The following is a 51,798-nucleotide window of genomic DNA, read 5'->3' as shown; positions in this document are numbered from 1 at the left end:
GCCCGGCACGAGCAGGCGACCCAGAGCGCCGACGATCAGACCAACGATGAGCGCAGTGATGATGCCCCAAACGGTGAGCTCCACGTCGCCCTCCTTCTGAATAATCAATTCCACGGTCTGTGGTGTTCCTGTCGTGACCGCAATGTTCCCGAGCCGCCGAAAAGCCAAACCGATTCGCACTCCGACAGACGGCGTCGAGCGTCAATGGCACGTCGCGGCGAATCCCGCCGCGGGGCCGTCCGCGCAGGTGGCGCCCCGTCCCGTCGCGGGCCGGCCGTCCCCGGGGCGGGCCGCGAAAAATCTCCGGACGCGAACGGCCGACGCCCCGGCCGGGCGGGACCACCGAGGGTCCGCGGCCCGGCCGGGGCGCCGGCCGTCGTACGTCGTCATCCGCCGGCGGACCGGCGGCGCGTCACTTCTTGCCGGGGGCCTTGCCGTCCCCGGAGTCGGACGAGAGCGCGGCGATGAAGGCCTCCTGGGGGACCTCCACCCGGCCCACCATCTTCATCCGCTTCTTGCCCTCCTTCTGCTTCTCCAGCAGCTTGCGCTTACGGCTGATGTCACCGCCGTAGCACTTGGCGAGCACGTCCTTGCGGATCGCGCGGATGGTCTCCCGGGCGATCACCCGGCTGCCGATGGCCGCCTGGATCGGCACCTCGAACTGCTGGCGCGGGATCAGGTTGCGCAGCTTCGCCGCGATGGTGACCCCGTAGTTGTACGCCTTGTCCTTGTGCACGATCGCGCTGAACGCGTCCACCGGCTCGCCGTGCAGCAGGATGTCGACCTTGACCAGGTCGGACGCCTGCTCGCCGGAGGGCTCGTAGTCCAGCGAGGCGTAGCCCTTGGTGCGGCTCTTCAACTGGTCGAAGAAGTCGAAGATGATCTCCGCGAGGGGCAGCGTGTAGCGCAGCTCCACCCGGTCGGCGGAGAGGTAGTCCATGCCGAGCAGGCTCCCCCGGCGGCCCTGGCAGAGCTCCATCACCGCGCCGACGTAGTCGTTCGGGGTCAGCACGGTGGCGCGCACGACCGGCTCGTACACCTCGGCGATCTTGCCCGTGGGGTACTCGCTCGGGTTCGTCACGACGATCTCCTGGCCGTCCTCCGTGATGGCCCGGTAGACCACGTTCGGCGCGGTCGAGATCAGGTCGAGGTTGTACTCCCGCTCCAGCCGCTCCCGGATGATCTCCAGGTGCAGCAGGCCGAGGAAGCCGCAGCGGAAGCCGAAGCCGAGTGCGCCCGACGTCTCCGGCTCGTAGTCGAGCGCGGCGTCGTTGAGCTTGAGCTTGTCCAGCGCCTCGCGCAGGTTCGGGTAGTCGGAGCCGTCGATCGGGTAGAGGCCCGAGTAGACCATCGGCTTCGGGTCCTTGTAGCCGCCGAGGGCCTCGGTGGCCGGCCGGGAGTTGATGGTGACCGTGTCACCGACCCGGGACTGGCGGACGTCCTTCACACCGGTGATCAGGTAGCCGACCTCGCCGACGCCGAGCGCGTCGGCCTTCACCATCTCCGGCGAGATGACGCCGATCTCCAGCAGCTCGTGCGCGGCACCGGTGGACATCATCTTGATCCGGTCGCGGGCGCTGATGTGCCCGTCGATGACCCGGACGTAGGTGACCACGCCCCGGTAGACGTCGTAGACCGAGTCGAAGATCATCGCGCGGGCCGGCGCCTCGGCGTCGCCGACCGGGGGCTTGAACTGCCGGACGATCTCGTCGAGCAGGTACGGCACGCCCTCGCCGGTCTTGCCGGAGACCTTGATGCAGTCCGCCGGGTCGCCGCCGATGAGGCGCGCCAGCTCCTCGGCGTACTTCTCCGGCTGGGCGGCCGGCAGGTCGATCTTGTTGAGCACCGGGATGACGTGCAGGTCGTTCTCGAGCGCCAGGTAGAGGTTCGCCAGGGTCTGCGCCTCGATGCCCTGGGCGGCGTCGACCAGCAGGATCGCGCCCTCGCAGGCGGCCAGCGACCGGGACACCTCGTAGGTGAAGTCGACGTGGCCCGGAGTGTCGATCATGTTGAGCACGGCGGCCTCGCCGGCCCGGTCGCCCTCCCGGACGGTCCAGGGCATCCGGACGGCCTGGCTCTTGATCGTGATGCCGCGCTCGCGCTCGATGTCCATCCGGTCGAGGTACTGCGCACGCATCTGCCGGGGGTCGACCACGCCGGTGAGCTGCAGCATCCGGTCGGCCAGGGTCGACTTCCCGTGGTCGATGTGGGCGATGATGCAGAAGTTCCTGATGCGCGCCGGGTCGGTGGCACCAGGAGCGTTCGCGCCGGAATCGAGCGTCGGTGGCACAGCGGTCCGTTCTGGTCGGCTGACGTGAGCGGGCCGGCGCGACGCCGGCCCCCTCTATGCTCCCACGTCGCCGCCGCGCACCCGCTGCGCGGGCGATCCCCGCCGCCGGGGATCCCCCCGGGGCCCCTGGCCGGGCCGCCGGCGCACGGCGTCAAGCGCCGACGCCCCGGCCGGCGTCACTCGGCGGGCGGCTCGACGAAGAGGGCGGCGAGCCGGGGCAACCGCCGCCTGGCCTCCTCCTCGTCGTCGAAGTCCCAGAAGTCGTTGAGGTCCGGCACCGGCGCCGGCTCCCGGTCCGCCGGCAGGTCGGTGGCGGTGGCCCTGCGGTAGGCGTCCCACGGCACCGCCAGCATCTCCTCGGCCGAGAACTCCTCGCCGCTGAGCGACGCCGCCCGTACCTGCGGCAGCTCGGCCAGCGAGTCCGGGTCGGCGACGGCGCGGGCGAAGACCGCGCGGCCCTGGGTCATCAGCCAGCCCCGGAAGTGGTGGAAGCCGTCGTCGGACACCCCGCCGTTGATCAGGTAGGCCGCCCCCCAGAGGTCGGCCTTGTGCGAGGCCGACAGCACCCGGGCCTGGTGGCGGGCGTACCCGACGATGTCGTCCGGGTCGCGCTCGGCGAGCAGGGCGACGGCCCGCGCGGCGACCGCGTGCGGCTCTCCCCCGCCGCCGGCCCGCGCCCGGTCGATCAACTGCCAGAAGTCGTCGGTCCTCATGGCCTGGCAGTCTGGCAGACCGCGCCGCCCGTCCCGCCGCAGCGGGAACACCCCGCCGGTTCGCGGCCCCGCGTCACGGTGTGTCCTGGCCCGCGCCCCCGGTGCCCCGTGCCCCGTGTCCCGGCAGCATGGTGGGGTGACCCCGACGTTCCCGCCCCCGGTGCCGTACCACGCGACCGCGCACCGGCCGGCGTGGGAGACGCTCCCCGCTGCCCTACGCACCGCGATCGCCGCCCGGCTCGGCGCCCCGGTGGTCGCCGCCCGCGTGGCCGGCGCCGGCTTCACCCGGGGCTTCGCCGCCGTCCTCACCACCGCCGCCGGGGACCGGGCCTTCGTCAAGGCCGCGGCCGCCGCCGAGCAACCGCGCCTGGTCGACTGGTACGCCCGGGAGGCCGTGATCCTCGACCGGCTCCCGGACGACCTGCCGGCGCCCCGCCCCCGCTGGACGCTGTACGAGGCCGGCTGGTTCGCGCTCTGCCTGGACGCCGTCGACGGCCACACGCCCCGGCTGCCCTGGGACCCGGCCGAACTGACCGCCACCCTCGCCGGGTACGCCGAGGTCGCCGCCGCGCTGGCCGCACCCCCGGCCCCGCTGGTCGCGCTCGGGCTGCCCCACCTCGCCGACCTGGCCCGGGAGGACATCCTCTGGTGGGGCGAGGTGGCCGCCGGCCGGGAGCCGTCACCGCCGCTGCCCGAGCGGGTGCGGGACCGCCTGCCCGACCTCGTCGCGCTGGAGTCCCGCCTCCCCGGGTACGCCGCCGGGGCAAGCGGCCTGATCCACGGCGACCTGCGGCTGGACAACGTGCTGATCGACGGGATCGGCCGGGCCTGGCTCTGCGACTGGACCTGGCTCTGCCACGGTCCCGCCTGGTTCGACCTGGCCGGCCTGCTCCTCACCGCGTACGCCGGCGGCCTGGACGCCGACACGCTCTTCGCCCGGCATCCGGCGGCGGCCGGGGCACCCCCGGACGCGTTGGACGTCACGCTGGCCGCGTTGTCCGGCTACTTCCTCACCACGGCCGCCTCGGCGCCCGCGACGGCGTCGCCGCACCTGCCGGCGCACCAGCGGTGGAGCGGCGAGCAGTCCCTCGCCTGGCTCGCCCGACGGCAGGGCTGGGCCTGACCCCCGCACCCTCGGCCGGCACCGGCCCCGCCGCACGCACCGGCCCCGCCGCACGCACCGGCCCGGGCGATCGACCGCCGGCCCCGGCCGGGCTCCCCCGCCCGGCTCCCCCGCCCGGCCGGTGTCCGGCCCGTCCGTGCCCGGCCGGGCACGCCCCCACCAGGGCCCGGGGCGGAGCCGTTTTGGCTCGTCCCGGGCGACCTGGTAACCTGGCTCTTCGCGCAGCGATGACGCATGCTCGTCGCGCGCACAAGCAGACCAACCCGAGCTATCAAGACGAGGCTGTCGCGTGGCGAACATCAAGTCCCAGATCAAGCGCAACCGGCAGAACGAGAAGCGCCGGCTGCGTAACAAGTCGGTCAAGTCGTCGCTGAAGACCGCCGTCCGGAAGTTCCACGAGGCTGCGGAGGCTGGTGACGTCGAGAAGGCCACCATCCTCATGCGCGACGCCTCGCGCAAGCTGGACAAGGCGGTCAGCAAGGGCGTGATCCACGCGAACCAGGCCGCGAACCGCAAGTCCGCGATCGCCAAGCGCGTGGTGTCGCTCTCCGCCTGACGCGGCGACCCCAGACCTGACCGGAAGCCCCGGGCGTTCCCCGGGGCTTCCGGCTGTCCGCCCTTCTGCGTTCCGCACCACCACCCGGCCGGGAGAGACCGGCCGGGCTTCCGGCTGTCCGCTTCTCGCGTACCGCACCATTACCCGGCCGAGCTGCGGGCTGTCCGCTTTCGCGCACCGCGCCACCATCCGGCCGGGCGAGACCGACCGGGCCGCCGGCGTGCCGACGATCACGGCTGAGCCGGTCGGCCCGTCTCCGTCCCGTCACCGGCCTCCCGCGCCACCGGCTCGGTCGTGACGACCACGCCGGGCACGCTGTGCGTGATCCAGTCGACCCTGGCCCGCCCGACGACGGGCTCCATCTGCTGGCGGAAGCGGTCCCGCTCCTGCTCGGGCACGAGGGCCGCGGAGCGGACCACCATGGCGGCCACCATGTCGTTGAGCTTCACCATCACCGCCACCGTCGCGGGCAGGATCAGCACCGCCCACCAGGTGACCAACTCGGCGAGGGCGAGCAGCGCGGCGAGCGCGACGGCGCCCTCGAAGAAGAGGAAGCAGAGCACCCCGCCGGGGTTGACGACGCGCAGCCCGAGGACCCGGGCGTAGAGCGGCCGGTAGCGCTCCTCGTCGGCGGGGATCGTGGCCCACGAGCCGCGGAGGGCTCCGCTCACCGGGCGCCACCCTGCCGGGCGGCCGCGACCGAGAAGACGGCCCGCTCCAGCGCATACGCCCGGTCGTCCGCCCCGCCCTTGACGGCCGCGTTGCACTCGGCGGCGGCCCGCATGGCCTCGACCAGGCCCTCGGGGGTCCACCCGCGCCCCTGGCGCTGCGCCCGCTCGATCTTCCACGCCGGCATGCCCAGGCTGCTCGCCAACTGGTAGGGGCTGCCCCGGCCGGCGGACGCGACCCGGGCCACGGTGCGCACGCCGTCGGCGATCGCGTCGGCGATCGGCACCGGGTCGACCCCGACGTGCAGCGCCCAGCGCAGCGCCTCCAGGGCGGCCGGCACGTCGCCGACCATGGTGGCGTCGGCGACCGTGAAGCCGCTCACCTCGACGCGGCCCCGGTAGTAGCGGGCGACCGTGTCGGCGCCGATCCGGCCGTCGGTGTCGGCCATCAGCTGGGAACACGCGGCGGCCAGCTCGCGCAGGTCGTTGCCGACCGCCGCGATGAGCGCCTCGGCGGCGTCGTCGGTGCACTTCCCGCCGGCACGGCGGATCTCGTCGCGGACGAACGCCACCCGCTCGCGGTGCCCCTTGAGCTTGGCCGCCGGCACGACCGTCGCGCCGGCCGCCTTCAGCCCGTCGGCGAACGCCTTGCCCTTGGCCCCGCCGAGGTGCAGCACGACGAGCTGCACCTCGGGGTCGGGGTTCTTCGCGTACGCCAGCAGGGCCGCCACCAGGTCCTTGCGGGCGTCCTGGCTGGCGCGGAGCACCAGCACCCGCCGCCCGCCGAAGAGGGAGGGGCTGAGCATCTCGGCGATCTCGCCGACGGTCAGGGCGCCGGCCTGGTACTCGCGGACGTCCACGTCGGGGTCGACACTGCGGGCCCGGGCCACGGCTTCGGTGACCGCGCGCGTGGCGAGCAGCTCCTCGTCGCCGAGGACGAGCAGAATGGGAGCGAGGCTGGCGGCGGTCACGCCGCCCATATTCGCACGGCCGGCGGCTCGGTCCAGCCTGCTCATCCGCACTGTGACGGCGGAGCCCGCACTCAGTGCAAATCCAGACATTTATCTCAGTACGCCGCCAAAGCCAAGAATTGGCGTCGATTCCTACGGCTGCCGGCCCGGCGGGATACCGCGCGTCACGACCGCGAGACCCGACCGGCCGAGCACCGCCGCCACGTCCCCGTCGGTGTCGGTACGCAGCACCCGCGCCCCGCCCCGGGCCAGCCGCCCCAGCACCGCCGGGTGCGGATGCCCGTACGTGTTGCCGGCCCCGACCGGCACCAGGGCGACCGCCGGGGCGACCGCGTCCAGGAAGGCCGGATCCTGGTAGGCGGAGCCGTGGTGCGCAACCTTCAGCACGTCGGCCCGCAGCCCGCCCGGTGTCGTGCTGTCCAGCAGCGCCCGCTGCTCCTCGGTCTCGGCGTCGCCGGCGAGCAGGATCCGTACCCCGGTGACCGTGGCGAGCAGCACCAGCGAGTTGTTGTTCGGGTCCGACCGGGTGCCCCGCAGCGGGTGGGGCGGACCGACGACGACCAGGTCGAGCATGCCCTCCCGGTACCGCCAGCCGGCCCGGCCGGCGACCACCTCGGTGGCGTGCGCCGCCGCCTCGGCGCGGACGAGGTCCCGCCCGGCCGCCGGCTCCGCCCACTGCGGTGCGAGCACCGCGTCCACCGGCCGTCCCCGGAACACGCCCGCCACACCGCCCGCGTGGTCGACGTGGAAGTGGCTGAACACCAGCAGCGCGACCTCGCGTACGCCGAGCCGGCGCAGACAGCCGTCCGCCGCCGCCGGATCCGGCCCGGCGTCGACCACCACCGCCCGGCCCGGGGCGACCGGCAGCACGACGGTGTCGCCCTGGCCGACCGCGCAGGCGGCGACCACCCAGTTCGCCGGGGGCCAGCCGGGGGCCGCCAGCCGCACCGGCAGCGCGCCGGCCACCACCGCGACGACGACCACCGCCACCAGCCGGCGGACCACCGGGCGTCGGGCCGCCACCAGCAGCGCGACGGTCAGCCCGGCCAGCAGGAGGGCCCCGGGGACCCCGCCCGGCCACGGCAGCGTGCCCGCCGGTAGCCGCGCCCCGTGTCGCGCCACCGTGACCAGCCACCAGGCCGGCCAGCTGGCCAGCCACGCGAGGAACTCCGCCCCGGCGGGCCAGACGGGCGACACCGCCGCCGCCAGCACGCCGAGCACCGTGGCGGGCGCGATCGCCGGCACCGCGAGCAGGTTCGCCGGCACGGCGACCAGGCTCACCGTGCCCGAGATCCCGGCCACCACCGGGGCGCAGGCGAGCTGCGCGGCGGCCGGCACCGCCAGCGCCTCGGCGAGCCCGGCGGGCACCCCGCGGCGGCGCAGCCCGTCGCGCCACCTCGGAGCGAGCAGCAGCAGACCGCCGGTGGCCAGCACGGAGAGCGCGAAGCCGGCGTCGCCGGCCAGTTCCGGGTCGAACAGCAGCAGCACGGCCACGCCGGCGGACAGCGCGGGCAGGGCCGCGCGGGGACGCCCGGCCGCCAGCGCGGCGAGCCCGATCGCGCCCATCGTGGCGGCCCGCACCACACTCGGCGAAGGGCGGACCAGGATGACGAACCCCACCAGGGCCAACCCGCAGAGCCCGGCGGCCAGCCAGGGGCCGGCCCGCGCCCAACGGGCCAGCAGCAGCACGGCGCCGACGACGATGGCCACGTTGGAGCCGGAGACGGCGTTCAGGTGGGTCATGCCGGTGGCGAGGAAGTCCTCCTCCACCGTGGGCGGCAGCCGGCTCGTGTCGCCCACGACCAGGCCGGGCAGCAGGCCGCCCTGCTCGTCGGGGAGCGGCGCGCAGGCGCGTTGCAGGCCGGCGCGGAGCGCCCCGGCGGCCCGCTGCGACGTCGGCGCCGGGCCATGCCGCTCCGGCGGGCCCGCCGCGCTCAGCACGGCGGCCGTCAGGTCCCCGCCGCGCGGGACGGCCAGCCTCCCCTCGGCGGTCAGCCGCTGCCCCGGCAGCAACCCCTGCCAGCCGGGGCCGGCGGCGAGGACCAGCACCCGGACTCGCGCGACGACCCGCCGACCGTCCGGGCCGGTGACCCCGGTCAGCTCGCTCGGCACGAGCAGGGTGGCCGGCCGCCCGGCGACGCCGCGTACGGGGCGGGGGTCGTCGCGGACGACCAGCTCGACGGTGACGACGGCACGCTCCTCGACCAGGGCGCGTACCGGACCGGCGTCGCGGACGGACACCCGGGCGGCGGTCGCCGTCGCGCCGCAGACCACGCCGATCAGCACCGCGACGGCGATCCAGCCGTACCGCCGGACGGGGGCGGCCGGCCGGCCGAGGACGCCGACGAGGTGGAGCCCGGCCAGGCCCGCCACCCCGGCGGCCACCGCCGCCAGCAGCAGCGTCACGCCGGCGGTCAGGTGCAGCCCGGCCAGCGCGGCGAGCCAGGCCGCCACGGCCAGACCGGCCAGCCGCAGGTCAGGCCCCTCCGCCGCCCGGTGCCCCGCAGCATCCGGTGTGCCGCTGGCGGCAGCCGTCACCGGAGACGGTCCCTCGCCCCACGCGGGCCGGCCGCCCGTCACCGGCGACGATCCCACGGCCCGCGCGGGCCGTCCGCCCGCCGTCACACCGTCACCAGGTCCTTGAGCTGCTCGTACCTGGCGTCGCCGATGCCCTCGACCTGGCGCAGGTCGCCGACCGAGCGGAAGCCGCCCTGCTGGTCGCGGTGGGCGAGGATGCGCTGGGCCAGCACCGGCCCCACCCCGGGCAGGGCGTCGAGCTGCGCGAGCGTCGCGGTGTTCAGGTTGAGCCGGCCGCCCGGGCCGGGTGCCGCTCCCGGCGCCCCGCCGGGCGCGGCGCCGGGCGGTGGTGCCGCGCCCGGCGGGGCGGCGACGCCGACCAGGATCAGCTCCCCGTCGGTGACCTTGCGGGCCGGGTTGAGCAGGGCCACGTCCACCCCGGGCAGCGCCCCGCCGGCCGCCTCGACGGCGTCGGCGACCCGCGCGCCGGCCGGCACCCGGACCAGCCCGGGACGGCGGACCTTGCCGGCGACCGCGACCACGATGTCCCCCGCCGGGGACGCCGCCGGCTCCGCCAGCCCGGTCTCCGACGCCAGGGGCGGCCCGGCGGTGGTGGCCGCCGGCCGGACCGGCTCGGCCTGGGGCCGGGACCGCCAGGCCCAGAAGCCGGCCCCCAGCACCACCAGCACGGCGACGACGGCGAGCGCCCGCACGCCCCGCCGCCCCGGGTCGAACGCTCCCGGCCCCGGCAGCCGGGACGGCGTCGCCTGCCCGGGGCTCGCCCCGTCGTCGGCCGGGCCGGCTCCCGCGTCGGCGACCGGCACGAGCGCTGCGCGGTGGGCCGCCTCGACGGCCACGACGTGGTGGTCCGCACCTCCGTCGACCTCGGGCGGCGGACCGGGCTCCGCCGACGCTGTGCGCCCGACCGGGACGACGGCCGGTGCGAGGGACGACGCCGAACGGGCGCTCGGAGCGGTCGGGTCGGGACCGGATCCCGGCCACGGCGGCGACGCCGGATCGGCCCCGGACGGAAGCGGAACCGGCGGCGGCGTGGACCGCCCCGGATGGTCGGGGAACCCGACCCACGGACCGGCCGACGCCGGTCGCCCCACCAGCCGGCGCAGCCGTTCCCGGACCACCGTCTCCTCGTCGTCTGACACGAGGCGAGGCTAGGTCCGCGGTGGCGGCCCGATGGTCGGGCGCTCGCCCGGCTGTGGACGGCGGAGCCACCTGTGGACAACGCCCTGATCATGCCCACGTTGTGCTAGCGCCCCGGAAACCGCAGGTCGGTGCGCCTGCGGATCGACACCCGAGCACCGACCGTCCACCGTCGACCATGAGGGTGCCGAACAGCCGGTCCGGCGCGGCCGAGGTGAACCCGGCCGCGGCGGAGGCGGTCGTCCTGTTGACGCGACGCGGGCGTCCCGGAACCGACGTCAGTCGACAGCGGGCGGCCGGCGGCGCACGACCCGGAGCCGACGTCAGCCGACGGCGGGCGGCCGGCGGTGCACGACCACGCAGGCCAGGCCCGGCCCGGCGTGCGCGGCGACCACCGCGCCCGCCTCCGAGACGTACGCGTGGTGCAGGCGGTCGCCCAGCCGGGCGGTCAGGGTCTCCAGCAGCGCCTCGGCCCGCTGCGGCGCGGCCAGGTGGTGCACGGCCAGGTCGACGTCGTCGTCGCCGGCCGCCTCGACGGCCAGGTCGACGAGCCGGGCCACGCCCCGGCTGGCGGTGCGTACCTTGTCCCTGACGACGATCGCCCCGTCCGGCATGTGCATGATCGGCTTGACCGACAGCGCGGTGCCGAGCAGCGCCTCCGCGGCGCCGATCCGACCGCCCCGGCGCAGGAACTCCAGCGTGTCCACGTAGAACCAGATGCTGGTGCGGTCGACCGCCGCCAGCGCGGCGTCGCGTACGGCCGGAAGGGCCCCGCCCCGCTCGGCCGCCGTGGCGGCGGCGACGGCCGGGAAGCCCAGGCCCATGCCGGTCGAGCGGCTGTCGACCACGGCGACCCGGTCGTCGAAGTCGGCGGCCGCCAGGCGGGCGGCCTCCACCGTCCCGGAGAGCTCGGCCGACAGGTGCACCGAGACGATCCCGTCGGCGCCGGCGTCGAGCAGCTCCCGGTACGTCCGCGCGAACTGCTCGGGGGCGGGGCGGGAGGTGCTCACCGAGACCCGCCGCCCGCCGAGCGCCCGGGTGGCGTCGGCCGGGGTGGTCTCCACCCCCTCCAGCCCCTCCGCGCCGTTGAGCACGACGGTCAGCGGCACCACTGTCAGCCGGCGGGCGTGCAGCAGCTCGGGCGGGAGATAGGCGGTGGAGTCGGTGACGACCGCGACGGGCATGCCCGGCACGCTAGCCGATCTCGGCGGGGATCGCCGGGGTCAGACGGCCTCGGTGGTGGCCGGCACAGTGATCAGGCCGACATTGTGGGCGCGCAGGTGCCAACCCCGGGCGTCGTCGTGCCGCAGCTCCGTCCAGTGGCAGTTGGACAGCGACCCCACGGTACGCAGCACCACGTGCTCCCAGCCGAGCAGCTGGCCGACGCCCTGCCGGGCGCCGCCGCCGTGGGTGGCCACCACGACCGTGCCGCCGGGGGCGAGGTCGGCGGCGTCCTGGAACGCGGCGCCGACCCGCTTGCCGAGGTCGTCGAGGGTCTCGATGCCGGAGCCCGGATCCGGGTCACCGGCCCGCCAGCGGGCGAACTCGACGGGGTGCCGCTCGGCCGCCTCGGTGAGCACGAGGCCCTGCCAGAGCCCGAAGTGCCGCTCCCGCAGCCGCGGGTCGGTGCGTACCGGCAGCCCGGTCAGCGCCGCGAGCGCGGCGGCGGTGTCCGCGGCGCGGCTCAGGTCGCTGGCGACGATGGCGTCGGGCCGCAGCGCGGCGAGCAGGGGCGCGGCGGTGCGGGCCTGCTCGCGGCCGAGGTCGTTCAGCGGCACGTCGGTCTGCCCCTGGACCCGGCTGGCGGCGTTCCAGTCCGTGTTGCCGTGCCGCCAGATGATCAGGCGGGTCATTCCGCGGTGGCGGAGCCGGTGCCGGACTCGGCGTCGACCAGGTCCCGGTCGACGAACGGGATCGTCGGGCAGTCCTTCCACAGCCGGTCGAGGGCGTAGAACTCGCGCTCCTCGGTGTGCTGGACGTGCACCACGATGTCGACGTAGTCCAGCAGCACCCACCGGCCGCCCCGCTCGCCCTCGCGCCGGACCGGCTTGGCCTTCTCCGGCAGCTGGAGCAGGCGCTCCTCGATGGCGTCGACGATGGCGAGCACCTGACGCTCGTTCGGTGCGGCGGCGAGCAGGAACGCGTCGGTGATGGCGAGCTGGTCGCCCACGTCGATGATGACGATGTCCTGCGCCTTCTTGTCGGCCGCGGCCTGGGCGGCGGCGATCGCCAACTCGTGAGCGCGTTCGGAAACTGTCACCGTTCTCCTTCGATCAACCGTGCGATCCTCCAAGCGTCTCACACACGGCGGAATCCCGACTCGTCAGTTCTGACGCGTTACCCGGCCGAACCACCTGATAACGGTCGAATCACTGCTGGTAGAGGCGCCGTTTGGCGATGTACTGCACCACACCGTCCGGCACGAGGTACCAGACCGGCTCCCCGCGGGCGACCCGCGCCCGGCAGTTCGTCGACGAGATGGCCATCGCCGGGACCTGCACCAGGCTCACCGTGTCGGCGGGCAGGTGCGCGTCGGTGAGCTCGAAACCGGGCCGGGTCACCCCGATGAAGTGGGCCAGCTCGAAGATCTCGTCCAGGTCCTTCCAGGAGAGGATCTTCTCCAGGGCGTCGGCCCCGGTGATGAAGAAGAGCTGCGCCTTCGGGCCGTACTCGGCGTGCAGGTCGCGCAGCGTGTCGACCGTGTAGGTGGGCCCGCCCCGGTCGATGTCGACCCGGCTGACCTGGAAGCGCGGGTTGGAGGCGGTGGCGATCACCGTCATCAGGTAGCGGTCCTCGGCCGGGGTGACCGTCTGGTCCGCCTTCTGCCACGGCTGGCCGGTGGGGACGAAGACCACCTCGTCCAGGCCGAACCGGTCCGCCACCTCGCTGGCCGCGACGAGGTGCCCGTGGTGGATCGGATCGAAGGTCCCGCCCATGATGCCGATCCGCCGGATGTCCTCCTCCATCCGATGATCGTAGGCCGGGCACGGCCGACGGCGACCCGGGGCCGCCGGCCGTCCCGACCACCGGTCCGCTCAGGCCGACGCGGCCGCCGTCGCCGTCCGGGCCACCAGCGCCCGGCGCAGGTCGTCGTCCAGGTCCGTGACCCAGCGCCGCAGGCCGGGCGTGAGGTCGTCCCGGGCCAGCAGGGCCGCGGCCAGCTCCCGCGTGGGCTGCGCCACGGCGTAGCGGGGGAAGGCCCGCACGGTGACGTCGTCGGCCACCCAGGGCGTACGCAGCTTCGCCGCCGCCGGCATGTCGGCGAAGTACCGCTCGACGTACGGGGCGGTCAGCTCGGCCTGCTCTGGCTGCCAGAAGCCCTCCGCGGTCGCCTCCACGAGGCGGTTGGACAGCTCGGTGTTGCGCACCACGATCTCCCAGGCGACCCGCTTGGCCTCCCCGTCCGGCAGCGCCGCCCGGCAGCACGCGGCCCGCTCCGCCCCGGTGGCGCTACGGTCCGCGGCCGCCTCGGCGGCGATCTCCGCCTCGCCGGCCGCGCCCAGCACCACCAGGCGCAGCAGCAGCGCCCACCGCAGGTCGGCGTCGACGGCCAGGCCCTCCGGCACGCCGTCACCGGCCAGCCACCCCGCGAGCAGCCCGGTGTCGGTGGTGGCCGCGATCAGGCCACGGGCGGCGGCGAGCTGCAACGAGCCCCCGGCCGGCGCCCCGGCGAGCAGCGCCGCGCACGCCCCGGCGACCCGGAGCAGGGCGGCGTCCCGGGCGAGCGGGTCGAGGTAGCGGTCGATCAGCCGGCGGCTCAGGGTGAGCACCTCCTCGGCGATCGTCACCTCCGTCTCGGCGGGCAGCGCCGCGGCGACCAGGGCGACCAGCGAGGTGACCGGGCGCTCCCCGTCGGTGGCCGCGTCGAGCGCCTCGCCCCAGAGCAGCGCCCGGGCCAGCGGGTCGGCGAGCCCCGGCAGCAGCATGGGCACCGCGTCGGCCGAAGCCGGATCGAGGCGGATCTTGGCGAAGGTCAGGTCGCCGTCGTTCGGCAGCAGCAGCCCGGTGGCCGGCTCGCCGAGCAGCGGGGTCAGCGTGGTCCGCCCGCCGTCGGCGGCCGGGTCCAGGTCGACCTCGAACCGGCTCGCCGCGCCGTCGGCGTACCGGCCCACGCCGACGCGGTGCGGGCGCAGCACCGGGTGCGACGCGGGGGCGGTCTGCACGATCGCCGCGTCCCGCCAGCGCCCGTCGGCGTCCACCGAGGTCTCGATGCGCAGCGTGTTGACCTGCGCGCTGCGCAGCCAGCGGTCGGCCCAGGCGCCCAGGTCCCGCCCGCCGGCGTCGCCGAGGGCGGCCAGCAGGTCGGTCAGCGTGGCGTTGCCGAACCGGTGCTTCGCGAAGTGCGCGTTCAGCCCGGCGAGGAACGCCTCGTCGCCCAGCCAGGCGACGAGCTGCCGCAGCACGCTGGCCCCCTTGGCGTACGAGATGCCGTCGAAGTTGAGCAGGGCCTCGGCGGCGTCGGCGACCTTCGCCGGGGCGACAGGGTGGGTCGACGGCCGCTGGTCGGCGGTGTAGCCCCAGGACTTGCGGCGGATCGCGAAGGTCGTCCAGGCCCGGTCGAAGCGGGTCGCCTCGGCGGTCACCCGGGTGCCCAGGTACTCGGCGAAGGACTCGTTCAGCCAGAGGTCGTCCCACCAACGCATAGTGACCAGGTCGCCGAACCACATGTGCGCCATCTCGTGGGCGATGGTGGTGGCGCGCACCTCGCGCTGGCTGTCGGTGACCGCCGAACGGAACACGTAGTCGTCCCGGAAGGTGACCAGGCCGGGGTTCTCCATCGCGCCGGCGTTGAACTCGGGCACGAACGCCTGGTCGTACTTGCCGAACGGATAGCGCTCGGCGAACAGCTCGTGGAAGCGGTCGAGGCACTGCTTCGTGACGGTGAGGATCTCGTCGAGGTCGGCGTCCAGGTGGGCGGCGAGGGAGCGGCGGCAGTACACGCCGAGCGGGATGCCGTCGTGGGAGTCGCGGCGGACGTGCCAGGGGCCGGCGACCACCGAGAAGAAGTACGTGGCCAGCGGGGCGGTGGGGGCGAACTCCCAGCGCCCCGGCCGGGGGTTCGCGGCGAGCGCCCCGTTGGCGGCGACCGTCCACTGCGCCGGGGCGGTGACCGAGAGCGTCACCGGGGCCTTCAGGTCGGGCTGGTCGAAGGCGGCGAAGATGCGCGGCGCCTCGTCCAGGAAGGACATCGCGTACAGGTACGTCTCGCCGTCGGCCGGGTCGACGAAGCGGTGCATCCCCTCGCCGGTGTTCGAGTACGCCATCTCGGCGGTGACGGTGAGCGTGTTCTCCGCCGCCAGGTCGGCCAGCGGGAACCGACCGTCGGCCAGCGCGGCCGGGTCGAGGTCCCGGTCGTTGAGGCGTACGGTCAGCAGCTCCGCGGGCTTGACCTCGACGAAGGTCTGCGCGCCGGCGGCGGCCCGGAACCGGATGGTGGCGGTCGAGCGGAACCGCTCGCCGTCGCCGGTCAGGTCGAGGTCCACCTGGTAGGACTCGACAGTAATCGCCGCGCCACGCGCGGTCGCCTCTACACGGGTCAGGCTCGGCATCCGCTTATCCTGCCCGATGGGGATCCGCACGTGTTTCCCCATTTCCCCGTGGCACTGGAGGACTGAACCATGGCTTCGCACCCCAAGGGCGACTTCGACCTCTCCCGGGCGGTCTGGCAGCGGGCCGAAGGCGACACCTCCGAGAGCGCCGTCGAGGTGGCCTTCGTCGACGACCTGATCGGCATGCGCAACTCCGCCGAGCCGGACGGCCCGGTGCTGGTCTTCACGCAGGCCGAGTGGGACGCCTTCGTCGCCGGCGCCCAGGACGGCGAGTTCGACCTGGACTGAGCCGGAGACGCCGGTCGGGTCGGTCGGCGACCCGCACCGCCGGCCCCTGTCCGCCCCGGGTGCGGGGCGGGCAGGGGCCTAGTCATTCCGTGGACGCCCCTAGTCGCCGTCGCCCCAGCCGAGCCCGCCGGGGCCGGGGGCGTGGTGGAAGCCGGGGTGGCCGGCCACGTCGGCGCAGCGCTCGCCGTCCGGCCCGGACGCACCGCAGAACAGCCGCTCGGCCTGCTGCCACGCCTCGGCCGGCGACAGCGCCGACGCGCCCAGGGCCAACTCGGGTCGCAGCAGGCTCAGCGCCTCCGCGTACCCGACGGCGATCTCCCGGGCCGACTCCAGGTCGGGCGCGGTGAAGCCGAGGTGCACGGTGAAGAACCTGCCCGGCCGGGCCGGGCGGCGGGGCGACGCGATCAACGGGGCGCCGGCCGCGTCCCGTGCCGCGCCGAGCACCTCCAGCGCCTGCCGCTGCCGCCAGTACGGCGGCCTGTTGTCCCGCATTCGTCCTCCCCGTGGCGATCGTGGGCGCGGCCCTCCTCGGGCGACCCGCCCGGGTTCCGGCCCGGCTGCCGGCCGTCGGCACGCCGTCGGCGGCCCCGCCGGGCCGCTCTCCCCGAGCCAACCAGCTTTCCGCGCCCCTGGGAGGGGCCAGCGGGTGCGCCGTGCGCTGGCCCCTCCCCGCCCGCCGGCCAGCCCGGCCGCCCGCCGGCCTGCCGCGGGATTGCGCCACGCCGGCCTGGGTAGACGCAGAGGCATCGACGAGAGATCCGGCTGGCCGGCAACGGCCGCCGCCCCTGCCAGGAGGCCCGATGGCGACCATCCCGACGGAGCGCAGCCCGGAGAGCTCGGTGGCGTTCCTGCGCGACGGCTACCGCTTCGTCGGCCGGCGCTGCGACCGCCACGGCAGCGACATCTTCCAGGCCCGGCTGCTGCTACGGCCCACCATCTGCCTGCGCGGCCGCCCGGCGGCCGAGCTGTTCTACGACACCGAGCGCTTCGTCCGCGCGGGTGCGATGCCGCTCCGGGGGCAGCGCACCCTCACCGGCCGGGGCGGCGTGCAGGGTCTGGACGCCGCGGAGCACGGCGACCGCAAGGCCATGTTCATGTCGATCATGGCGCCGGCCGCGGTCCGGCAGCTCGGCCAGCTCTTCGACGACGAGTGGCGGGCCCACGTCCCGACCTGGGAGTCGGGCGCGCCCGTCGTGCTGTACGACGAGGTCGCCCGGATGCTGACCCGCGCGGTCTGCGCCTGGGCGGGCGTGCCGCTGGCCGCCACCGAGGTCGACCGGCGCACCGCAGACCTGCACGCGATGATCGAGGGCCCGGCGGCGCTCGGCCCCCGGCACTGGCGCGGCCTGCTGGGCCGCCGCCGGGGCGAGCGCTGGATCGGCGGCGTCATCGACCGCGAACGCGTCGGCACGCTCCCCGCGCCCGAGGGCAGCGCGCTGCGGGTCATCGCCGAACACCGCGACGCCCGCGGGCGGCTGCTCCCCCGCCGGATCGCGGCCGTCGAACTGCTCAACGTGCTGCGCCCCACCGTCGCCGTCGACCGGTTCGTCGTGTTCGCCGCGCTCGCGCTGCACGACCACCCCTCCTGGCGGCAGCGGGTCCGCGAGAGCGAGGAGGCCACCGAGAGCTTCGTGCAGGAAGTACGCCGCTTCTACCCCTTCTTCCCGGTGGCCGTCGCCCGGGTCCGCCGCTCCTTCGACTGGCAGGGCTACCACTTCCCGCGCGGCCGGCGGGTGCTGCTCGACCTGTACGGCACCGACCACCACCCGGACCTCTGGCCCGAGCCGGAGCGGTTCCGCCCGGAGCGCTTCACCGGCTGGCGGGGCGACCCGTTCCGCTTCGTCCCCCAGGGCGGCGGGAACCACCTGTCCGGCCACCGCTGCGCCGGTGAGTGGATCACCATCGAGCTGATGAAGCGGGCGGTGACGAACCTGACCACCGCCATGCGCTACGACGTGCCCCCGCAGGACCTGGCGCTGAGCCTGAGCCGCATGCCGGCGCTGCCGCCCAGCGGCTTCGTGATCACGAACGTCCGCCGCACCGCCTGAGTGACGCCGCGCCCGCGCCGCGGGGACCGGCCGGTCCCCGCGGCGCGGACCGGTCAGGCCGGGTGCAGGACGGTACGCAGGCAGCCATCCTGCTTCTTCTCGAACACCTCGTACCCGCGCGCGCCCTGCTCCAGCGGCATCGGGTGGGTGGCCAGGTAGCCGGGGTCGATCTCCCCGGCGGCGAGCCGGTCCAGCAGCATCGGGATGTAACGCTGCGCGTGCATCTGCCCCATCCGCAGCACCAGCGCCTTGTTCATCGCCGCGCCCAGCGGGAACTTGTCCACCAGGCCGCCGTAGACGCCGACGATGCTCACCGTGCCTCCCTTGCGGCAGGCCATGATCGCCTGCCGGACGGAGGTGGGGCGGTCGGTCTGCAACCGGGCGGTCTGCTTCGCCTTGTCGTACGCGTACGCCGGGCCGACGTCGTGGGACTCCATGCCGACGGCCTCGATGCACGCGTCCGGCCCTCGGCCGGCGGTCATCTCCCGCAGCGCCTCCAGCACGTCGGTCTCCGCGTAGTTGACCGTCTCCACGCCGAGCCGGTCGGCGGCGGTGGCGAGCCGCTCCGGCAGCCGGTCGACGACGATCACGCGCTCGGCGCCGAGGAGCTGCGCGGCCCGGGCCGCCATCTGGCCGACCCCGCCCGCGCCCCAGACCGCGACCACCTCGCCACCCTTCAGCCCACAGAAGTCGGCGGCCATCCAGCCGGTGGGCATCGCGTCGGAGGCGAACACCACCGAGTCGTCGGCCACGCCGTCGGGGACCGGGAACGCCCCGACGTCGCCGAACGGCACCCGGACGTACTCGGCGTGGCTGCCGGAGTAGCCCCCGGCGGCGTGCGAGTAACCGAGGATGCCGGCCGGCGAGTGCCCCCAGAGCTTCTCCATGAAGACCGGTTGGGGGTTGGAGTTGTCGCAGAGCGAGTACTGCTCGGTGCGGCAGTACCAGCAGCCGCCGCAGGCCACCACCGAGCCGACCACCACGCGGTCGCCGACGCGCAGCCGCCGTACGCCGGGGCCGGTCTCCACCACCTCGCCCATGAACTCGTGACCGAGGACGTCGCCCTCCCGCATCGCCGGCAGGAACCCGTTTATCAGGTGCAGGTCGGAGCCGCAGACGCTGCTGGCCCGCACCTTGACGATGATGTCGCCCTCGGCGCGGATCCGCGGCTCGGGCACGTCGCGTACGGCCAGCTTGCCGACGCCTTCCCAGCAGAGCGCCCTCACGCCCGTCCTCCCGTCGTCAGCCGCTCGCGGACCTCGTCGGTCGCCTTCTCCTGGGCCGGGCCGCGCCCGGACGGGTCCCGCCGGGTGTCGATCACCTGCCCGCACTCCACCAGCGACTTCACCCGGCGCAGCACGTCCCGCAGCGCCAGGTCCGGTTCGTCGCCACGGACCAGGCCGAGCGCCCGGCGCACCGGGCCGGAGCGCCACCGCAACTCGGCGCGGATCTCCGTGCCCCGGTCCTGGGGCGCGGGCGCCAGTTCCACGGTGCCCTCCTGCGCCGGCCCGTCGGTCACCCGCCAGCGCAGCCGGCCGGGGCCGTCGACGGTGATCTCGGCGCGCCACTCGGTGCCGCCGCCGTCCGGGTCACGCGCCACGCAGCGCCACCGGTTGTCGTCGAGCTGCTCCAGGGTCGCCCACTCGGCCAGCGCCCGGTCCATCCGCTCCCGGTCGGTCCAGAAGCCGATCACCGCCTCGACCGGCCGGTCGACGGTCACCCCGCGCCGCACCACGTACCAGCCGTCGCGCCGCTCGGGCTGGTGCCGGCGCCGCCGACGGGCCACCGCCCGGCCGACGCCGACCGCGGTCACCGTGGTGGCGCCGAGCAGCGCCCACCTCGTTCCGTTGCTGGTCATCACGTCTCCTCCACCCGGGCGCCCGGGATGGACTGCCCGCCTCCGTTGCGCTACCCGGCGCCGCCCGGCCGAAACGGCGAACCGGTTTGACCTGCCGATATGCGGGCACCTGCTGCGGGCACCCACCGTCACCGGGAGACACCGTTGTCCTTCGACTCCAGCGAGTACGGCCGGCACGTGGCCGAGGTCTACGACGAGACGTACGCCCACCTCACACCGGACGCCGCGGTGGAGCGGCTGGCCGCGCTGGCGGACGGCGGCCCGGTGTGCGAGTTCGGCGTCGGCACCGGCCGGCTCGCGCTGCCGCTGGCCGCCCGGGGGCTGACCGTCGCCGGCATCGAAGGCTCCCCCGAGATGGTCGCGGGATTACGGGCGAAGCCCGGCGGCGACGCGGTCGAGGTGGCCGTCGGCGACTTCGCGCAGACCCGCGTGCCCGGCGAGTTCGCGCTGGTGGTGCTCGCGTTCAACACGATCTTCGCGCTGCCGGACCAGGCCGCCCAGGTGGCCTGCTTCCGCAACGCCGCCGCCCACCTCCGCCCCGGCGGCCGGTTCGTGGTCGAGGCCTGGGTGCCCGATCCCGGGGCCTTCCGGGCCGGCGGGGCGCTGCGCCCGGTGCGGGTGGCCGAGGACGCGGTGCTGCTGGAGGCGGCCCTGCTGCACCCCGCCGAGCAGCGGATGACCACGACGAAGGTCCTGCTCAGCAACGCCGGGGTGCGGTTGCTGCCGGCCAACCACCGCTACGCCTGGCCCGCCGAGCTGGACCTGATGGCCGAGCTGGCCGGGATGCGTCGGGAACACCGGTGGGAGGACTGGACCGGGCGGCCGTTCACCGACGACAGCCGCGACCACGTGTCGGTCTACCGCCGCCCGGAGCGGCCGTGAGCGCCCCCACCGCCGGGCCCGTCGACGACCGGCACGCCACCGCGACGCCGACGGCCGGGAGCGCCGACGACCGCGGCCTGCCGATCGCGTACGTCCTGCCGCTGCGCTGGACCGACGACGCCGGGCTGCCCGAGCTGACCGGCTACCTCCGCTGGCTCGGCTCGCGGGTCGACGTGACCGTGGTGGACGGGTCGCCGCCGGAGCTGTTCGCCCGGCACCGCGCGGCCTGGCGGGGGCTGGTCCGGCACCTGCCACCCGATCCCGCCGTCCGGGGCGTCAACGGGAAGGTGACCGGCGTGCTCACCGGCGTCGGCGCGGCCCGGCAAGAGCACGTGGTGATCGCCGACGACGACGTCCGCTACGACGAGGCGGGGCTGCGCGCCGTGCACCGGCTGCTCGACCGGGTGGACCTGGTCCGGCCGCAGAACTACTTCGACCCGCTGCCCTGGCACGCGTGGTGGGACACCGGGCGGACCCTGCTCAACCGGGCGCTCGGCGCCGACTATCCCGGCACCCTGGCGGTACGCCGGAGCACCTTCCTCGCCATGGGCGGCTACGACCCGGACGTGCTCTTCGAGAACCTGGAGCTGATCCGCACCGTGCGCGCGTACGGGGGCACCGAGGCGGCACCCGCCTGGCTGCACGTACGCCGGCTGCCGCCCGACACCGCCCACTTCCTCGGCCAGCGGGTGCGCCAGGCGTACGACGACCTGGCCCAGCCGGTCCGCCTGGTGGCCTCGCTCGCGGTCCTGCCGGCGCTGGCCGCGGCGGTCGCGGCCCGGCGACCGGGGCTGCTGCTCGGCGCGGCCGGGACCACCGTGCTGCTGGCCGAGGCGGGCCGGCGCCGGGCCGGCGGCACCGCGGTCTTCCCGCCGACCACCGCCCTGGCCGCCCCGTTCTGGGTGCTGGAACGCGGCACGTGCGGCTGGCTCGCCCTCGGCCGGCGGCTTCTCTTCGGCGGGGTCCGCTACGCCGGCGGCCGGGTGCGGCGCGCCGCCCACTTCGACCGCACCCTCCGCCGCCGCCTCCGCTGACCCGCGGAAGGCGGGCCCACCGCACGATCGCGGCGGCCGGGGCGGGTACGGGCCGGGACGCACACGACAGCTCGCGGCCACTCCCCGGAACGTTCCCGGTAGTGGCCGCGAGCTGCGGCGTGCGGTGACCGGGTCGGTCAGTACCGCACCTGTTCGCGCGACTGCTGCGCCTGGCCCTTCACGTCCTGTGCGGCGGAGCGGGTGTCGTCCTTGACGGCGTGCACGGCGTCCTGCGCGGTGGACTTCACCGACTCGGTGGCGTGCTGCGCCGGCTCGCGCAGCTCCTCCTTCAGCTCGCTGGCGACCTCGCCCAGTTTCTCCTTCACCACCCCGGCGTGCTCGCCGGCCTTCTCCTTGACCTGCGTCGCCACCTGCTGCTCACGACGGGTGGCCGGGATCAGCGAGGAGGCGAGCCAGCCGACGCCGAAGGCGATCAGGCCGGCGGCGAGGGGGTTGCCCTCGGACTTCTGCCGGATCACGTGCGGGGCCCGGTGCGCGGCGTCGTTGACCGTCGAGGCGGCCGAGTGCGCCTTGTCGCTGACCGTCGAGGCCGCCGAGTGCGCCTTGTCGCTGACCGTCGACGCCGCCGACGAGGCGTGGTCGCCCACCGAGTGGGCGCCGTGCTTGGTGCTGTGACCCAGGTCGGAAGCGGTTCCCATCACCTTGTCCCTCACATTCTGCAGTGCGTTGCGGACCCGCTGCTTGCGGTCGTCGACGATGCGGGCGGGGCTGACCTTGTACGCCAGCGCGTCCACGTCGGAGCTCAGGTTGCTCCGGGTGGCTTCGATCTCCCGGCGGATCTGGTCCGGGTCGGTGCTCATCGGGTGACCTCCTGCGGGTGGGGCTTGAGCGCGTCGGGAATGCGCTGCACGCTCTCGTTGGTCTGCTTGAGGCCGCGAATCCGCTCGGCGTTCTTCTTGGCCATGGAGTAGAGGACCGCGGCGATCGCACCCCAGATGACGGCCACGATCAGCGCCGCCCAGCCGGCGTCGATCACGTTGGACAGCCCGGCCCAGAGGGCCAGCGACAGGAACAGGGCCACCATGTAGCCGCCGAAGCCGGCGCCGCCGAAGAAGCCGGCGGCCTTGCCCGCCTTCTTGCCCTCCTGGCGGATCTCGGCCTTGGCGAGCTCGACCTCCTGCCGCATCAGGGTGGACAGGTCGGTGGTGACCTGACGCATCAGCTCACCGATCGAGCTGCCCCGGACCTCGTCCGCGTCGTGGGGGTGGTGACCGGAGTTCAGCCCCGCCCCCTGCGTCGGCATGCTCATGCCGCCGCCTCCCTTCGGATGACTCGTGGGCTCACGGACGGGTGCTCCCGCTCGACGGCACGCCGGGCAACGGATCGGTCTGGGTCACCGGCGGCAGCGGCTGCCCGACGCCACCGGCCGGGTCCGCGTAGCTGGTGGTGGTCTGCGGGTCGGCGTACGCGCCCGGGGTCGGGTCCAGGTAGCCGCCCGGCGGCACGGCGTCCGGCACCGCGCGCCGGGCCGGCGTCGGGATGACGGCCGTCCGGTCCGGGTCGTAGCCGGCGCCCGAGCCGTACGCGGGGTAGCCGTTGCCCTGGCCGTCGCCGGCGGCGGAGATGTTCCTGGTCAGCCGGCCGGCGAGCACGCCCAGCACGGCGGCGCCGACGAGGAAGGTGCCCGGGTTGCGGCGCGCGTAGTCGCGCACCTCCGCGATGAGGTCACCGGGCTCCCGCTGCTCCAGCCAGCCGGCCACGCCGTGCACCCGGTCGGCGGCCTGGCGGGCGATCTCGCTCACCGGCCCGGCCTGACCGCCGTGCTCGGCCATCGAGCGCATCTCGTCGGCCAGCGAGCGGAGCCCGCCGGCGGCGCGCCGCTGCTGCTCACCGGCCTGGCTGGCGACCTGGCTGCGGGCCTCGCCGTAGAGGTTGCGCGCCTGGCGGGCCGCCTCGCCGACGACCTCCCTGCCCTGCTCCTTGGCCGTCTCGGCGACGGCGCCGCCGGCCTGCTTCGCTTCCGACCCGACCTGACGGGCCTGCTGGCGGACACCGCCGCCGTTGGTCGACTCCTGCCCGTACGTGGAAGTCGTGGGTGACAGATCGTAAGTCATGATGTCCCTTCCGCTCGGAAAGTCGTCGCGGTTGTGCTGGGGGGATGCGCCGGCCGTCACTGCCGTCGCCTCCTCTGACCTACCCTCCGTCGCCGTTTCCATACCTCGTTCGTGACTTCTCCTGCGGCCCGTCCCGAAAGGACTACAAAATGGAGGATCGTCGGGCCGGGTGCCGACGCCGTCGCGGACAGTGACGGCCGGTCGCCGCGATCCGCGCCGCGGGCAGGGCGTTCCGCGGGTCCACGGAGGTGACATCGATGGCACGCAACGCACGCGGCGGCCCGGCGGGGCCGAAACCCCGGGTGCAGCTCGCCGCCGTGGCCGCGGCCGGGGTCTTCGTCCTGGTCGGGGTGCTCGGGTTCATCCCCGGCATCACCACCGACTACGGCGACATGACGTTCGCCGGTCACCACTCCGAGGCCCGGCTGCTCGGCCTGTTCCAGGTGTCGATCCTGCACAACGCGCTGCACCTGGGCTTCGGGCTGGTCGGGCTGGTGCTGGCCCGCACCGTTGCCGGGGCCCGGATCTTCCTCGCCGGCGGTGGCGCGCTCTACCTCGGCCTGTGGCTGTACGGCTTCGCGATCAACAAGGAGAGCGTGGCGAACGTCATCCCGGTCAACGACGCCGACAACTGGCTGCACCTGTTCCTCGGCTTCGGCATGCTCGCCGCTGGTCTGTTGCTCTCCAACCAGGCCGGCATGGGCACCCGGCTGGACGATCCCTTCGACCGTCCCTGACCCTCGCTGGCACGCGCACGGCGTTTGCCCTGTCCGCCGTGCGGGCAACGGAGGATGCGGCCCGTCGACGAGGAGATCGCCATGCCCCACCGATTACGCAACCACGCGCTGACCATCGTGATGTTCGGCGCGTTCCTCGTGTTCCTGATGCTGCAGAGCGTGTTCGGTTGGCACGCCCACAACGAGGAGCTGGCCGAGTTCGGGGCCGCGCCGACCAGTTGGCCGGCGTACCTGCGCAGCGGGCACTTCCTCGAGTCGGTCTTCGAGAACTGGGAGTCGGAGTTCCTCCAGATGGGCGGCTACGTCCTGCTCACCGCGTACCTGGTGCAGTGGGGGTCGGCGGAGTCGAAGCCGCTGGAGCAGACCGACCGACCGGCGGACGACGAGCGCCGGGCCACTCCCGAATCCCCCTGGCCGGTACGCGTCGGCGGACTGCCCCTGCTGGTCTACCGGAACAGCCTCTCCATCGCCCTGCTGCTGATCTTCGCCGGCTCGTTCGTCGGCCACCTGCTCGGCGGCACCGCCGAGTACAACGAGCAGCAGGCGCTGCAGAGCGGGGCGCCGCCGATCGGCGTCTGGGAGTTCCTCGGCACCAGCGAGTTCTGGTTCCAGTCCATGCAGAACTGGCAGAGCGAGTTCCTCGCCGTCGGCACGCTGATCGTGCTGAGCATCTTCCTGCGCCAGCACGCCTCGCCCGAGTCGAAGCCGGTCACGGTGTCGCACGGGCACACCGGCGACTGACCGGCCGGCCGGCGCCGGGGCGCGGGCACCGTCAGGCCGGCACGCGCAGCCGCTTGGCGAAGCAGACGCTGTACGGATTGCTCACGTACTCGCCGTACACCGGGATCGGCTCGTACCCGCAGGAGGTGTAGAGCCCGATCGCGGCCGGCAGGTACGTGCCGGTCTCCAGGCAGACCACCGCGTGCCCCTGCCGGAAGGCCAACTCCTCCAGCGCGGCCAGCAACTGCCGGGCGATGCCCCGCCCCCGGTACGCCGGACGGACGTACATCCGCTTCAGCTCGCCGGTGCCGTCGTCGAGCGCCTGGAGCCCGCCGCAGGCGATGGCCCGCCCGTCGGCCACCACCACGAGGTAGCGGATGTCGTCGTGGGTCACGGTCGCCTGGCCGTCCAACCCGCCGTCCGCCTCGCGCAGCTCGCGCTGCTGGGCAGTGACCAGGGCGTCGATCTCCGGATCGGTGGCGGGGCGTGACTCGATCAGCATCAGGCCACGCTAGGTGGCGCGGATTTCTGGCAGGTTTCCGGCAGTCGACCCGCTCACGGAGCGCGACGAGCTATTCGGCGTCGCCCTCCCCGACCCCGTCGACCGGGCCGACCTCGTCCGACGGGCCGGCCTCCACCTCGTCGGCCGGTCGCTGCCGGCGGGCCTTGCGGGCCGCCAGCCGCTCCGCGGCGGAGGCGCGGGTCGACTTCTCCTCCAGCCGGACGTCCGTGCCCCGGTTGCCCGGGATGAAGTCGACGCCGGCGTAGAGGGTCGGCTGCCAGTCGAACTCGCGGTCGCCGATCCGGACGAGGTCGCCCGGCTCCGCGCCGGCCTTGCCGAGTTTCTCCTCGACGCCCAGGCGCGCCAGCCGGTCGGCCAGGTAGCCCACCGCCTCGTCGTTGTCGAAGTTCGTCTGTCGCACCCACCGTTCGGGACGGGTGCCGCGCACGACCCAGGCGCCGTCCGGCGCGGCCTCGATCGTGAAGCCGGCGTCGTCGACCGCCTTCGGTCGGATCACGATCCGGGTCGGCTCGGCCGGCGGCGCGGCGCTGCGCGCCTGCTCCACCAGCTCCGCCATGGCGTACGTCAGCTCCTTCAGCCCCTCCCGGGTGGCCGCGGAGACCTCGAACACCCGGAAGCCGCGCTCCTCCAGGTCGGGGCGGACGATCTCGGCCAGGTCCCGGCCGTCCGGCACGTCGACCTTGTTCAGCGCCACCAGCCGGGGCCGGTCGGCCAAGCCGCCGTACTCGGTCAGCTCGGCCTCGATGGTGTCGATGTCGGCCACCGGGTCCCGGCCGGGCTCCAGGGTGGCGGTGTCGATGACGTGCACCAGCACCGAGCAGCGCTCGATGTGCCGGAGGAACTCCAGGCCGAGGCCCTTGCCGGTGGCCGCCCCCGGGATCAGGCCGGGCACGTCGGCGACCGTGAAGGTGTGGTTGTCCACCCGGACCACGCCCAGGTTGGGCACCAGGGTGGTGAACGGGTAGTCGGCGATCTTCGGCTTGGCGGCGGAGATCACCGAGATCAGCGACGACTTGCCGGCCGACGGGAAGCCCACCAGGCCGATGTCGGCGACGCTCTTGAGCTCCAGCACCACGTCGAGCTGCTCGCCGGGCTCGCCCAGCTCGGCGAAGCCGGGGGCCTTGCGCCGGGCGTTGGCCAGCGACGCGTTGCCCCGGCCGCCGCGCCCGCCCCGGGCCACCTCGAAGGTCGTGCCGGCGCCGACCATGTCGGCCAGCACGGTGCCGTCGGGGGCCTGCACCACGGTGCCGTTCGGCACCTTCAGCACGAGGTTGCGGCCGTTCGCGCCGTCCCGGTTCGACCCGGCGCCGCCCTTGCCGTTCTCGGCCTTGACGTGCGGACGGAAGTGGAAGTCGAGCAGCGTCGTCACCTGCGGGTCGACCACGAGGGAGACGCTGCCGCCGTGCCCGCCGTTGCCGCCGTCGGGGCCGCCGAACGGCTTGAACTTCTCCCGGTGGATCGAGACACAACCGTGCCCGCCATCGCCGGCCTGCAGGTGCAGGACGACCCGGTCAACGAACGTCGCCACGGGCGTCAATCCTTCCAGCGAGGTCGACGCCCCGCACGAGAAAAGGCGCAGCGGGCCGGGACACGAGGTCCGCGGCCCGCTGCGCCGGAGAAACTACTGCTGCGGCACGATGCTTACGGTCTTGCGACCGCGCTTGGTGCCGAACTGGACCGAACCGGCGGCCAGCGCGAAGAGCGTGTCGTCCCCGCCGCGGCCGACCAGGTCACCGGGGTGGAACTTGGTGCCGCGCTGACGGATGAGGATCTCACCCGCGCTGACGACCTGACCACCGAAGCGCTTCACGCCGAGCCGCTGGGCCGCGGAGTCACGACCGTTACGCGAGCTGGACGCACCCTTTTTGTGAGCCATCTGAGGACGACCTACTTCCCGCTGGAGATGCCGGTCACCTTGACCTGGGTCAGCGGCTGGCGGTGACCCTGGCGCTTGTGGTAGCCGGTCTTGTTCTTGAACTTGTGGATCCGGATCTTCGGGCCCTTGGTGTGCGCGGCGATCTCGCCGGACACCGCGACCTTGGCAAGCTTCGCCGCGTCGGTCACCAGGTCGTCACCGTCGACGAGGAGCACCGCGGTGAGCTGCACCGCGTCGCCGGGGGCACCGGCGAGCTTCTCGACCTCGATCACGTCGCCCTCGGCGACCTTGTACTGCTTGCCGCCGGTCTTGACGATCGCGTACATCGGAGGCGGACTCCCTGTCGTTGAGGCTGCTGGCGGGTGTTCCCGCGGCGGCTCGCCGGGTAGCAGAGGCACGGCGGCGCGGGCGCGCGGGAACTCGGCACACCAAAGTGCGCCGCAGGCAAGCGTACGCCATGGGAGGGCCGACGCCCAAACCGGCCCCGCAGGTCAGCGGGCGCAGAGCTGGTCGAGGCGCTGCCGGAGCCGGTCGAGCTCGGTCTCGTCGATCGCGTCGACGTCGGTGCCCAGCGTGCCGACCTCGGCCGCCATGTCCGCGAGGAGCGTCTTGAGCTGGGCGTCCTCGGCCCGGCCCGACTCCCGTCGCAGGGCGGCCCGCCAGTCGGTCAGCGCCGCGGTGATGCGCTTGCGGGCGGTTTCGGCCGCGGTGCCGTCGTTCGCCCCGACCGCCGCGACCATCTTGCCGAGTTCCTCGACGTACGTCCGCACGGCGGTGTCCCCGGCCGCCTGCGCGGCGGCGCAGACCTCGGGGGCGTTGCCGCCCGCCGCCCCGCTGCCGGCCCCCGGCCCGGTGCCCGTCGCCCCGCCGCCCGGGCCGCCGGTGGGCCCGCTCGACGCGGTGATCGTGGCGGCCGGATCGGGCCGCTCGGCCGCGCACCCGGCGCCGGTGAGCAGGACAGCGGTGACCGTGGTGACGGCGAGCAGACGGCGCATCGTTCTTCTCCTGACCGGGTGGCCGATCGTGGCCGGGGATCGACCATACGACAGGGCCCCCTCCCCGGGACATTGCCGGGGAAGGGGCCCTGCCAAACGCCAGGCTGGTCAGCCGGTCACGGCCGGGTACGCCGCCGCGCGCCGCCGCGCCGGGACCGGCGCCGGCCGGAGCCGCCCTCCGGCTCCTCGCCGTCGGTGTCGGCCAACGCGTCCGGGTCGTCCGGCGCGGCCAGCCGGGCGGACTCGCCCGTCTGGCTGTCGGCGACCTCGGGCGCGGCGGGGGTGTCCGTCTCGTAGCGGGACAGGTCGTAGCCCATGGTGTCGTGGTAGTCCGCGTCCGGGCTGGTCCCGGTGTCGGGCTCGGTCACCTCGGCCACGGTCCGTTCGACCGGCGCGCTCTTGCGGGCCCGCTTCCGGGACGGGGCGCCGCCCTGCTCCGCCGCCGGGGCGGCCACCGCCGAGGCGACGGCCTTGACCTTCTCCCCCGCGCCGCCGCCGGCGCGCGGCTTCTCCGGCACCGGCTCGGTGTGGATGATCAGGCCCCGGCCCTTGCAGCACTCGCAGGTCTCGCTGAACGCCTCCAGCAGGCCCGCGCCGATCCGCTTGCGGGTCATCTGCACCAGGCCGAGCGAGGTGATCTCGGTGACCTGGTGCTTGGTGCGGTCCCGCCCCAGGCACTCGGTCAGCCGGCGCAGCACCAGCTCGCGGTTCGACTCCAGCACCATGTCGATGAAGTCGATCACCACGATGCCGCCGATGTCGCGCAGCCGGAGCTGGCGGACGATCTCCTCGGCGGCCTCGAGGTTGTTCCGGGTGACCGTCTCCTCCAGGTTGCCGCCCGCGCCGGTGTACTTGCCGGTGTTGACGTCGACCACGGTCATCGCCTCGGTGCGGTCGATCACCAGGTGGCCGCCGGACGGGAGGAAGACCTTCCGGTCCAGGCCCTTGAGGATCTGCTCGTCGATCCGGTACGTGGCGAAGACGTCCGTGGTGCCGACGTGCCGGCGCAGCCGGGCGACCAGGTCGGGCGAGACGTGCGACAGGTACGACTCGACCACGTCGTACGACTCGTCGCCCTCGATCACCAGCTCGCGGAAGTCCTCGTTGAACAGGTCCCGGACGACCCGGATGACCAGGTCGGGCTCCTCGTAGAGCAGCACCGGGGCACCGCCCTCGGCCGCCTTGGCCTGGATGTCCTCCCACTGCGCCTGCAGCCGCTTGACGTCGCGGGCCAGCTCGTCCTCGCTGGCGCCCTCGGCGGCGGTCCGGACGATCACGCCCGCGCCGTCCGGCACCAGCTTCTTCAGCACGTCCCGCAGCCGCTTGCGCTCGGTGTCGGGCAGCTTCCGGCTGATGCCGGAGGCGTTGCCGTTGGGCACGTAGACCAGGTGCCGGCCGGAGAGCGCGATGTGGCTGGTCAGCCGGGCGCCCTTGTGGCCGATCGGGTCCTTGGTGACCTGGACGAGCACCGAGTCGCCGGACTTGAGCGCCTGCTCGATCGAGCGGGCCCGGCCCTCCAGGCCGGTGGTGTCCCAGTTCACCTCGCCGGCGTACAGCACGGCGTTGCGACCGCGCCCGACGTCGACGAAGGCCGCCTCCATGCTGGGCAGGACGTTCTGCACCTTGCCGAGGTAGACGTTGCCGGCCATGGTGCCGGAGGAGTTGCGGGTGACGTAGTGCTCGACCAGCACCCCGTCCTCGAGGACGGCGATCTGGGTCCGGTCGCCGCGCTGGCGTACGGCCATCACCCGGTCGACGGCCTCCCGGCGGGCCAGGAACTCCGACTCGCTGAGGATCGGCGGCCGGGTCCGGCGCTGCTCGCGGCCGTCGCGGCGGCGCTGGCGCTTGGCCTCCAGGCGGGTCGAGCCCGAGACGCCCTGCACCTCGTCGACGGTCCGCCGCGGCTCGCGGATCTTGACGACCGTCGGCACGCCGTCGTCGGCGCCGGCCTCGACGTCGCCGGCGCCCCGGCGACGGCGCCGCCGGCGACGGCGGGTCAGCGCGTCGCCACCCTCGGCCTCTTCGGCCTCCTCGTCCTCCTCGCCTTCGGCCTCTTCCGCCTCGGCCTGCGCGGCCTCCTCGGCCTCCTCGTCCTCGGTGTCCTCCGCGCCGCCCTTGCCCCGGCCGCGGCCCCGACGGCCCCGGCGGCGCCGACGGCGGGCGGCGGCGGTGTCGTCCTCTTCCTCTTCCTCTTCCTCGGCGGCCTCCTCGGCCTCCTCGGTCGGCTCCTCCTCGGCCTCGACGGCCTCGGTCACCTCGACGTCGCGGCGGCCGCGCCGGCGGCGGCGGGTCGGCTCGGTCGGCTCCTCCTCGGCGGCGGGCTCCACGGCGGCGGGGGCGGGCGTGACGACCCGGGCCAGCGGGATCTCCTCCGGCTGCGGGGCCATGAACAGCACGGTGGGCGCGGAGAGCGCGGCCCGCCGGCGGCGGGTGCGCGGCTCCGGCTCGGCGGCGGGCTCCTCCTCGGCGGCCGGTTCCTCGGCGGGCGCGGCGCCCGGCGGCACCTCGCCGGCGCGGGTCTCCGCGTCAGCGACCGGGGCGGGCGGGGCGGCGGCGCCGAACTCGGTGCCGGCCTGCGGCTCGGTCCGGGCGGGCTGCTCGGCGGGCGCGGCCTGGGCGGCCTCGTCACCGGGGGCCGGCCCGGCGGTGTCGGCCGGGGTCTCCGCGGCCGGCTCGGCCGCCGCGGGCGCGGCCTTCTTCCGGCGGGTACGGGTGGCCTTGGCCGGCGGCGCCACCTCGGCGGGGGCCTCCCCCACCGGGACCGGCGGCTCCCCGGCGGCCTGCGCCGCGGGCTCCTCGGCCGGCGCGGCGGACTCCTCGGCGGCCTTGGCGGTGGTGGCCTTGCGGCGGCGGCGCGTCGCCTTCGGGGCGGCTTCGAGGTCGCCGGTGACCGGGGCGAGCACCTCGGCCTGGGGCGCCTCGGCGCTGCCCGGCACGGCCTCGGTCGACGCCTGCACCGGCGCGTCGCTCTGCTCGGGCTGGTTCAGGGGCGCGGTGCGCCGCCGGGTGGTACGGCGCCGGGCGGGCGCCACCGGGGCCTGTCCCGCCTCGGTGGCTCCGGCATCCGCCGTGCCGGCGGCGGGGTTCTCCGCCCCGGCGGTGCTGCCCGCCTCGGGGACGCTGCCCGCGCCGGTGGCGTTCTCGGTGGTGCTGTTGTCGGCGGTCTCGTCGGCCGGCTGTGAACCGGTCCGTTCGCCGCCCTCGGGCTCGTTCTCGAGCATGGACGTTCTCCAGTTCTGGCTGCCCCGGGCGCGGGTGAGCGCTGCCACGCAGGGTTGCCGCAAAAGTGTTTCCGCCGGGCGCGCAGGGTGCGCGACCAGCCGAAGTCTGCCTGCCTGAACGCCGACCGTCGGTCAGCGTTCACCGATGGTTGCCCCGTCGCGGTCCGCGTCCAACGGATCCGCGATCGCACCCTGCGCGGTCAGCGTGCCCTGTGCCAGCCGGATCACCCTCGGGGAGACCGGCGGCTCCAGGTCGGCCACCGCGCGGAGGCCGGAAAGGACGTCATCGGGCCGCACGGCGGGGGTGACCTGCCGCACGACCAGTTCGAGTATCGCACACGGTACGGCCGACGCCCCGGAAGGCGTCTCCGCCGGCCCGACTACATCGATCCTGATAACTGCTGCTCGGGCGTCGAAGGTACGCCGGCCCTGTTTGGTCATCCGCTCGACGAGCACCTCGTCCGCGGCCGTGAAGGCGGAAACCGCCCGTTCCAGGACGGCCGGGTCGACCTCGGGCAGCTCGATCCGCCAGTGCGACGCCTCGATCCGGTCGGCAAGACTCCCGCCGCCGGCCACGACGGCGTCGAGCACGTCGAGCCCGGGCGAGAGCGCGGCGTCCAGCGCGGCGCGCAGCTCCTGCGGGTCGACCGGCTCGCGGAGACCGATCTCCAGGTACTCCGCCTCGCTCGCGACACCGGTGGGGGCCGCGCTGGCATACGAGATCTTGGGGTGCGGGGTGAAGCCCTGCGAGAAGGCGATCGGCACGCCCGCGCGGCGCAGCGCCCGCTCGAACGCCCGCGCGAAGTCGCGGTGCGAGGTGAAGCGCAGGGGACCGCGCTTGGCGTACCGGATCCGGACGCGCTGGACGACCGGCGCCTGGCCGCCCTCGGGCTGTGGTTTCCTACTGATCGTCGTGCTCCTCGGTGTCAGAGACCGGTTGATCGTGTAAGACACTGCGCGCGACACGCGCGTGCCGCTGACGATAGCCACATGATCAACCCGGTGCGCGGCGGGCGGCGAGGGCGCCGCCCGCCGGCGGCGGGGCTACTGCTGGGCGCCGGTGGGGAGCTTCAGACCGTTGATCGGGGTGAGCGGGAGGAGCTTCTTCCCGGTCGGGCCGATCTGGATCTCCGTGTCCATCGAGGGGCAGACGCCGCAGTCGAAACACGGGGTCCACCGGCAGTCGTCCTGCTCGTACTCGCTGAGCGAGTCCTGCCAGTCCTGCCAGAGCCAGTCCTTGTCCAGGCCCGAGTCCAGGTGGTCCCAGGGCAGGACCTCCAGCTCGTCGCGCTCGCGGGTGGTGTACCAGTCGAGGTCGACCCCGAACCGCGGCAGCACCTCGGCAGCGGCCTCCACCCAGCGCTGGTAGGAGAAGTGCTCGCTCCAGCCGTCGAACCGGCCGCCGTTCTCCCAGACCTTGCGGATCACCGCGCCGACCCGGCGGTCGCCCCGGCTGAGCAGGCCCTCGATCAACGACGGCTCGCCGTCGTGGTAGCGGAAGCCGATCGCCCGGCCCAGCGAGCGGTCCGAGTTGATCGCCTGCTTGAGCAGCTTGAGCCGACCGTCGATGACCTCCGGCCGCTCCATGGACGCCCACTGGAACGGGGTGTGCGGCTTCGGCACGAAACCGCCGATGGAGACGGTGCAGCGGATGTCCTTGGACCCGGTGGCCGCCCGGCCCGCCCTGATCACCTCGTGCGCCATGTCCGCGATCTCGAGGACGTCCTCGTCGGTCTCGGTGGGCAGGCCGCACATGAAGTACAGCTTCACCTGCCGCCAGCCGTTCGTGTAGGCGGTGACGACGGTGCGGATCAGGTCTTCCTTCGACACCATCTTGTTGATGACCTTGCGGATCCGCTCCGAGCCGCCCTCGGGCGCGAAGGTCAGGCCGGTGCGCCGCCCGTTACGGGACAGCTCCTGCGCGAGGTCGATGTTGAACGCGTCGACCCGGGTCGACGGCAGCGAGAGCGAGACGTTGGTGCCCTCGTACTGCTGGGCCAGGCCCGAGCACATGTCGCCGATCTCGGAGTGGTCGGCGGACGACAGCGACAGCAGGCCCACCTCGTGGAAGCCGGAGAACTCCAGCCCCTGCTGCACCATCTGCCCCACCGTGGTGATGGAGCGCTCGCGCACCGGCCTGGTGATCATGCCGGCCTGGCAGAACCGGCAGCCCCGGGTGCAGCCCCGGAAGATCTCCACCGCGTAGCGCTCGTGCACCGTCTCGGCGAGCGGCACCAGGGGCTTCTTCGGGTACGGCCAGGCGTCCAGGTCCATGGTCGTGCGCTTGTGCACCCGGAACGGCACGTCCGCCCGGTTCGGCACGACCCGCTGGATCCGGCCGTCGGGCAGGTAGTCCACGTCGTAGAAGCGCGGGACGTAGACGCTCTCGGTGCGGGCCAGGCGCAGCAGCAGCTCGTCGCGCCCGCCCGGGGAGCCCTCCGCCTTCCACTCCCGGACGATCGCGGTGATCTCCAGGACGGCCTCCTCGCCGTCGCCGAGCACGGCGGCGTCGACGAAGTCGGCGATGGGCTCCGGGTTGAACGCGGCGTGCCCGCCGGCCACGATCACCGGGTCGGCGTCGGTGCGGTCGGCGGCGAGCAGCGGAATGCCGGCCAGGTCGATCGCGGTGAGCAGGTTGGTGTAGCCCAGCTCGGTGGAGAAGGAGACGCCGAACACGTCGAAGTCGCGCACCGAGCGGTGCGCGTCGACCGTGAACTGCGGCACGCCGTGGGCGCGCATCAGCTTCTCCAGGTCCGGCCAGACCGCGTAGGTCCGCTCGGCGAGCACGTCGGGCAGCTCGTTGAGCACCTCGTAGAGGATCTGCACGCCCTGGTTGGGCAGGCCGACCTCGTAGGCGTCGGGATACATCAGCGCCCAGCGCACGGCGGCGGTGTCCCAGTCCTTGACCACCGCGCCCAGCTCGCCACCGACGTACTGGATGGGCTTGGTGACCTGGGGCAGCAGCGGCTCCAGCCGGGGCCAGACGGAGTTGGCCGCGACGGGGCGCGGCGTGGTGGACGGGACGCTCATGATGCCCAAGGGTACGCGCCCGTCGGCGGCGACCGCGCGGACGTCGCCGCGCCGGCCGGTTGCCGCAGCTCCCCGACCGGACGTCCGCCCGGCTCCCCCTGCCGCCGGGGCGGTGGCCGGGATCGCCGCGCTGGCGCGTCGGTACTAACCTCGGACCGGCGCGAGAGGAGATTGCCGCGATGCCGCAGCCGCAGCCGGGACCGGACCGGCCGGCCGACGGGAGCACCCCGGGCCCGGACCAGGGTCGGGATCCGGCGGTCACCGAGGAGCCCACGCCCTCCCCCGCAGCGCCCGCCCCGGCCGGCCGCACGGGCCCGGAGGGCACCCGTGAGCTGCCCGTCGAGGGGCCGGAGGCGAACGCGCCCGGCCGCGCGGACGACGCCGACGCGACCGCGCCGGCGCACCCGTCCGCCCCACCGGACGCCGCCGCCCCGCTGGCCGCCGACGCCCCGCAGGGCAACCCCGAAGCCCCGCGGGACGCCGACGCCTCGCAGGGCACCCCCGACGCCCGGCAGGACGCCGCCACCGCCCCGGGCGACGCCGCCGCCGGGGGGCCGGAGGGGTCCGACGCCGCCGGAACGGAGGGCGACGCCGCCGCCGGGCCGCAGGGCACCCGCCTGCTCCCCGCCGACGAACCACCGACCGACCGCCCGGCCGCCGGGCCGCAGGGCACCCGCCTGCTCCCCGCCGACGAACCGCCGCCCGCGCCGCCCGCGCCCCGGTGGAGCGGTTCCGCGCCCGTCCCTCCCCTGCCGCCGCGCAAGCGGGCCTGGGGCGAGTCGGCCGAGCCCACGCCGGTGCCGCCGATCCCGGCGGAGCCGCCCGAGCACCGCACCCCGGTGGACCCGTGGGCCGGCGCGGACACCGGCGGGTGGGACCTGCCGTCGCCCGAACTGCCGCCGCTGCCGCCGACGCTGCCGTACCCGGCCGCGCCGCCGGCCCGATCGCACCCCGCGCCGCCGGCGCCGCCCGTGCACTCCCCCGCGCCGCCGCCCCCGCCGCGTTCCGCCCCGCGGCCGGTCGCCTACCCGGTGGCGCCCCCGCCGGTCGCGTACCCGGCCCCGCCGCCGGTCTCCCGGGCGCCCGCCCCGGCCCGGCCGGCGCCTCCGCCGCCCCCGCCGCCCGCGCCGCCGAGGCAGCGGCGGGCGAAGACGCCGCCGGCCGGGCCGCCGCCCGACTTCCAGGCCCCCAAGGGGTACGTCCCGGTCGCCGTGCGCAAGCGTCGCCGCTGGCCGTGGGTGCTGCTGCTCACCCTGGCCTGCTGCTGTGGCTGCCCGGCCTACTACGGGGTGCCGATGGCGACGCAGTACCCGGCCACGGCCACCCTCCCCGCCGAGGTGGCCGACCTGCGGCTGCGCGACGACAACCGCAGCAAACAGACCGCCAGGCAACTGGAGGCGGAGGTACGCAAGGCGCACTGGCTGACCGAGGACACCTTCGCCGGCGTCTACGCCACCCCCAACGGCAAGCGGGTGACGGTCTTCGGCGGCACCGGCTTCCGGTTCACCCCGGAGTCCGACGCGCAGGACGAGATCACCCGGCTCACCGAGCAGTACTCCCTCGGCGAGGCGCAGGAGGTCGACACCGGCGTACGCGGCCGGCACGAGCGCTGCGCGGTGGGCCGCGCCGACGGCGACGACGTGGTGGTCTGCACCTCCGTCGACCACGGCAGCATCGCCACGGCGGTCTTCACCCGGCTCTCCGTCGACGACAGCGCCGCCCTGCTCGGCACCCTGCGGGAGCAGATCGTCGCCGCCGACCAGGGCTGAGCCCGGGGCTCAGGCCGGGTCGTCTCCCGTGGCCGGGCTCAGGCCGGGCTGTCGCCGGGGGTGGTGGAGTGCGCGCGGGGCGGGGCGTAGCGGGCGACGTACTCCTGGCCGGTGAGCTTCTGGATCTCGGTCATGATCTCGTCGGTCATCTCCCGCAGCGATGTGCGGTCGTCCGGCCGGCCGGTGAAGTCCAGCGGCTTGCCGAACCGTACGGTGATCTTGGCGCGGCCGGGACGGGGCATCCGGGTCCCGATGGGCTGGGCCTTGTCGGTGCCGATCATGCCGACCGGGATGACCGGCACGCCGGCCGCCACCGCCAGCCGGGCCGCGCCGGTGCGCCCCCGGTAGAGCCGGCCGTCCGGCGAGCGGGTCCCCTCGGGATAGACGGCGACCAGGTCGCCGGCCTTGAGCACCGGGATGGCGGCGTCGAACGCGGCCAGCGCGGCCCGGCCGCCGGCGCGCTCGACCGGGATCGCCCCCAGGCCGGTGAGCACGAACTTGGAGAAGGCGCCCTTCGGGCCGGCGCCCTTGAAGTACTCCGACTTGGCCCAGAACGCCAGGTGCCGGGGCACCACCGTGCCGAGGAAGAGCTCGTCGGCGACGGAGAGGTGATTGCCCGCGAAGATCGCGCCACCGGTCTCCGGGATGTGCTCCAGCCCCTCCACGGTCGGACGGAAGGCCAACCGGAGCGCGGGCGCCACGGTGAGCTTGCCGATGGTGTAGAGCAGGGGCACTGGTCCTCCGGCGGATCGTGTGCGGGCAGGCGGTGTCACGGTAGCGGACGGGTCCACGTGGCCCCGCGGGGGTGGCGGGCCGACCCGCCTGGTGAGCGGGCCTGTGGGGCATGGGCAGGGCCGGCGGTGGCGGTCCGGCGGAGCACACCGGACCGCCACCGTCTCAATGCCTCATACCCGCCGGACGGCGACCGTCACCCGGTCGCCCTCGCCGACCTCGCCGGTGAAGCCCGCCACCCCGTCGGCGAAGTCGACGGAGTCGGCCAGCACCTCCCGGGCGACGAAGTCGGTGTACGCGGCCACCGCCGCGCGCACCTCCTCGGAGGCCGACAGCATCAGCGCGATCCGGTCGGAGACGTCCAGGTCGGCGTCCCGGCGGGCCTGCTGCACCACCCGGACGACGTCCCGCGCCAGCCCCTCTGCGGCCAGCTCGGGGGTGACCTCGGTGTCCAGCACGACCACGCCCTCGCCGCCGGGCAGCGGCGCGGAGTGCTCGGCGTCGGCGGCGACCAGGCGCAGCTCGTACTCGCCCTCGGCGAGGGTGACGCCGGCGGCGACCGGGGCGCCGTCGACCAGCTCCCACTCGCCCGCCTTGACCGCCTTGATGACCTGCTGGACCTGCTTGCCGACCCGGGGGCCGAGCGCGCGCGGCACCACCGTCAACACCTGCTGGCAGTACGCGGACACCTCGCCGGTGAACTCCACCGCCTTCACGTTGACCTCGTCGGCGACCAGGTCGGCGAAGGGCCGCAGCTGCTCCGCCGCCGGGGAGGCGACGGTCAGCTTCGACAGCGGCAGCCGCACCCGCAGCCCCTTGGCCTTGCGCAGCGACAGCGTCGCCGAGGCGACCGCCCGGGTGGCGTCCATCGCGGCGACGAGGTCGTGGTCGGCCGGGAACTGCGCCGCGTCCGGCCAGTCCGTCAGGTGCACCGACCGCTCGCCGGTCAGCCCGCGCCAGATCTCCTCCGCGGTCAGCGGCGCCAGCGGCGCCACCACCCGGCACAGCGTCTCCAGCACCGTCCACAGCGTGTCGAACGCGTCCGCGTCACCGGACCAGAACCGGTCCCGGGAGCGCCGGACGTACCAGTTGGTCAGCGCGTCCAGGTAGGACCGCACGGTGGCGCAGGCGCCGGAGATGTCGTACGCGTCCATCTGCGCGCCGACGGTCGACACCAGCTCGTTCGTCTTCGCCAGCACGTACCGGTCGAGCAGGTGCGTGCTGTCGGTCCGGCGGCGCGCCTGGTACCCGTCCGCGTTCGCGTAGAGCGAGAAGAAGTACCAGACGTTCCACAGCGGCAGCAGCACCTGCCGGACGGCGTCGCGGATGCCCGCCTCGGTGACCGCCATGTCGCCGCCGCGCAGCACCGGCGAGGACATCAGCATCCAGCGCATCGCGTCCGAGCCGTAGGAGTCGAACACGTGGTAGACGTCCGGGTAGTTGCGCAGGCTCTTGGACATCTTGCGCCCGTCGGAGCCGAGCAGGATGCCGTGGCTGAGGCAGTTGCGGAACGCCGGCCGGTCGAACAGCGCGGTGGCCAGCACGTGCATGGTGTAGAACCAGCCGCGGGTCTGCGCGATGTACTCGACGATGAAGTCGCCCGGGTAGTGGTGCTCGAACCAGTCGCGGTTCTCGAACGGGTAGTGCACCTGGGCGAACGGCATCGAACCGGACTCGAACCAGCAGTCCAGCACCTCCGGCACCCGGCGCATCATGGACTTCCCGGTCGGGTCGTCCGGGTTCGGGCGGACCAGCTCGTCCACCGCCGGCCGGTGCAGGTCGGTCAGGCGTACGCCGAAGTCCCGCTCGATCTCCTCCAGGGAGCCGTAGACGTCCAGCCGCGGGTAGTTCGGGTCGTCGGACTTCCACACCGGGATCGGCGAGCCCCAGAACCGGTTCCGGCTGATCGACCAGTCGCGGGCGTTGGCCAGCCACTTGCCGAACGAGCCGTCCTTGATGTGCCCCGGGGTCCAGTTGATCTGCTGGTTCAGCTCGACCATCCGGTCCTTGAACTGCGTCACCGCGACGAACCACGACGACACCGCCTTGTAGACCAGCGGCGTGTCGCAGCGCCAGCAGTGCGGGTAGGAGTGGGTGTAGGTGTCCTGCTTGAGCACCACCCCCCGCTCCTTCAGCTCCCGGATCACCGGCTTGTTGACGTCGAAGACCTGCTCGCCCTGGTACGGCGGGACCAGCGCGGTGAAGCGGGTGTGGTCGTCCACCGTCACGATGGTGGGGATGCCGGCGGCGTTGCAGGTGTTCTGGTCGTCCTCGCCGAAGGCCGGGGCCAGGTGCACGATCCCGGTGCCGTCCTCGGTGGTGACGAACTCCGCGCCGAGCACCTGGTAGGCGTTCGGGCCCGCCTGCTCGACGAGGAAGTCGAACAGCGGGGTGTAGCGGCGGCCGACGAGGTCGCGGCCGGAGACGGTGCCGACCTGCTCGTACCCCTCCAGCTCCTTGGCGTACGCCCCGAGCCGGGCCGCGCCGACCACGTAGCGGGAGCCGTCGCGCTCCAGCACCGCGTACTCGATGTCGGGGCCGACGGCGAGCGCGAGGTTGGACGGCAGGGTCCACGGCGTGGTGGTCCAGACGCCGAGCCGCACCGGCCCGCGCACCAGCTCCGGCGCGCCCTCGTCGGGGGTCAGCTCGAACCACACCGACAGCGTCGGGTCGTGCCGGTCCCGGTAGACGTCGTCCATCCGGGTCTCGGTGTTCGACAGCGGCGTCTCGCAGCGCCAGCAGTACGCCAGCACCCGGAAGCCCTCGTAGACCAGACCCTTGTCGTGCAGGGTCTTGAAGGCCCACATGACGCTTTCCATGTAGTCCAGGTCGAGAGTCTTGTAGTCGTTGGCGAAGTCGACCCAGCGGGCCTGCCGGGTGACGTAGCGCTCCCAGTCCTGGGTGAACTCCAGCACCGAGGTGCGGCACGCCTCGTTGAACCGGGCCACGCCGAGGTCGAGGATCTCCGCCTTGCTGGTGATGCCGAGCTGCTTCTCGGCGACCACCTCGGCGGGCAGGCCGTGGCAGTCCCAGCCGAAGCGCCGCTCCACCCGGCGCCCGCGCATGGTCTGGTAGCGCGGCACCACGTCCTTGACGTAGCCGGTGAAGAGGTGGCCGTAGTGCGGCAGGCCGTTGGCGAACGGCGGGCCGTCGTAGAAGACGTACTCGTTCTTCCCGTCCGCGCCGGCGGGACGGGCCTCGACGCTGGCCTCGAAGGTCTTGTCGGCCGTCCAGTGCTCCAGGACCCGGCGTTCGACCGCGGGCAGGTCCGGGCTCGCCGGGACGGCGGCGGTCGGGTCGTGCAACGGATAGGCCATCGGGGGTCGCTCTCCTCGCGCAGCTCACGGTCGTGTGGGTCTGCGAGGACGAGCCGTTTCCGGTACGCCATCCGGCGCCCCGGGGCAGGCCCGCGGTACCACCCCGCTTGGCGGTCAGGATCGACCGCCCGCTCGTTGGCCGGCTGTGACGGGCCGGACCCGTCCGGTTCTACTGGGCCGGTAACCCGGCTGTTCTTCCGGAGGCTCGCCGGTGATGGCCGGGTCATCGCCTTACGGCCGCCAAGGATACTCGACCCGGCCGGGAGATCGCTCCCGAGTAACGGCAACGGCCTGCTGATCTGATCCCACCCGCGTCGACCATGACGCTGTCGCGGCAACCCCGGCGGGTGGTGGCGACAGCGTCATGGTCGACCGGCGGGCGGCGAGGTCAGCGGGTCGGGGCGGGCAGGGTGGTCGTCCAGAGGGAGACCCCGTCGCGGTCGCGCAGGTGGACGGTGAAGGCGCCGGACGCGCCGTCGACGGCGACCTCGCCGAAGTGCTGGAAACCCTCGGCCGGGGAGGTGTTGGCCCGCGGCGGGGCGTTGACGAAGACCGCCTTCGGGCCGAACGTGCCGTCCAGGGCGTTCGGGCCGAACGCGCCGGCGTGCGCCGGCCCCGAGACGAACTCCCAGAACGGGGTGAACTCGGCGACCGCCGCCCGGGCCGGGTCGTAGTGGTGCGCGGCGGTGTAGTGCACGTCGGCGGTGAGGAAGACGATCCCGGTCACCCCGGCCCGGTGCGCCGCGCCGAGCACCTGGGCGAACTCCAGTTCCCGCCCGGCCGGCGCGCCCGGGTCACCCTGGGCCACGCCCTCCTGCGCGGCGGGGCCGTCCGGCACCACCAGCCCGATCGGCAGGTCGGCGGCGATCACCTTCCAGGTGGCCCGGGACCGGGTCAGCTCCCGGATCAGCCACTCGCGCTGTTCCCGGCCGAGCAGGCCACGCGCCGGGTCGGCGTAGGTGTTGCCGTCGTTGGGGTCCTTCCAGGTCCGCATGTCCAGCACGAAGACGTCCAGCCGCGGCCCGTACGACATCCGCCGGTACCGCGGCCCGTCGACCGGCGCCGGCAGCCACTCGTCGAACGCCTGCCGGGCCCGGGCGGCGAGCACGTCGACGCGGCGCTCGGTGTACCGCGCGTCGGTCAGGATCTCCCCCGGGTACCAGTTGTTGGTCACCTCGTGGTCGTCCCACTGGTTGATCTGCGGCACCTCCGCGACGAACGCGCGCAGGTGCTCGTCGAGCAGGTTGTACGCGTACTGCCCCCGGTACTCCGCCAGCGTCTCGGCGACCTTGCTCTTCTCCGGGGTGACCAGGTTGCGCCAGACCCGCCCGTCGGGCAGGGTCACCGTCTCGGCGAGCGGGCCGTCGGCGTAGACGGTGTCGCCGCTGCACAGGAAGAAGTCGGGCCGGGTGTCCCGCATGGCCCGGAAGATCGACATGCCGCCGAAATCGGGGGCGATTCCCCAGCCCTGCCCGGCGATGTCACCGGTCCAGACGAACCGGACGTCCCGGCGGTCGTGCCGGCCGGGGGCGGTGGTCAGCGCGCCGGTCAGCGGTTCGCTGGTCAGCCCCGGCCGGTCCAGGCTCTCCACCCGGACCCGGTAGTGCAGCCGCTCGCCACCGGGCAACCCGCGCAGCCGCACCTTGCCGGTGCAGTCGCCGGTCGGGTCGAGCACCGGTCCGCGTACCCGCCGGGCACCGCGGAAGTCCGGCCGGCGGCTCACCTCCACCAGCATCCGGCCGGGGCGGTCGGCGCGGGTCCAGACCAGCGCCGAGTCGGCGGTCACGTCACCGCTCTGCACGCCGTGGGTGAGCACCGGTCGGCCGGCCGGCCGCCAGGCCGGTGCGGCGGGCGCGGCGGGCGCGCCGAGCAGGGCGCCGCCGGCGACACCGGCACCTGCGATCAGGCCGGCGCGCAGCAACGTACGTCGGTCGAGTTCGGTCATCGTTCCTCCCGGGTCGGGGGTTGCCCCCGTGGGTCTACCGGGCGGAGATGACCGGCGGCGGCGTGCCGGGTGACCGGGGCCGGAACTCCGGTGGTCCGGGATGGGCCCGGCCGGCATGACCGGCGTCACACGCCCGGACCGTCACGCCGTGCCCCCGTCGCGTCGTCGTGTCGGTGTCGACCACAGATCAGGGAGGTTGTCATGCAGCGGATCAACGCGGCCGAGGTCGCTCCGCAGGCGTACCACGCGGTGCTCGGGCTGGAGAAGTACGTCCGGGCCAACGTGGACCACACCGTGCTCCACCTCGTGAAGATGCGGGCGTCGATGCTGAACGGCTGCGCGTTCTGCGTCGACATGCACAGCCGGGACGCGCTCGCCGACGGCGAGTCGAGCCGGCGGCTCTTCGCGGTCTCCACGTGGCGGGAGGCGCCCTTCTTCGACGAGCGGGAGCGGACCGCGCTGGCGCTCACCGACGCGGTGACCCGCCTCGGCGAGCACGGCGTGCCCGACGAGGTCTGGGACGCGGCGGCCAAGGTGTGGCCCGAGAAGGAGCTGGTCGACCTGCTGATGGCCATCGCGACAATCAACGTGTGGAACCGCATCGCCGTGACCTGCCGGACCGAACTCCCGACGGACGCGTGACGGTCACCGACACGACGCAGGCGGCCGGTGCGCTCGACGCGCACCGGCCGATGCTGCTCGGCCTGGCGTACCGCCTGCTCGGCAGCCGGCACGACGCGGAGGACGTGCTCCAGGAGGCGTACCTGCGCTGGCTGGGGGTGGACCGGGCGACGGTCGCGGAGCCGCGCCGCTACCTGTCCCGGGTGGTCACCCGCCTGGCGCTGGACCGGTTGCGCGCCCGGCGGGCCGCCCGGGAGACGTACGTCGGGCCGTGGCTGCCCGAGCCGGTGCCGACCGCGCCGTCGCCCTTCGGGCCGCTGGACTCCGTCGAGCTGCGCGACTCGGTCTCCACGGCCCTGCTGCATCTGCTGGAACGCCTCACCCCGCCGGAGCGCGCGGTCTACGTGCTGCACACCGCCTTCGACCTGCCGTACGCCGAGATCGCGGACATCCTGGACCGGTCGGTGGCGGACTGCCGGCAGCTGCACCACCGGGCGGTGGCCCGGATCGGGCAGGACCGGCGTCGGTTCACCGCCGGCCGGGCCGAGCAGGAACGGCTGTTGGACGCCTTCCTCGCCGCCGCCCGCGACGGCGACCTGGCCGCGTTGACCGGGCTGGTGGCGAGGGACGCCATCGCCTGGACGGACGGCGGCGGCCGGGTCAAGGCGGCGCGCAACCCCGTCACCGGCGCGGACCGGGTCGCCCGTTTCTTCACCGGCCTGTACGGCCCGGGCCGGACCTTCACCTCGCGCCGGCTGGAACTCAACGGCCAGCCGGCCGTCCTGATCATCCGACCCGACGGCGGCAGGTACGCGCTGACGCTGGCCGCGGCCGGCGGCCGGATCACCGGGTTCTACGTGGTCGGCAACCCGGACAAGCTGCTGTGGACGGCCTGACCGGCCGTCGCGCCGGGTCCGGCGCGACGGCCGCCTGGCGTGGGCCGGGCGATACGGGCGCCGCCGAACGACGGCAGCGGGTGCTTCAGCCCAGCTCGGGGAACCAGAGCGCGATCTCGCGCTTCGCGCTGTCCGGCGAGTCGGAGGCGTGCACCAGGTTCTCGCGGTTGGACAGCGAGAGGTCGCCGCGGATCGTGCCGGCCGCCGCCTTGCGCCCGTCGGTCGATCCGACCAGCCCGCGCACCACGTCGATGACCTGGTCGCCGGAGAGCACCAGCGCCACCAGCGGACCGCCGGTCATGAAGTCCTTCAGCGGCGGGTAGAACGGCTTGTCCACGTGCTCGGCGTAGTGCTCGTCGGCCAGCGCGGCGTCCATCGTCCGGGACACCATCGCGTCGATCCGCAACCCCTTGCGCTCGAAGCGGGAGATCACCTCGCCGACCAGCCCGCGGCGGACCGCGTCGGGCTTGATCAGTACGAGGGTGCGCTCATCGGGGCTGCTGCTGGACACGCTGGGTTCCTCCTGTGCGCGCAAGGCGGTCGGGCTGGGTACGGTCAGCCTAGCGACCCGGTCCCGGCGCCGGCGCGGCGGCCGGTCTTTCCCCCGGCGGCCGATCCGGCCTAGCCTGGCCCTTGACCCCTGGGAGGTCCACAGTGGCGAATGGCGGGAACCGACCCATCGCGCCGGTACGCAAGCTTATCGCCGCGGTGCTCGGCACCGTGGCCACCTTCGTGATCCTCTTCGGGCTGGGCATGACCAGCTGGGCGATCGTGGCGCTCGGGGTCGCCCTGCTGGTGCTGGCCATCGCGCTGGCCACCGTGCGCGGCGGCGGGCGCACCTGGGTGGTCGGCGTGGGCCACGTGCACAGCGCCTCCGAGCCGCCCACCCAGTACGCCTTCGGCCGCTGCGAGCTGCAACTGGTCATCGACGCGCCGGGGCTGCCGCCCCGGTCCAAGAAGATCATCGAGCCGCGGGTGCCGGTGGCGAAGTGGCCGTCGCTGGGGCAGACGCTGCCGATCCGGGTGGCCCTGGACGACCAGCGGCACGTCCGGGTGCTCTGGGACGAGGTGCCCACCCACGCCGAGTCCGCCGCCACCGTCGCCGCCGACCTCCCACCCGAGTACGCGGGCCCGGATCCGCTGGACGACGTGCTGCTCCAGCAGGAGGCGCCGCCGTGGGCCGACCGCGCGCCGGACGACGACTTCCGGGACGACTTCCGCGATCCGCTCGGCGACCCGCTCGGGGGTCCGCTCGGCGATCCGGTCGGCGATCCGCTCGGCGGGGAGCCCGTCAGGCGCCCGGAGGAGCGCGAGCCCCTCGTGGTGCACCAGCGCCCCGGCGGGCCGGTCGTGCTGGAGGGCACGCTCGTCGAGCAGCCCACGACCGGCACCCTGCCGCGCCGGGCCACCCCGACGCCCCGCCCGCCGGCCGAGGAGCGGTTCGACCCGCCGGCCCCGGCCGGCGGGCGCACCCACCCGCCCGCGACGGCGGATCCGCTCGACCCGATCGACCTGCCTTTGGACGACCCGATCCCGCCCCGGGACCGGGCGCGCGAGGAGCGGATCAGCCCGGAGGAGCTGGACGAGGCGATCTTCGGCCCCGAGGCGGCCACCGGCGCCGCCGACGGGACCGCCGACGTCGCGGAGGACGAGGACGACCTCGGCGCGCCGATCGCCGGGGTGGGCCTGACGCTGCTGGTCACCGACCTGCCGCGTTCGCTGGCCTTCTACCGGGACCTGGGCTTCACCGAGGTCGACCGGGGTTCCGGCAACGCGGTGCTCGCCTCCGGGGCGACCCGGCTGGTGCTGCGGGAGGTGACCGAGGCGGCGCCGATCAGCCGGCGCCTGGTGCACGTCAACCTCGAGGTGGACGACATCGACTCGGCGTACGAGCGGCTGCGCGGGTCGGGCGTCCGGTTCACGTACGCCCCCCGGGTGGTCAACCGGGGCACGAAGCTGGAGGTGTGGGCGGCCGCGTTCCGCGACCCGGACGGCCACGGCATCGCCCTCACCCAGTGGCGCGAACGCGCCGACGCCTGACCCCCGCCGACGGAACGACGGGCGACAGGTGACGGCCCAGTCCGCCAGTCCGTCAGCCGAGGATGACCCGGCGGACGTGCAGGGCGTAGGCCCAGACCAGGGCGAAGACGACGCCCAGCACGAGCAGCGACCAGTGCAGCAGGCCGGCCAGCATCAGCAGTCCCTGCAGGACGGTGCCGGCGTGCCAGGCCCACGGCCGGCGCATCATGCCGGCCAGCAGCACCCCTGCCACGGCCAGCGCCACGACCGCGCCGATCGCCGCGCCGCCCAGGTCGCCGCCGACCATGCGGATCGGCTGGATGGCCAGGACCAGCACCAACGCCTCCAGGGTCAGCGTGCCGGCCCCCAGCCCGCGTACCGCCCGCTCCGGGTTCCGCAGCCCGGACCGTCGCGGCCCACCCGCCAGCGGACGGCCGGGGTCGCCCCCGGCGGCCGTGCCCTGCGGGCGGTCGTCGCCCGCGGTGCCCCGCACCGGCCCGGTCATCGCTTCAGCAGCCGGCGGGCGTCGGCCACGGTCACCACCGATCCGGTGACCAGCACGCCGACCCCGCTCAGCTCACCCGGTACGTCCTCCTCGGCCATCGCCACCGCCGTCTCGATCGCGTCCGGCATCTCCTCGGCGACCTCGACCCGGTCGGGGCCGAAGACCTCGGCGGCCAGCGCGGCGAGTTCCCGGGCCGGCATCGCCCGGGGCGAGCTGTTCCGGGTCACGACGACCTGATCGACCACCGGCTCCAGCAGCTCCAGCAGGCTGGCCGCGTCCTTGTCGCCGAGGACGCCGACGACGGCCACCAGCTTGCTGAACGCGAACTCCTCCTGCAACGCGGTCACCGTGGCGGCCATGCCGTGCGGGTTGTGCGCGCCGTCGAGCAGGATGGTCGGCGCGCTGCGTACCCGCTCCAGACGGCCGGGCGAGGTGGCCGTGGCGAACCCCTCCCGGACGGTCTCGACGTCGAGCTGCCGCTTCGCGCCGGCGCCGAGGAACGCCTCCACCGCCGCCAACGCCACCGCCGCGTTCTGCGCCTGGTGGGCGCCGTGCAGCGGGATGAAGACCTCCTCGTAGACGCCGCCGAGCCCCTGCAGGGTGAGCACCTGCCCGCCGACGGCGACCGCCCGCCGGAGCACCCCGAACTCGGAGCCCTCCCGGGCGATGGTCGCGCCGACCTCGGCGCAGCGTTCCAGGATCGGGCGGGCCGCCTCCTCCTCCTGCGCGGCGGAGACGACGGTCGCCCCGGAGTGGATGATGCCCGCCTTGGCCAGCGCGATGTCCTGGATGGTGTCGCCCAGCCACTCGGTGTGGTCCAGCCCGATCGGGGTGAGTACGCACACCCCGGCCTGGATCACGTTGGTCGCGTCCTCGGCGCCGCCCAGGCCCACCTCGACCACCGCCACGTCCACCGGGGCGTCGGCGAACGTCGCGAACGCCAGCGCGGTGGTCATGTCGAAGTACGTCAGCGGCTCCGCCGAGCGCTCGTCCACCAGCCGGGCCAGCGGCTCGACCTCGCGGTACGTGCCGACGAACCGCTCCTCCCCCACCGGCTCGCCGTCCAGGCTGATCCGCTCCCGGACGGTCTCCAGGTGCGGGCTGGTGTAGCGGCCGGTGTGCAGCCCGAACGCCCGCAGCAGCGAGTCGATCATCCGGGCCGTCGAGGTCTTGCCGTTGGTGCCGGTCAGGTGGATGGACGGGTACGCCCGCTGCGGGCTGCCCAGCAGGTCCAGCAGCGACTCGATCTTGTCCAGCTCGAAGGCCATGCGGGTGAACCCGCGGCCCGCCAGCTCGGCCTCGACGGCGGCGAAATCGGTGCGGTCGGTCACGAGGGCAGCGCCTCCAGAGCGGCGTCGATGCGGACCAGGTCGGCCTCGGCGACAGCGAGCCGGTCACGGATCTTGGCGACCACCGGCTCCGGCGCCTTGCCGACGAACGCCGGGTTGTCGAGCTTCGCCCGGGCCTGCGCGGCCTCCTTCTCGGCGGCCGCGCGGTCCTTCGTGAGCCGGGCCCGCTCGGCGGCCACGTCGATCGACCCCCGGGTGTCCAGGGCCACGCTCACCTCGCCGGGCATGGCGAGGGTCGCGCTGGCCTGGAAGCCGTCGCCGGCCGGGTCCAGCCGCACCAGCGACCGGATGAGCGGCTCGTGCGCGGCGATGCCCGCGGCGGCCAGGCCGTCGAGCCGGGCGGCGACCCGCTGCGTCGGGCGCAGGCCCTGGTCCGAGCGGAACCGCCGGATCTCGGTCACCACCCGCTGAACGGTGCCGACCTCGGCTTCCGCGGCGTCGTCCACGAGGGTACGGTCGGCCGCCGGCCAGGCGGCCGTCATCACCGTCTCGCCCCCGGTGAGCGCGATCCACAGCTCCTCGGTGACGAACGGGATGATCGGGTGCAGCAGCCGCAGCAGCTGGTCCAGCACGTGCCCGAGTACCCGGCGGGTGGCCTCGGCGGCCGCGCCGCCCTCGGCGAGCACCGGCTTGGTCAGCTCCACGTACCAGTCGCAGACGTCGTCCCAGGCGAAGTGGTACAGCAGGTCGCAGACCTTCGCGAACTCGTACGCCTCGAACTGCTCGTCCACCTCGGCGGTGACGTGCGCCAGCCGGGACAGGATCCACCGGTCGACGGTCGAGAGCTGCTCGGCGGCCGGCAGCGGGCCGTCGGTGTGTGCGCCGTTCATCAGCGCGAAGCGGGTCGCGTTCCAGAGCTTGTTGCAGAAGTTGCGGGAGCCCTGGCACCACTCCTCGCTCACCGGCACGTCCTGCCCGGGGTTGCCGCCCCGGGCCAGGGTGAACCGGGTGGCGTCGGCGCCGAAGCGGTCGATCCAGTCCAGCGGGTCGACCACGTTGCCGAACGACTTCGACATCTTCTTGCCGAACTGGTCGCGGACCATGCCGTGCAGGGCCACCACGTCGAACGGCTGCCGGCCGTCCATCGCGTACAGGCCGAACATCATCATCCGGGCGACCCAGAAGAAGAGGATGTCGTAGCCGGTGACCAGGACGCTGGTCGGGTAGAACTTCGCCAGGTCCGGCGTCTGCTCCGGCCAGCCCAGCGTGGAGAACGGCCAGAGCGCGCTGGAGAACCAGGTGTCCAGGACGTCCTCGTCCTGACGCCAGCCGTCCCCGGCCGGCGGCTGCTCGTCGGGGCCGACGCAGACCACCTCGCCGTCCGGGCCGTACCAGACGGGGATGCGGTGGCCCCACCACAGCTGCCGGGAGATGCACCAGTCGTGCATGTTGTCGACCCAGGCGAAGTACCGCTTGGCCAGCTCGGCGGGCTCGATCCGCACCCGGCCGTCGCGCACGGCGTCGCCGGCTGCCTTGGCCAGCGGCGAGGTGTTCACGAACCACTGCAACGACAGCCGCGGCTCGACCGTCGTCCGGCAGCGCGAGCAGTGGCCGACCGCGTGCACGTACGGCCGCTTCTCCGAGACGATCCGGCCCTGCTCGCGCAGCGCCGCGACGATCGCGGGGCGCGCCTCGAAGCGGTCCAGGCCCTCGAACGGCCCCGGCACGGTGATCACGCCGCGCTCGTCCATCACGGTGATCGAGGGCAGGTCGTGGCGCTGGCCGATCTCGAAGTCGTTCGGGTCGTGCGCCGGGGTCACCTTCACCATGCCGGTGCCGAAGGACGGGTCGACGTGCGCGTCGGCCACGATCGGGATGCGCCGCCCGGTCAGCGGCAGCTCGACCTCGGTGCCGATCAGGTGCCGGTAGCGCTCGTCGTCCGGGTGCACCGCCACCGCCGTGTCACCGAGCATCGTCTCCGCCCGGGTGGTGGCGACGACCACCTCGTCGCTGTAGCGGATCGAGACCAGCTCGCCGTCGTCGTCGGTGTGCTCCACCTCGATGTCCGACAGGGCGGTCAGGCACCGGGGGCACCAGTTGATGATGCGGTTGGCCCGGTAGATCAGGCCGTCGTCGTACAGCTTCTTGAAGATCGTCTGTACGGCGCGCGACAGCCCCTCGTCCATCGTGAAGCGCTCGCGGTCCCAGTCGACGGAGTCGCCGAGACGCCGCATCTGGCCCAGGATCGCGCCGCCGGACTCGGCCTTCCACTGCCAGACCCGCTCGACGAACTGCTCCCGCCCCAGGTCGTGCCGGGACAGGCCCTGGGCGGCGAGCTGCCGCTCCACCACGTTCTGGGTGGCGATGCCGGCGTGGTCCATGCCGGGCAGCCAGAGCGCCTCGTAGCCCTGCATCCGCTTCCGCCGCACCAGCGCGTCCTGCACGGTGTGGTCGAGGGCGTGGCCCATGTGCAGGGAGCCGGTGACGTTCGGCGGCGGGATGACGATGGTGAAGGGGGGCTTGTCGCTGTCCGCCGACGCCCGGAAGTGGCCGGCGGCTACCCACTGCTCGTACCGTCGCTGCTCTACCTCACCCGGCTGGTACTGGCCGGGCAGGGTCGGGGCGTCGGGGCGTCGGGCATCCAGTCTCTCGGTCACCCCGAAAGTCTACGGAGGGCTTCGCAGGACCCGACGTGCGCCACCTGCCGTTCGCGTACGGTGTCGGCTATGTCCGACGCACATCTCACCGAGCGGCCGGTCAACGACGGCTCCGAGCCGATCGACCTGACCGACGAGCCCATCCAGCTCAGCAACCGGGACCCGGAGCACGCCACCGAGCGGCGGGCCAAGCGGTCGCGGCGCCGGCAGGTGGCGTGGGCCGTGGCGGCGCTGGTCGGGCTCGCGGGCGCCGCCACCATCGGTACGGCCGGGTGGCGGGTGGCCCAGCAGAAGGACGCGGACCTCACCACCCCGGACCGGGTGGCGGGACTGACCCGGGACGACAGCGAACGGGCCCGCAGCACGTCGGACTACCTGCGCAGCGGCTTCGCCGCCGACATCGACCTGGACAGCAGCTTCGGCACCGTCTACCGGGACCCGGCCGACGACAAGCGTTCGGTGCTCGTCTTCGGCGGCACGACGTTGCTCTGGCAGCCGGAGCGGGACCTGGACAGCCTCTTCAGGCTTCTGACCGACGAGACCGGCAAGGTGACGGGGCTGCGGGAGGTGCCCGCGGGCCGCCTGGGCGGCGTGATGAAGTGCGGGATCACCAGCGGCGACGGCGGCGACTTCGCCGTCTGTGGGTGGGCCGACCACGGCAGTGTCGTGATGGCGATGTTCCCCGGCCGATCTGTCGACGACGCGGGCGGGCTGTTCCGGGATATGCGTGAGGAGATGCAGACCCGCAAGTGACGTGGGTCGGTCGGGTGCTGCCCTGAGGTTGGTCGCTGCCCGTGTCCCTTGTTGCGGTTCGTGTGGGGTGGGGGTGGGGGCCCCCCCGGCCCCCCCCCCGGGGGGGGGGGGGCGCCCCCCGGCCGGGGGGGGGGGGGCCCCCCCCCCCGCGGGGCCCGCCGTGCCCGGCTCCGGGCGGTCAGGCTTGATCCCTGCGCCGGGCACGGCGGGCCCCACCCCCGTCGAGGTCACCCACCACCCGTGCCTTCCCGGCCGCAGAGCCAGGAACGCCAGCGACGCCTTCGTCTCGCGCAGCCAGGAGCGCCAATGACACCTTCGTCGTGCGCGGCGGCGAACGTGTCCGTCGCGGCCGGGGGCGACGTGCATGTGCCTGCCCCGCCCGCGCTGGACCCCGCCCGATCACTACCCCGACCCGAACACCTCCTGAAAGGCGCGGCCGGAACGTGCGGCTCACCCACAGCCT

Annotated in this window: 45 protein-coding genes and 1 pseudogene; 13 read left to right on the top strand and 33 right to left on the bottom strand. The window is 74.3% G+C overall.

Annotated features, from left to right (window positions below):
* The 3 genes and pseudogenes from ACFY23_RS06210 to ACFY23_RS06200 all read right to left on the bottom strand — a co-directional run.
* Positions 1–84, bottom strand: a pseudogene (locus tag ACFY23_RS06210) (GlsB/YeaQ/YmgE family stress response membrane protein); the annotation flags it as partial.
* A 328-nt stretch (positions 85–412) separates the two neighbouring features.
* Positions 413–2,290, bottom strand: coding sequence for a translation elongation factor 4 (gene lepA, locus ACFY23_RS06205; protein WP_350684159.1), 1,878 nt, complete (start codon positions 2,288–2,290; stop codon positions 413–415).
* 176 nt (positions 2,291–2,466) lie between these two features.
* On the bottom strand, positions 2,467–3,003 hold the full coding sequence (locus ACFY23_RS06200; protein ID WP_350684160.1) for a DUF4240 domain-containing protein: 537 nt from the start codon (positions 3,001–3,003) through the stop codon (positions 2,467–2,469).
* Between ACFY23_RS06200 and ACFY23_RS06195 the strand changes: the two genes are divergently transcribed.
* Both ACFY23_RS06195 and rpsT read left to right on the top strand, forming a co-directional pair.
* Positions 3,002–4,126 (top strand): phosphotransferase, encoded by a 1,125-nt coding sequence (locus ACFY23_RS06195; RefSeq protein ID WP_387036759.1) that lies wholly within the window; start codon positions 3,002–3,004, stop codon positions 4,124–4,126. The two genes, ACFY23_RS06200 and ACFY23_RS06195, sit on opposite strands and share 2 nt — an antisense overlap.
* Before the next feature lie 289 nt (positions 4,127–4,415).
* Complete coding sequence (gene rpsT, locus ACFY23_RS06190; protein WP_350684162.1) at positions 4,416–4,682, top strand: 30S ribosomal protein S20; 267 nt, start codon at positions 4,416–4,418, stop codon at positions 4,680–4,682.
* Between the two features lie 230 nt (positions 4,683–4,912).
* On the opposite strand, the gene ACFY23_RS06185 is transcribed toward rpsT, so the two are convergent.
* From ACFY23_RS06185 to pepN, 9 genes are all read right to left on the bottom strand, one after another.
* Positions 4,913–5,353, bottom strand: coding sequence for a hypothetical protein (locus tag ACFY23_RS06185; RefSeq protein ID WP_350684163.1), 441 nt, complete (start codon positions 5,351–5,353; stop codon positions 4,913–4,915).
* A complete protein-coding gene (gene holA, locus ACFY23_RS06180) occupies positions 5,350–6,330 on the bottom strand; it encodes a DNA polymerase III subunit delta (RefSeq protein WP_350684164.1) in 981 nt (326 codons plus the stop codon). Before holA ends, ACFY23_RS06185 begins: the two co-directional genes overlap by 4 nt.
* Positions 6,331–6,453: 123 nt before the next feature.
* Positions 6,454–8,859 (bottom strand): ComEC/Rec2 family competence protein, encoded by a 2,406-nt coding sequence (locus ACFY23_RS06175; RefSeq protein WP_350819615.1) that lies wholly within the window; start codon positions 8,857–8,859, stop codon positions 6,454–6,456.
* Positions 8,860–8,942: 83 nt separating this feature from the next.
* Positions 8,943–9,998, bottom strand: a complete 1,056-nt coding sequence (locus ACFY23_RS06170; protein WP_387036763.1) for a helix-hairpin-helix domain-containing protein — start codon at positions 9,996–9,998, stop codon at positions 8,943–8,945.
* 321 nt (positions 9,999–10,319) lie between these two features.
* Positions 10,320–11,180, bottom strand: coding sequence for a DegV family protein (locus ACFY23_RS06165; RefSeq protein ID WP_350686453.1), 861 nt, complete (start codon positions 11,178–11,180; stop codon positions 10,320–10,322).
* Positions 11,181–11,219: 39 nt separating this feature from the next.
* Positions 11,220–11,849, bottom strand: coding sequence for a histidine phosphatase family protein (locus ACFY23_RS06160; protein WP_350686455.1), 630 nt, complete (start codon positions 11,847–11,849; stop codon positions 11,220–11,222).
* Positions 11,846–12,256 (bottom strand): ribosome silencing factor, encoded by a 411-nt coding sequence (gene rsfS, locus ACFY23_RS06155; RefSeq protein ID WP_350686457.1) that lies wholly within the window; start codon positions 12,254–12,256, stop codon positions 11,846–11,848. The genes ACFY23_RS06160 and rsfS overlap by 4 nt, the downstream gene beginning before the upstream one ends.
* A gap of 109 nt (positions 12,257–12,365) precedes the next feature.
* On the bottom strand, positions 12,366–12,962 hold the full coding sequence (nadD, locus tag ACFY23_RS06150) for a nicotinate-nucleotide adenylyltransferase (protein ID WP_350686458.1): 597 nt from the start codon (positions 12,960–12,962) through the stop codon (positions 12,366–12,368).
* Between the two features lie 69 nt (positions 12,963–13,031).
* Positions 13,032–15,545, bottom strand: a complete 2,514-nt coding sequence (pepN, locus tag ACFY23_RS06145; RefSeq protein WP_350686459.1) for an aminopeptidase N — start codon at positions 15,543–15,545, stop codon at positions 13,032–13,034.
* 69 nt (positions 15,546–15,614) lie between these two features.
* On the opposite strand from pepN, the gene ACFY23_RS06140 reads away from it, so the two are divergent.
* Positions 15,615–15,833, top strand: a complete 219-nt coding sequence (locus ACFY23_RS06140; protein WP_088992395.1) for a DUF397 domain-containing protein — start codon at positions 15,615–15,617, stop codon at positions 15,831–15,833.
* Between the two features lie 99 nt (positions 15,834–15,932).
* Here the strand turns inward: ACFY23_RS06140 and ACFY23_RS06135 are convergent, their stop codons facing one another.
* The gene (locus ACFY23_RS06135; RefSeq protein ID WP_350686460.1) at positions 15,933–16,325 is read right to left on the bottom strand and encodes a hypothetical protein; all 393 of its coding nucleotides are present in this window, start codon (positions 16,323–16,325) and stop codon (positions 15,933–15,935) included.
* Positions 16,326–16,633: 308 nt separating this feature from the next.
* Between ACFY23_RS06135 and ACFY23_RS06130 the strand changes: the two genes are divergently transcribed.
* Positions 16,634–17,881, top strand: coding sequence for a cytochrome P450 (locus tag ACFY23_RS06130; protein WP_350819617.1), 1,248 nt, complete (start codon positions 16,634–16,636; stop codon positions 17,879–17,881).
* 53 nt (positions 17,882–17,934) lie between these two features.
* On the opposite strand, the gene ACFY23_RS06125 is transcribed toward ACFY23_RS06130, so the two are convergent.
* Positions 17,935–19,107, bottom strand: coding sequence for a zinc-dependent alcohol dehydrogenase (locus ACFY23_RS06125; RefSeq protein ID WP_350687216.1), 1,173 nt, complete (start codon positions 19,105–19,107; stop codon positions 17,935–17,937).
* Complete coding sequence (locus ACFY23_RS06120; RefSeq protein WP_350687215.1) at positions 19,104–19,739, bottom strand: cyclase; 636 nt, start codon at positions 19,737–19,739, stop codon at positions 19,104–19,106. The genes ACFY23_RS06125 and ACFY23_RS06120 overlap by 4 nt, the downstream gene beginning before the upstream one ends.
* A gap of 144 nt (positions 19,740–19,883) precedes the next feature.
* Between ACFY23_RS06120 and ACFY23_RS06115 the strand changes: the two genes are divergently transcribed.
* Together ACFY23_RS06115 and ACFY23_RS06110 are read left to right on the top strand one after the other, a co-directional pair.
* Entirely contained in the window at positions 19,884–20,621 is a 738-nt protein-coding gene (locus ACFY23_RS06115) for a class I SAM-dependent methyltransferase (RefSeq protein ID WP_350687213.1), read from the top strand.
* Positions 20,618–21,655, top strand: a complete 1,038-nt coding sequence (locus ACFY23_RS06110; protein WP_350819619.1) for a glycosyltransferase family 2 protein — start codon at positions 20,618–20,620, stop codon at positions 21,653–21,655. The genes ACFY23_RS06115 and ACFY23_RS06110 overlap by 4 nt, the downstream gene beginning before the upstream one ends.
* A gap of 137 nt (positions 21,656–21,792) precedes the next feature.
* On the opposite strand, the gene ACFY23_RS06105 is transcribed toward ACFY23_RS06110, so the two are convergent.
* The 3 genes from ACFY23_RS06105 to ACFY23_RS06095 are packed head-to-tail and all read right to left on the bottom strand — an operon-like array spanning position 21,793 to position 23,730.
* The gene (locus ACFY23_RS06105) at positions 21,793–22,476 is read right to left on the bottom strand and encodes a DUF3618 domain-containing protein (RefSeq protein WP_350686651.1); all 684 of its coding nucleotides are present in this window, start codon (positions 22,474–22,476) and stop codon (positions 21,793–21,795) included.
* On the bottom strand, positions 22,473–22,925 hold the full coding sequence (locus ACFY23_RS06100; protein WP_350686652.1) for a phage holin family protein: 453 nt from the start codon (positions 22,923–22,925) through the stop codon (positions 22,473–22,475). The genes ACFY23_RS06105 and ACFY23_RS06100 overlap by 4 nt, the downstream gene beginning before the upstream one ends.
* Before the next feature lie 31 nt (positions 22,926–22,956).
* The gene (locus ACFY23_RS06095; protein WP_350686653.1) at positions 22,957–23,730 is read right to left on the bottom strand and encodes a hypothetical protein; all 774 of its coding nucleotides are present in this window, start codon (positions 23,728–23,730) and stop codon (positions 22,957–22,959) included.
* Between the two features lie 257 nt (positions 23,731–23,987).
* Between ACFY23_RS06095 and ACFY23_RS06090 the strand changes: the two genes are divergently transcribed.
* On the top strand, positions 23,988–24,467 hold the full coding sequence (locus ACFY23_RS06090) for a DUF4383 domain-containing protein (RefSeq protein WP_350686655.1): 480 nt from the start codon (positions 23,988–23,990) through the stop codon (positions 24,465–24,467).
* 81 nt (positions 24,468–24,548) lie between these two features.
* Positions 24,549–25,208: a DUF6766 family protein gene (locus tag ACFY23_RS06085; RefSeq protein ID WP_350686657.1), complete on the top strand. Its 660-nt coding sequence runs from the start codon at positions 24,549–24,551 to the stop codon at positions 25,206–25,208.
* 31 nt (positions 25,209–25,239) lie between these two features.
* Here the strand turns inward: ACFY23_RS06085 and ACFY23_RS06080 are convergent, their stop codons facing one another.
* From ACFY23_RS06080 to ACFY23_RS06045, 8 genes are all read right to left on the bottom strand, one after another.
* A complete protein-coding gene (locus ACFY23_RS06080; RefSeq protein WP_350686659.1) occupies positions 25,240–25,689 on the bottom strand; it encodes a GNAT family N-acetyltransferase in 450 nt (149 codons plus the stop codon).
* Positions 25,690–25,759: 70 nt separating this feature from the next.
* Entirely contained in the window at positions 25,760–27,238 is a 1,479-nt protein-coding gene (obgE, locus tag ACFY23_RS06075; protein WP_350686661.1) for a GTPase ObgE, read from the bottom strand.
* Between the two features lie 93 nt (positions 27,239–27,331).
* A complete protein-coding gene (rpmA, locus tag ACFY23_RS06070; protein ID WP_013288010.1) occupies positions 27,332–27,586 on the bottom strand; it encodes a 50S ribosomal protein L27 in 255 nt (84 codons plus the stop codon).
* Positions 27,587–27,597: 11 nt separating this feature from the next.
* Complete coding sequence (gene rplU, locus ACFY23_RS06065) at positions 27,598–27,912, bottom strand: 50S ribosomal protein L21 (RefSeq protein WP_350686662.1); 315 nt, start codon at positions 27,910–27,912, stop codon at positions 27,598–27,600.
* Between the two features lie 165 nt (positions 27,913–28,077).
* Positions 28,078–28,581, bottom strand: a complete 504-nt coding sequence (locus tag ACFY23_RS06060; protein ID WP_350819620.1) for a hypothetical protein — start codon at positions 28,579–28,581, stop codon at positions 28,078–28,080.
* A 116-nt stretch (positions 28,582–28,697) separates the two neighbouring features.
* On the bottom strand, positions 28,698–31,802 hold the full coding sequence (locus ACFY23_RS06055; RefSeq protein WP_350819621.1) for an Rne/Rng family ribonuclease: 3,105 nt from the start codon (positions 31,800–31,802) through the stop codon (positions 28,698–28,700).
* Between the two features lie 132 nt (positions 31,803–31,934).
* The gene (locus ACFY23_RS06050; protein WP_350684464.1) at positions 31,935–32,654 is read right to left on the bottom strand and encodes a TIGR03936 family radical SAM-associated protein; all 720 of its coding nucleotides are present in this window, start codon (positions 32,652–32,654) and stop codon (positions 31,935–31,937) included.
* Positions 32,655–32,846: 192 nt separating this feature from the next.
* Entirely contained in the window at positions 32,847–34,832 is a 1,986-nt protein-coding gene (locus ACFY23_RS06045) for a TIGR03960 family B12-binding radical SAM protein (protein WP_350684462.1), read from the bottom strand.
* Positions 34,833–35,449: 617 nt separating this feature from the next.
* Between ACFY23_RS06045 and ACFY23_RS06040 the strand changes: the two genes are divergently transcribed.
* Positions 35,450–36,601 (top strand): hypothetical protein, encoded by a 1,152-nt coding sequence (locus tag ACFY23_RS06040; protein WP_387036819.1) that lies wholly within the window; start codon positions 35,450–35,452, stop codon positions 36,599–36,601.
* 38 nt (positions 36,602–36,639) lie between these two features.
* Here the strand turns inward: ACFY23_RS06040 and ACFY23_RS06035 are convergent, their stop codons facing one another.
* The 3 genes from ACFY23_RS06035 to ACFY23_RS06025 all read right to left on the bottom strand — a co-directional run bounded on the left by ACFY23_RS06035 (position 36,640) and on the right by ACFY23_RS06025 (position 42,595).
* Positions 36,640–37,335 carry a lysophospholipid acyltransferase family protein gene (locus ACFY23_RS06035; protein WP_350684461.1) on the bottom strand — a complete coding sequence of 232 codons (696 nt, stop codon included), beginning with the start codon at positions 37,333–37,335 and terminating at the stop codon, positions 36,640–36,642.
* 171 nt (positions 37,336–37,506) lie between these two features.
* Complete coding sequence (gene ileS, locus ACFY23_RS06030; protein WP_350684460.1) at positions 37,507–40,650, bottom strand: isoleucine--tRNA ligase; 3,144 nt, start codon at positions 40,648–40,650, stop codon at positions 37,507–37,509.
* A 388-nt stretch (positions 40,651–41,038) separates the two neighbouring features.
* Positions 41,039–42,595: an alkaline phosphatase D family protein gene (locus ACFY23_RS06025; RefSeq protein WP_350684459.1), complete on the bottom strand. Its 1,557-nt coding sequence runs from the start codon at positions 42,593–42,595 to the stop codon at positions 41,039–41,041.
* 201 nt (positions 42,596–42,796) lie between these two features.
* On the opposite strand from ACFY23_RS06025, the gene ACFY23_RS06020 reads away from it, so the two are divergent.
* Together ACFY23_RS06020 and sigJ are read left to right on the top strand one after the other, a co-directional pair.
* Entirely contained in the window at positions 42,797–43,237 is a 441-nt protein-coding gene (locus tag ACFY23_RS06020) for a carboxymuconolactone decarboxylase family protein (RefSeq protein ID WP_350684458.1), read from the top strand.
* On the top strand, positions 43,234–44,112 hold the full coding sequence (gene sigJ, locus ACFY23_RS06015) for an RNA polymerase sigma factor SigJ (protein ID WP_350684457.1): 879 nt from the start codon (positions 43,234–43,236) through the stop codon (positions 44,110–44,112). Before ACFY23_RS06020 ends, sigJ begins: the two co-directional genes overlap by 4 nt.
* Positions 44,113–44,197: 85 nt before the next feature.
* Here the strand turns inward: sigJ and ndk are convergent, their stop codons facing one another.
* The gene (ndk, locus tag ACFY23_RS06010) at positions 44,198–44,623 is read right to left on the bottom strand and encodes a nucleoside-diphosphate kinase (RefSeq protein ID WP_350684456.1); all 426 of its coding nucleotides are present in this window, start codon (positions 44,621–44,623) and stop codon (positions 44,198–44,200) included.
* 143 nt (positions 44,624–44,766) lie between these two features.
* Here ndk and ACFY23_RS06005 point away from each other — a divergent pair, with 143 nt between their 5' ends.
* Complete coding sequence (locus tag ACFY23_RS06005) at positions 44,767–46,152, top strand: VOC family protein (protein ID WP_350684455.1); 1,386 nt, start codon at positions 44,767–44,769, stop codon at positions 46,150–46,152.
* Between the two features lie 52 nt (positions 46,153–46,204).
* Here ACFY23_RS06005 and ACFY23_RS06000 read toward each other — a convergent pair whose 3' ends face one another.
* From ACFY23_RS06000 to ACFY23_RS05990, 3 genes are read right to left on the bottom strand one after another with little or no spacing between them, the layout of a single operon-like run.
* Positions 46,205–46,636, bottom strand: a complete 432-nt coding sequence (locus tag ACFY23_RS06000) for a DUF4233 domain-containing protein (RefSeq protein ID WP_350684454.1) — start codon at positions 46,634–46,636, stop codon at positions 46,205–46,207.
* A complete protein-coding gene (locus ACFY23_RS05995) occupies positions 46,633–47,967 on the bottom strand; it encodes a folylpolyglutamate synthase/dihydrofolate synthase family protein (protein ID WP_350684453.1) in 1,335 nt (444 codons plus the stop codon). Before ACFY23_RS05995 ends, ACFY23_RS06000 begins: the two co-directional genes overlap by 4 nt.
* Complete coding sequence (locus ACFY23_RS05990) at positions 47,964–50,582, bottom strand: valine--tRNA ligase (RefSeq protein WP_350684452.1); 2,619 nt, start codon at positions 50,580–50,582, stop codon at positions 47,964–47,966. The genes ACFY23_RS05995 and ACFY23_RS05990 overlap by 4 nt, the downstream gene beginning before the upstream one ends.
* Positions 50,583–50,651: 69 nt before the next feature.
* Here ACFY23_RS05990 and ACFY23_RS05985 point away from each other — a divergent pair, with 69 nt between their 5' ends.
* Positions 50,652–51,335: a hypothetical protein gene (locus ACFY23_RS05985; protein ID WP_350684451.1), complete on the top strand. Its 684-nt coding sequence runs from the start codon at positions 50,652–50,654 to the stop codon at positions 51,333–51,335.
* Positions 51,336–51,798 lie beyond the last annotated feature (463 nt).

Origin of the sequence: Micromonospora sp. NPDC000121 (genome assembly GCF_042899165.1) — a bacterium.
Lineage (GTDB): Bacteria > Actinomycetota > Actinomycetes > Mycobacteriales > Micromonosporaceae > Micromonospora.
This window is presented reverse-complemented; position numbering and strand designations above follow the sequence as displayed.

Coding starts and splice junctions, on each gene's coding strand:
- ACFY23_RS06195 (WP_387036759.1), top strand. CDS start 3,002: ATGGCCTGGCAGTCTGGCAGACCGCGCCGCCCGTCCCGCCGCAGCGGG.
- ACFY23_RS06200 (WP_350684160.1), bottom strand. CDS start 3,003: ATGAGGACCGACGACTTCTGGCAGTTGATCGACCGGGCGCGGGCCGGC.
- holA (WP_350684164.1), bottom strand. CDS start 6,330: ATGGGCGGCGTGACCGCCGCCAGCCTCGCTCCCATTCTGCTCGTCCTC.
- ACFY23_RS06165 (WP_350686453.1), bottom strand. CDS start 11,180: ATGCCCGTCGCGGTCGTCACCGACTCCACCGCCTATCTCCCGCCCGAG.
- ACFY23_RS06160 (WP_350686455.1), bottom strand. CDS start 11,849: ATGACCCGCCTGATCATCTGGCGGCACGGCAACACGGACTGGAACGCC.
- nadD (WP_350686458.1), bottom strand. CDS start 12,962: ATGGAGGAGGACATCCGGCGGATCGGCATCATGGGCGGGACCTTCGAT.
- pepN (WP_350686459.1), bottom strand. CDS start 15,545: ATGCCGAGCCTGACCCGTGTAGAGGCGACCGCGCGTGGCGCGGCGATT.
- ACFY23_RS06140 (WP_088992395.1), top strand. CDS start 15,615: ATGGCTTCGCACCCCAAGGGCGACTTCGACCTCTCCCGGGCGGTCTGG.
- ACFY23_RS06135 (WP_350686460.1), bottom strand. CDS start 16,325: ATGCGGGACAACAGGCCGCCGTACTGGCGGCAGCGGCAGGCGCTGGAG.
- ACFY23_RS06130 (WP_350819617.1), top strand. CDS start 16,634: ATGGCGACCATCCCGACGGAGCGCAGCCCGGAGAGCTCGGTGGCGTTC.
- ACFY23_RS06120 (WP_350687215.1), bottom strand. CDS start 19,739: ATGACCAGCAACGGAACGAGGTGGGCGCTGCTCGGCGCCACCACGGTG.
- ACFY23_RS06105 (WP_350686651.1), bottom strand. CDS start 22,476: ATGAGCACCGACCCGGACCAGATCCGCCGGGAGATCGAAGCCACCCGG.
- ACFY23_RS06100 (WP_350686652.1), bottom strand. CDS start 22,925: ATGAGCATGCCGACGCAGGGGGCGGGGCTGAACTCCGGTCACCACCCC.
- ACFY23_RS06095 (WP_350686653.1), bottom strand. CDS start 23,730: ATGACTTACGATCTGTCACCCACGACTTCCACGTACGGGCAGGAGTCG.
- ACFY23_RS06090 (WP_350686655.1), top strand. CDS start 23,988: ATGGCACGCAACGCACGCGGCGGCCCGGCGGGGCCGAAACCCCGGGTG.
- ACFY23_RS06085 (WP_350686657.1), top strand. CDS start 24,549: ATGCCCCACCGATTACGCAACCACGCGCTGACCATCGTGATGTTCGGC.
- ACFY23_RS06080 (WP_350686659.1), bottom strand. CDS start 25,689: ATGCTGATCGAGTCACGCCCCGCCACCGATCCGGAGATCGACGCCCTG.
- rpmA (WP_013288010.1), bottom strand. CDS start 27,586: ATGGCTCACAAAAAGGGTGCGTCCAGCTCGCGTAACGGTCGTGACTCC.
- rplU (WP_350686662.1), bottom strand. CDS start 27,912: ATGTACGCGATCGTCAAGACCGGCGGCAAGCAGTACAAGGTCGCCGAG.
- ACFY23_RS06060 (WP_350819620.1), bottom strand. CDS start 28,581: ATGCGCCGTCTGCTCGCCGTCACCACGGTCACCGCTGTCCTGCTCACC.
- ACFY23_RS06055 (WP_350819621.1), bottom strand. CDS start 31,802: ATGCTCGAGAACGAGCCCGAGGGCGGCGAACGGACCGGTTCACAGCCG.
- ACFY23_RS06045 (WP_350684462.1), bottom strand. CDS start 34,832: ATGAGCGTCCCGTCCACCACGCCGCGCCCCGTCGCGGCCAACTCCGTC.
- ileS (WP_350684460.1), bottom strand. CDS start 40,650: ATGGCCTATCCGTTGCACGACCCGACCGCCGCCGTCCCGGCGAGCCCG.
- ACFY23_RS06025 (WP_350684459.1), bottom strand. CDS start 42,595: ATGACCGAACTCGACCGACGTACGTTGCTGCGCGCCGGCCTGATCGCA.
- ACFY23_RS06020 (WP_350684458.1), top strand. CDS start 42,797: ATGCAGCGGATCAACGCGGCCGAGGTCGCTCCGCAGGCGTACCACGCG.
- ACFY23_RS06000 (WP_350684454.1), bottom strand. CDS start 46,636: ATGACCGGGCCGGTGCGGGGCACCGCGGGCGACGACCGCCCGCAGGGC.
- ACFY23_RS05985 (WP_350684451.1), top strand. CDS start 50,652: ATGTCCGACGCACATCTCACCGAGCGGCCGGTCAACGACGGCTCCGAG.